Annotated in this window: 54 protein-coding genes, 1 pseudogene and 1 riboswitch (1 of these 56 cut by a window edge); of the genes and pseudogenes, 37 read left to right on the top strand and 18 right to left on the bottom strand. The window is 70.5% G+C overall.

The window, feature by feature from the left end; translation table 11 throughout:
- From ACIQD6_RS30765 to ACIQD6_RS30795, 7 genes are all read right to left on the bottom strand, one after another.
- On the bottom strand, window positions 1-498 hold the start of the coding sequence (locus ACIQD6_RS30765; RefSeq protein WP_401888735.1) for an alanine racemase. 696 nt of this gene lie to the left of the window's left edge; the window shows 498 of its 1,194 coding nt (coding positions 1-498); its start codon is at window positions 496-498; its stop codon lies beyond the left edge, outside the window.
- A 2-nt stretch (window positions 499-500) separates the two neighbouring features.
- Window positions 501-1,652 carry an aminotransferase class V-fold PLP-dependent enzyme gene (locus ACIQD6_RS30770; protein WP_401888737.1) on the bottom strand — a complete coding sequence of 384 codons (1,152 nt, stop codon included), beginning with the start codon at window positions 1,650-1,652 and terminating at the stop codon, window positions 501-503.
- A 20-nt stretch (window positions 1,653-1,672) separates the two neighbouring features.
- Window positions 1,673-2,614, bottom strand: coding sequence for a phosphotriesterase (locus tag ACIQD6_RS30775; RefSeq protein ID WP_401888740.1), 942 nt, complete (start codon window positions 2,612-2,614; stop codon window positions 1,673-1,675).
- Between the two features lie 24 nt (window positions 2,615-2,638).
- On the bottom strand, window positions 2,639-4,000 hold the full coding sequence (locus tag ACIQD6_RS30780; protein WP_401888742.1) for a YhfT family protein: 1,362 nt from the start codon (window positions 3,998-4,000) through the stop codon (window positions 2,639-2,641).
- Window positions 4,001-4,066: 66 nt separating this feature from the next.
- Complete coding sequence (locus ACIQD6_RS30785; protein ID WP_401888745.1) at window positions 4,067-4,423, bottom strand: DUF2620 domain-containing protein; 357 nt, start codon at window positions 4,421-4,423, stop codon at window positions 4,067-4,069.
- 49 nt (window positions 4,424-4,472) lie between these two features.
- A complete protein-coding gene (locus ACIQD6_RS30790; protein WP_401888748.1) occupies window positions 4,473-4,871 on the bottom strand; it encodes a transcriptional antiterminator in 399 nt (132 codons plus the stop codon).
- 219 nt (window positions 4,872-5,090) lie between these two features.
- Window positions 5,091-5,972, bottom strand: a complete 882-nt coding sequence (locus tag ACIQD6_RS30795; protein ID WP_401888751.1) for a methyltransferase domain-containing protein — start codon at window positions 5,970-5,972, stop codon at window positions 5,091-5,093.
- A gap of 641 nt (window positions 5,973-6,613) precedes the next feature.
- On the opposite strand from ACIQD6_RS30795, the gene ACIQD6_RS30800 reads away from it, so the two are divergent.
- The 17 genes and pseudogenes from ACIQD6_RS30800 (at window position 6,614) to ACIQD6_RS30880 (ending at window position 19,810) form a co-directional block, all read left to right on the top strand.
- Window positions 6,614-7,207, top strand: a complete 594-nt coding sequence (locus ACIQD6_RS30800; protein ID WP_401888754.1) for a hypothetical protein — start codon at window positions 6,614-6,616, stop codon at window positions 7,205-7,207.
- Window positions 7,208-7,492: 285 nt separating this feature from the next.
- Window positions 7,493-7,939 (top strand): 30S ribosomal protein S16, encoded by a 447-nt coding sequence (gene rpsP, locus ACIQD6_RS30805; protein ID WP_401888757.1) that lies wholly within the window; start codon window positions 7,493-7,495, stop codon window positions 7,937-7,939.
- 2 nt (window positions 7,940-7,941) lie between these two features.
- Entirely contained in the window at window positions 7,942-8,181 is a 240-nt protein-coding gene (locus ACIQD6_RS30810) for an RNA-binding protein (RefSeq protein WP_020868149.1), read from the top strand.
- Between the two features lie 173 nt (window positions 8,182-8,354).
- Window positions 8,355-8,969 carry a ribosome maturation factor RimM gene (gene rimM, locus ACIQD6_RS30815; protein ID WP_401888759.1) on the top strand — a complete coding sequence of 205 codons (615 nt, stop codon included), beginning with the start codon at window positions 8,355-8,357 and terminating at the stop codon, window positions 8,967-8,969.
- A complete protein-coding gene (trmD, locus tag ACIQD6_RS30820) occupies window positions 8,969-9,790 on the top strand; it encodes a tRNA (guanosine(37)-N1)-methyltransferase TrmD (RefSeq protein ID WP_401888762.1) in 822 nt (273 codons plus the stop codon). Before rimM ends, trmD begins: the two co-directional genes overlap by 1 nt.
- Window positions 9,791-9,920: 130 nt before the next feature.
- The gene (gene rplS / locus ACIQD6_RS30825) at window positions 9,921-10,268 is read left to right on the top strand and encodes a 50S ribosomal protein L19 (RefSeq protein WP_401888764.1); all 348 of its coding nucleotides are present in this window, start codon (window positions 9,921-9,923) and stop codon (window positions 10,266-10,268) included.
- A gap of 126 nt (window positions 10,269-10,394) precedes the next feature.
- Window positions 10,395-11,174, top strand: coding sequence for a signal peptidase I (lepB, locus tag ACIQD6_RS30830; protein WP_401888766.1), 780 nt, complete (start codon window positions 10,395-10,397; stop codon window positions 11,172-11,174).
- Window positions 11,167-12,187 (top strand): annotated as a pseudogene (gene lepB / locus ACIQD6_RS30835) (signal peptidase I); the annotation flags it as partial. The gene lepB (ACIQD6_RS30830) and the pseudogene lepB (ACIQD6_RS30835), both read left to right, overlap by 8 nt.
- Window positions 12,188-12,245: 58 nt before the next feature.
- The gene (lepB, locus tag ACIQD6_RS30840; protein ID WP_401888872.1) at window positions 12,246-13,088 is read left to right on the top strand and encodes a signal peptidase I; all 843 of its coding nucleotides are present in this window, start codon (window positions 12,246-12,248) and stop codon (window positions 13,086-13,088) included.
- A gap of 59 nt (window positions 13,089-13,147) precedes the next feature.
- Window positions 13,148-13,954 (top strand): signal peptidase I, encoded by an 807-nt coding sequence (gene lepB, locus ACIQD6_RS30845; protein WP_401888768.1) that lies wholly within the window; start codon window positions 13,148-13,150, stop codon window positions 13,952-13,954.
- On the top strand, window positions 13,938-14,504 hold the full coding sequence (locus ACIQD6_RS30850; RefSeq protein ID WP_401888770.1) for an NUDIX hydrolase: 567 nt from the start codon (window positions 13,938-13,940) through the stop codon (window positions 14,502-14,504). The genes lepB (ACIQD6_RS30845) and ACIQD6_RS30850 overlap by 17 nt, the downstream gene beginning before the upstream one ends.
- A 14-nt stretch (window positions 14,505-14,518) precedes the next feature.
- Complete coding sequence (locus ACIQD6_RS30855) at window positions 14,519-14,827, top strand: DUF2469 domain-containing protein (RefSeq protein ID WP_014675276.1); 309 nt, start codon at window positions 14,519-14,521, stop codon at window positions 14,825-14,827.
- A 119-nt stretch (window positions 14,828-14,946) separates the two neighbouring features.
- On the top strand, window positions 14,947-15,324 hold the full coding sequence (locus tag ACIQD6_RS30860; protein ID WP_401888772.1) for a YraN family protein: 378 nt from the start codon (window positions 14,947-14,949) through the stop codon (window positions 15,322-15,324).
- A complete protein-coding gene (locus ACIQD6_RS30865) occupies window positions 15,324-16,949 on the top strand; it encodes a YifB family Mg chelatase-like AAA ATPase (protein ID WP_401888774.1) in 1,626 nt (541 codons plus the stop codon). Before ACIQD6_RS30860 ends, ACIQD6_RS30865 begins: the two co-directional genes overlap by 1 nt.
- Window positions 16,946-18,112, top strand: a complete 1,167-nt coding sequence (gene dprA / locus ACIQD6_RS30870; protein WP_401888777.1) for a DNA-processing protein DprA — start codon at window positions 16,946-16,948, stop codon at window positions 18,110-18,112. Before ACIQD6_RS30865 ends, dprA begins: the two co-directional genes overlap by 4 nt.
- Before the next feature lie 242 nt (window positions 18,113-18,354).
- On the top strand, window positions 18,355-19,191 hold the full coding sequence (whiG, locus tag ACIQD6_RS30875; protein WP_401888780.1) for an RNA polymerase sigma factor WhiG: 837 nt from the start codon (window positions 18,355-18,357) through the stop codon (window positions 19,189-19,191).
- 61 nt (window positions 19,192-19,252) lie between these two features.
- Entirely contained in the window at window positions 19,253-19,810 is a 558-nt protein-coding gene (locus ACIQD6_RS30880; RefSeq protein WP_401888874.1) for a TetR/AcrR family transcriptional regulator, read from the top strand.
- Between the two features lie 109 nt (window positions 19,811-19,919).
- On the opposite strand, the gene ACIQD6_RS30885 is transcribed toward ACIQD6_RS30880, so the two are convergent.
- Entirely contained in the window at window positions 19,920-20,699 is a 780-nt protein-coding gene (locus tag ACIQD6_RS30885; RefSeq protein ID WP_401888783.1) for a peptidoglycan DD-metalloendopeptidase family protein, read from the bottom strand.
- Window positions 20,700-20,976: 277 nt separating this feature from the next.
- Between ACIQD6_RS30885 and rpsB the strand changes: the two genes are divergently transcribed.
- The 10 genes from rpsB (at window position 20,977) to ACIQD6_RS30935 (ending at window position 31,777) form a co-directional block, all read left to right on the top strand.
- Window positions 20,977-21,924: a 30S ribosomal protein S2 gene (gene rpsB, locus ACIQD6_RS30890; RefSeq protein WP_401888786.1), complete on the top strand. Its 948-nt coding sequence runs from the start codon at window positions 20,977-20,979 to the stop codon at window positions 21,922-21,924.
- Window positions 21,925-22,016: 92 nt separating this feature from the next.
- Window positions 22,017-22,853: a translation elongation factor Ts gene (tsf, locus tag ACIQD6_RS30895; protein WP_401888788.1), complete on the top strand. Its 837-nt coding sequence runs from the start codon at window positions 22,017-22,019 to the stop codon at window positions 22,851-22,853.
- Window positions 22,854-23,010: 157 nt separating this feature from the next.
- Window positions 23,011-23,799, top strand: coding sequence for a UMP kinase (gene pyrH, locus ACIQD6_RS30900; protein WP_401888790.1), 789 nt, complete (start codon window positions 23,011-23,013; stop codon window positions 23,797-23,799).
- 165 nt (window positions 23,800-23,964) lie between these two features.
- The gene (gene frr, locus ACIQD6_RS30905) at window positions 23,965-24,522 is read left to right on the top strand and encodes a ribosome recycling factor (RefSeq protein WP_401888793.1); all 558 of its coding nucleotides are present in this window, start codon (window positions 23,965-23,967) and stop codon (window positions 24,520-24,522) included.
- Window positions 24,522-25,589, top strand: coding sequence for a phosphatidate cytidylyltransferase (locus ACIQD6_RS30910; RefSeq protein ID WP_401888796.1), 1,068 nt, complete (start codon window positions 24,522-24,524; stop codon window positions 25,587-25,589). Before frr ends, ACIQD6_RS30910 begins: the two co-directional genes overlap by 1 nt.
- Before the next feature lie 291 nt (window positions 25,590-25,880).
- Window positions 25,881-26,372, top strand: coding sequence for a histone deacetylase (locus tag ACIQD6_RS30915; RefSeq protein WP_401888798.1), 492 nt, complete (start codon window positions 25,881-25,883; stop codon window positions 26,370-26,372).
- A gap of 152 nt (window positions 26,373-26,524) precedes the next feature.
- Complete coding sequence (gene rlmN / locus ACIQD6_RS30920; RefSeq protein ID WP_401888801.1) at window positions 26,525-27,631, top strand: 23S rRNA (adenine(2503)-C(2))-methyltransferase RlmN; 1,107 nt, start codon at window positions 26,525-26,527, stop codon at window positions 27,629-27,631.
- Window positions 27,632-27,708: 77 nt separating this feature from the next.
- Window positions 27,709-27,834: riboswitch (TPP riboswitch) on the top strand.
- A 105-nt stretch (window positions 27,835-27,939) separates the two neighbouring features.
- On the top strand, window positions 27,940-29,010 hold the full coding sequence (locus tag ACIQD6_RS30925) for a thiamine ABC transporter substrate binding subunit (RefSeq protein ID WP_401888876.1): 1,071 nt from the start codon (window positions 27,940-27,942) through the stop codon (window positions 29,008-29,010).
- Between the two features lie 77 nt (window positions 29,011-29,087).
- Window positions 29,088-30,701, top strand: a complete 1,614-nt coding sequence (locus tag ACIQD6_RS30930; protein WP_401888879.1) for an ABC transporter permease — start codon at window positions 29,088-29,090, stop codon at window positions 30,699-30,701.
- A complete protein-coding gene (locus ACIQD6_RS30935; RefSeq protein ID WP_401888804.1) occupies window positions 30,701-31,777 on the top strand; it encodes an ABC transporter ATP-binding protein in 1,077 nt (358 codons plus the stop codon). Before ACIQD6_RS30930 ends, ACIQD6_RS30935 begins: the two co-directional genes overlap by 1 nt.
- Before the next feature lie 14 nt (window positions 31,778-31,791).
- Here the strand turns inward: ACIQD6_RS30935 and ACIQD6_RS30940 are convergent, their stop codons facing one another.
- From ACIQD6_RS30940 to ACIQD6_RS30970, 7 genes are all read right to left on the bottom strand, one after another.
- On the bottom strand, window positions 31,792-32,502 hold the full coding sequence (locus ACIQD6_RS30940; RefSeq protein ID WP_401888805.1) for a response regulator: 711 nt from the start codon (window positions 32,500-32,502) through the stop codon (window positions 31,792-31,794).
- A complete protein-coding gene (locus ACIQD6_RS30945; protein WP_401888808.1) occupies window positions 32,496-33,743 on the bottom strand; it encodes a sensor histidine kinase in 1,248 nt (415 codons plus the stop codon). Before ACIQD6_RS30945 ends, ACIQD6_RS30940 begins: the two co-directional genes overlap by 7 nt.
- Window positions 33,744-33,876: 133 nt before the next feature.
- Window positions 33,877-35,001: an LOG family protein gene (locus ACIQD6_RS30950; RefSeq protein WP_401888810.1), complete on the bottom strand. Its 1,125-nt coding sequence runs from the start codon at window positions 34,999-35,001 to the stop codon at window positions 33,877-33,879.
- Between the two features lie 133 nt (window positions 35,002-35,134).
- Window positions 35,135-36,439 (bottom strand): hypothetical protein, encoded by a 1,305-nt coding sequence (locus tag ACIQD6_RS30955; RefSeq protein ID WP_401888812.1) that lies wholly within the window; start codon window positions 36,437-36,439, stop codon window positions 35,135-35,137.
- Window positions 36,421-37,149, bottom strand: coding sequence for an ABC transporter ATP-binding protein (locus ACIQD6_RS30960; protein WP_401888815.1), 729 nt, complete (start codon window positions 37,147-37,149; stop codon window positions 36,421-36,423). The genes ACIQD6_RS30955 and ACIQD6_RS30960 overlap by 19 nt, the downstream gene beginning before the upstream one ends.
- A 226-nt stretch (window positions 37,150-37,375) precedes the next feature.
- Window positions 37,376-38,794 (bottom strand): aspartate aminotransferase family protein, encoded by a 1,419-nt coding sequence (locus tag ACIQD6_RS30965; protein WP_401888816.1) that lies wholly within the window; start codon window positions 38,792-38,794, stop codon window positions 37,376-37,378.
- A complete protein-coding gene (locus ACIQD6_RS30970) occupies window positions 38,779-39,270 on the bottom strand; it encodes an Lrp/AsnC family transcriptional regulator (protein WP_401888819.1) in 492 nt (163 codons plus the stop codon). The genes ACIQD6_RS30965 and ACIQD6_RS30970 overlap by 16 nt, the downstream gene beginning before the upstream one ends.
- 284 nt (window positions 39,271-39,554) lie before the next feature.
- Here ACIQD6_RS30970 and ACIQD6_RS30975 point away from each other — a divergent pair, with 284 nt between their 5' ends.
- The 3 genes from ACIQD6_RS30975 to ACIQD6_RS30985 all read left to right on the top strand — a co-directional run bounded on the left by ACIQD6_RS30975 (window position 39,555) and on the right by ACIQD6_RS30985 (window position 44,807).
- Window positions 39,555-40,994: a gamma-aminobutyraldehyde dehydrogenase gene (locus ACIQD6_RS30975; protein WP_401888822.1), complete on the top strand. Its 1,440-nt coding sequence runs from the start codon at window positions 39,555-39,557 to the stop codon at window positions 40,992-40,994.
- A 202-nt stretch (window positions 40,995-41,196) separates the two neighbouring features.
- Window positions 41,197-43,647: a SpoIIE family protein phosphatase gene (locus ACIQD6_RS30980; RefSeq protein ID WP_401888824.1), complete on the top strand. Its 2,451-nt coding sequence runs from the start codon at window positions 41,197-41,199 to the stop codon at window positions 43,645-43,647.
- A gap of 290 nt (window positions 43,648-43,937) precedes the next feature.
- Entirely contained in the window at window positions 43,938-44,807 is an 870-nt protein-coding gene (locus ACIQD6_RS30985) for an MIP/aquaporin family protein (protein ID WP_401888882.1), read from the top strand.
- Window positions 44,808-44,823: 16 nt separating this feature from the next.
- Here ACIQD6_RS30985 and ACIQD6_RS30990 read toward each other — a convergent pair whose 3' ends face one another.
- Window positions 44,824-45,603, bottom strand: a complete 780-nt coding sequence (locus ACIQD6_RS30990; protein WP_401888827.1) for a glycerophosphodiester phosphodiesterase — start codon at window positions 45,601-45,603, stop codon at window positions 44,824-44,826.
- Window positions 45,604-45,608: 5 nt separating this feature from the next.
- Window positions 45,609-46,634, bottom strand: coding sequence for an adenosine deaminase (locus tag ACIQD6_RS30995; RefSeq protein WP_401888829.1), 1,026 nt, complete (start codon window positions 46,632-46,634; stop codon window positions 45,609-45,611).
- A 186-nt stretch (window positions 46,635-46,820) separates the two neighbouring features.
- On the opposite strand from ACIQD6_RS30995, the gene ACIQD6_RS31000 reads away from it, so the two are divergent.
- The 7 genes from ACIQD6_RS31000 (at window position 46,821) to ACIQD6_RS31030 (ending at window position 54,495) form a co-directional block, all read left to right on the top strand.
- Window positions 46,821-47,558 carry a DUF4190 domain-containing protein gene (locus tag ACIQD6_RS31000; RefSeq protein ID WP_401888831.1) on the top strand — a complete coding sequence of 246 codons (738 nt, stop codon included), beginning with the start codon at window positions 46,821-46,823 and terminating at the stop codon, window positions 47,556-47,558.
- A 495-nt stretch (window positions 47,559-48,053) separates the two neighbouring features.
- On the top strand, window positions 48,054-49,301 hold the full coding sequence (locus tag ACIQD6_RS31005; RefSeq protein ID WP_401888884.1) for a PotD/PotF family extracellular solute-binding protein: 1,248 nt from the start codon (window positions 48,054-48,056) through the stop codon (window positions 49,299-49,301).
- Window positions 49,302-49,388: 87 nt separating this feature from the next.
- Complete coding sequence (locus ACIQD6_RS31010; RefSeq protein WP_401888832.1) at window positions 49,389-50,627, top strand: ABC transporter ATP-binding protein; 1,239 nt, start codon at window positions 49,389-49,391, stop codon at window positions 50,625-50,627.
- Window positions 50,624-51,562: an ABC transporter permease gene (locus tag ACIQD6_RS31015; RefSeq protein WP_401888834.1), complete on the top strand. Its 939-nt coding sequence runs from the start codon at window positions 50,624-50,626 to the stop codon at window positions 51,560-51,562. Before ACIQD6_RS31010 ends, ACIQD6_RS31015 begins: the two co-directional genes overlap by 4 nt.
- Window positions 51,562-52,359, top strand: a complete 798-nt coding sequence (locus tag ACIQD6_RS31020) for an ABC transporter permease (RefSeq protein ID WP_401888837.1) — start codon at window positions 51,562-51,564, stop codon at window positions 52,357-52,359. The genes ACIQD6_RS31015 and ACIQD6_RS31020 overlap by 1 nt, the downstream gene beginning before the upstream one ends.
- Before the next feature lie 44 nt (window positions 52,360-52,403).
- On the top strand, window positions 52,404-53,819 hold the full coding sequence (locus ACIQD6_RS31025) for an NAD(P)/FAD-dependent oxidoreductase (protein ID WP_401888887.1): 1,416 nt from the start codon (window positions 52,404-52,406) through the stop codon (window positions 53,817-53,819).
- Window positions 53,820-53,979: 160 nt separating this feature from the next.
- Window positions 53,980-54,495 carry a hypothetical protein gene (locus tag ACIQD6_RS31030; protein WP_401888839.1) on the top strand — a complete coding sequence of 172 codons (516 nt, stop codon included), beginning with the start codon at window positions 53,980-53,982 and terminating at the stop codon, window positions 54,493-54,495.
- A 13-nt stretch (window positions 54,496-54,508) separates the two neighbouring features.
- Here the strand turns inward: ACIQD6_RS31030 and ACIQD6_RS31035 are convergent, their stop codons facing one another.
- A complete protein-coding gene (locus ACIQD6_RS31035; protein WP_401888842.1) occupies window positions 54,509-55,396 on the bottom strand; it encodes a phosphatase PAP2 family protein in 888 nt (295 codons plus the stop codon).
- Window positions 55,397-55,791 lie beyond the last annotated feature (395 nt).

Raw genomic sequence — 55,791 nt, forward strand, 5'->3', positions numbered from 1 at the left:
TACGCCGCCTTCCTGGCCCGGGTGGACGGAGTCCGGGGCGCCTTCGATCCGTACGAACACGTCTTGTACGAAGCCGAGTTCACCGGCGGCGCCCGACACGGCCCGCGCGTTGGCGAGGTCGAAGACGGTCACCGCCTCCGGCCGCCACGCGAGCATCTCGGGGAGGTCGCGGCGCGGGATCTGCACCAGGTGGCCGAGGTTGCCGGCCAGCGCGCCCGTCGCGTGCAGGATCCGTGCCTCGGGCGGGTCGATCGCGGCGAACCGGGGGATGTGCCGGGCGACCGCCCGGATCAGCGCGGGGTTGCGGCCGAACTGCTTGGCGACGAACCAGAGCGAGAGCCCGAGCCGCCCGGCCTCGGCCGCCAGCAGCGCGGCATTGGCCTCGACGGCGTCGGCATCCATCACATAGGTGTCGGGCGGGACGGCGCCGGACCGGTGCAGCGCGGTCGCCGCATCGACGAGCGCGGGGTTACGGGTGAGGACGGTGTCGAGGAACACGGTCAGCCCTTCAGGTCGTGCAGCGAACGGCGGAGGATCCCGATCACCAGATCGGCACCTGCCCGCATGGGGTTGATCCGTACGGTCCAGTCGGCGAGTTCCGGGGCGTCTTCGAGCGACGAACCGGACATCCGGTAGACGAGCGGGGCGATCTCGTAGCGGGAGTCGGAGCCCACCGGATAGGGCGCCGCGCCGTGCCGCGCGGCGGCGGCCGGCAGCTCGCGGGCCACGGGGCGGTCCAGCCGTACCAGCAGGCAGCGGTCCTGCGCGTTGGCGATCCGTACCTCCGCGACGCCCGGCACCTCACCGGCGGTGAGCCGGGCCGCGACCTCCGTGCCCACCCGGGACTGGATCGCCCACATGACGGGGACATGAGTGAGGGCGCGCAGTGCGTCGAGTGCCTGGTGGCCCTGGACCTGTCCGCCGCCGGAGTAGTTGTCGCCGCGGACGCGCGTGACGAGATCGCGTGCGCCGACGACCGCGCCGATGCCCTCGGGGCCGTGCAGTTTGAAGAGGGAGAAGCAGGAGGCGTCCGCGCCCAGTTCCACGCCGGAGGCGGGCACGCGCATCACCGTGTAGTTGTCGTCGACGACCGTACGGACCCCGGCGGCGCGGCAGGCCGCGATGACCTCGCCCGGATCGAAGGAGTCGGCGAGCCGCTGCCGGCTGTGCTGGACGTACGCCCAGGCGTACGCGCCGGAGCGCAGGGCCGCCCCGAGCGCCGTTCGGTCGTTGAAGTCCGCCTCGGTGGTGCGGACTCCGAGGCCGCGCAGGGTGACGGCGGTCGTCCGGTAGACGGGCGCGCGGTGGATCAGCAGCGGATCGCCGGGGGAGAGGGCCGCGCCGAGAGCGGCGCGGATCGCGCCCGTACCGGCTCCCTGGACGAGGGCCGCGTCCTCGGCGCCGAAGTAGTCGGCGAGGACGGCTTCGACGCGCGCGGTCGTACGGGGGCGGCCGGGCCCCGGCACGACACCGGCGTCCGCCTCGAAGAGCTGGTGCCCCTCGAAGTGCGCGGCGGTGGCTTCGAGCAGCCGGAACTGCCGGGTGACCGCGTCCTCCAGGGCGACCGTCGCCAACGGGAAGGTCGGGGGCAGCTGTACGGGCCTCTCAGGGGGCAGCTGTGCGGGCCTCTCAGAGGGCAGCTGTGCGGACATATCGGATCGCCTCCGTGATCTCAGATTTCCGCCGCGTCGGCGCCGGTCAGGAAACGCAGCGGGTTGCGGCGCGTCATCAGGTCGATCAGGCCGTCGTCCACGCCAGCCGCGCGCAGCTCGGGCAGGAAGGACCGGAAGAGGTGCCCGTACCCCTGGCCGCCCGCCGACTCCAGATAGCCGTGGCGCGAGATGTCGCAGCTGAGCAGGGCCCGGTCCACGTGCCCGGCCTCCAGGAACGCCAGCAGCAGGCGCAGCCGGGTGTCGTCGCTCCGATAGTTCTCCTTGCCGACGGTGTCGAAGGCGACGTACGCGCCCGCCGCCGCCAGTTCGCGGTGTACGGCGGGGTCGTCGAGCAGATCCTGGTGGCCGAGGGAGATCCGGTGGGGCGCCAGGCCCGTACCGGCGAGCAGTTCCAGTTGGGCGAGGCCGCCGCGTCCGAGCTGGGCGTGGGTGGCGACCGAGAGGCCGGTCGCGAGAGCCGCGTGGGCGGCGGCGAGGAGCGTACGGGTCTCCGCTTCGCCCGGCCGGTCACCGTGGCTGCCGATCTCGCCGAGCACGCCGGGGCGGACGCCGGTGCCGTCGAGGCCGCCGTCGATCTCCTCGACCAGGGTCGCGGTGAGCTGTTCGACGCTCGCGGCAGCGGTCCCGTCCGGGTGGAACGGTTCGTAGTACCAGCCGGTGGCCGCGACCACGGCGACCCCGGACTCCTCGGCGATACGGGCCAGGGCGCGCGGGTCGCGGCCCATGCCCCGGCAGGTCAGCTCGATGACCAGGGCGAGCCCGAATTCGGCGTGCAGGGCGGCCAGTTCGGAGGTGACGGTGGACCGGTGACGTACGGCGTCGAGGACGGCGGCGCCGTCCCCCGCACGGTCCAGATCGAGGACCAGATGTTCGTGTGCGAGCGCCGGGCCGCGCACGGCGGAGACGGGCAGCGGCCCGGCGACGGTGGTGAGATGGCGCATGGGTACGGGTGCCTTCCGGGCGGGTCAGCCCTTGACCGGGGTGAACAGGTCCAGCCAGTGGAGGACGTTGAGCAGGACGCCGCCGGCGAGGACGGCCGCGGGCGCGGCCGCCATCCGCACCACGGGCCGGCCCATGGCCTCGTTGAGCAGGTAGAGCCCGCCGACGACGAGGATCGCGAGACCGCCGCCCATCACATGGGCGGCGAGCAGCGAGCCGAAGAGGATCGCCAGTCCCAGCGTCTCGGTGATCGCCGCGCGCAGATGCTCGGAGGAGTCGCGCACGCTCGGCAGCCTGCCGAGGACCTTGCCTGTGGCGGACAGGGCCAGTACTTCGAGGGCGAAGACCACGGCGCCGACGGCGGCGGCGAGGAACGGGTTCGGCAGCAGATAGCCGAGGGGGTAGACGAGCGTGAAGCCCGCGATGCCGTACGCGCCGGAGGCGAGCGCGGTCGTCGCGATCAGCGGGACGAAGCCGAAGACCCGGTAGAAGTCGACCTGGGCGGCCTCGCCGTACTGTCCCTTGGCGATCAGGAAGCTGGTCGCCTCGCCGCCGCCGAATATGTGCGTCTGTGCCAGTACGCAGATCCCGGCGCCCAGCACCATGAAGAGCGGGAGAAAGCGGCGCAGCCGCAGGGCGCCGGCGCTGAACAGGGAGGCCATCGGGTCGTCCCCGGTCTCCTGTTGTCCCGTACCGGAGGTCTGCTCCCCGGCCGCCAGGGCGGCGGCGCGGTCCGCCGTACGCCGCAGGAGGTCCTTGCGGACGGCGAAACCGATGAGCAGAAGCACTCCGGCCGCCATCGCGAGCGAACCCGCGAAGACCGTCGGCCAGAGCTTCATGGTCGTGATGACCAGGGCCAGTTCCAGCACGGCCGCGATCCCGCCGCGCAGCCGCCCGAACTGCCGGGTGATGGCGAGCACCGGGAAGAGCGTGAACAGGAACAGGATCGGCGTCGACATCTGCTGCATCGCCGTCAGGAAGTCGACGGGCAGATCGTGCGCCACGCGGTTGACCCCGCCGAGGCCGAGGACGACCACCGCGCCCCAGGCACCGCCGAGCAGCGGTGCCAGCCACTTCCTGGGCGAGAGGATGCCCAGGATGTCTGTGGGCAGGAAGAGGAGCCAGGGGTTGAGGACGCCGCTGGACAGGGCCATCGGGGCGCCGAGGCCGAAGATGAAGCCCGCCGAGAGCCCGAAGGACACGGCCGTGGTGGCGGTGCGCGTGGAGCGGCCCTGGATGAAGTCGAGCATGAACGGGCGTACGCCGTCGTTGAATACGGCCAGTGCCAGGTGTGAGACGAAGGCGGTCAGCGCGCAGAGGGCCACGACGGTCAGTTGCTGCGTCAGCGAGAAGTCCAGACCGGGGCTCGCCGCGAGGACGGTGGTCACGGGGCTCTCCTCTGTGCCTCGACGGGGCTTCGGGGGCTTGAGGCGGGCCTTCGGGGGCCTTGGGGATCAGCCGCGCGTGGCGATCGCACGGGCCATGAGCGGGGCGATCACGTCGATCTGGTCGATGGCGAAGCCGAAGACCTTCTTGCCGTCCGCGAGCAGGGCGGCGACCTGGTCCTCGGTGGGGACGGAGCGGCCGAACGTGTGGCAGAGGGGCCGGCCCAGGAGACCGACGAGGATGCCGAGGGAGGCTCCGGCGCCGGTGTGGCAGGTGCCGAGGTAGAAGTCGGCCTGGCCGGCCCGGAGTTTCATCGCGGCGTCCATGTCGTTGGAGACCGTGATCTCCAGGCTGTCGAGTCCGAGCGTGGAAACGGTGTCCGCGACCTCGGACTTGCCGACGCCACCGGTGAGGATCTTCGTCATGGCTGGTTCCCCAAGAAGGTGAGGCGGTCCGGGAGGACCGGGTGTGAGGTCAGGAGGCGTGCGAGGGACCCGGGGAGGTGGGGGAGCGCCGGGTGAGTGCGGCGAGATGCAGGCCCAGGAAGTTGATCTCGGAGTCGGGCAGCGGAGCGCCCAGTTCCTTCTCGGCCCGTACGGAGACGGCGCGGGCCCGTGCCACGGCCTCGGGGTGCCCGGTGAGTTCGGCCGCCACCTGCTCGTCGGTCCGGAACTCCTCGATCTGTTCACCGTCGAGGAGCCGGCCCAGCGCCATCATCAGGTGGCTGGTGAGCATGCCCGCCGTGGCCTCGGTGACCGGATGTCCCTCGGTGGCCAGGGCGTTCAGCTCGGCCGTCACGAACGCGGCGACCTCGGGCCTGGCCTGGCCGCTCTCCTGGAACAGTTGGATGCGGAGCGCGAGTTGGCCGTCCATGTGGTCCCCTCCTGCGATGCCCGACAAGATCGACAAGACGGTAACCACGAATGTGGATGTCGAGTCACGGCCGAACCCCGGCCGCGCGAGCATGCGCCGGTCCTGGAGGCGTGGTCGACGGTGACGCGCGCGAGCACCACGAGGCGGCCCCGCCTTCGAGCAGCGCGGTGGTGCGGGCGCCGGAGCCGCGCGTAAGGGCAGGTGGGCAGGGCGTGCGGCTCAGGGCGTGCGGGCGATCAGATAGCGGAAGATGTTCGGCATCCAGACCGTGCCGTCCCGCCGCAGATGCGGATGGAGCGCCTCACTGATCTCCTTCTCCACCTGTAGTCCGTCCGTCGCCTGAATCGCTCCGTCGTAGACCCCGGTCGACAGCAGCCCACGGACCGCGCTCCGCATGTCCGCGTACCCGAACGGGCACGCGACCCGCCCCGAGCCGTCCGGCCTCAGCCCGGCCCGCGCGGCGACATCCTCCAGGTCGTCGCGTCGCGCCGGGCGCCAGGTGCCTTTCCGTAGCCGGTCGGTGAGCCGGCTCGCGATGCGCAGCACCGCGTCCGTGGCACAGCGCTCCGGCGGACCCCAGCCCGCCAGCACCACCGGCGTGCCGCGTGCGGCGAGCGGTATGGCCGTACCGAGGGACGGTACGAGCGCCGAGTTGCCGCCCGTCACGGAGCCGACCGGCTGGAAGGCGGTGATCAGGTCGTACGGAGGGCGGTCGGGCCCGGTCGTGGCGTCGGCCATGCGGTGCGCGGGCAGCAGCGTCCCGGTGTCCTCCGGCCGGCCGCCGGGGCCACCGCGCTCCCGGCGGGTGAGCAGTCGCTCACGGGCCAGCGCCAGCCGCTCCTGGTCGGCGTCCACACCGGTGACCCGTGCGCCCCGGGCGGCGGCGAGGACCAGGGCGAGTCCCGAGCCGCAGCCGAGACCGAGCACGCGTGTCCCCGCGCGCACCTCCAGACGCTCGTACACCGCTTCGTAGAGCGGCACCAGCATCCGTTCCTGGATCTCGGCCCAGTCGCGGGCCCGCGCACGCGCGTCGGCGGGAACCGCCGGTGCCGGGGCCGCATTCGAAGGGTGCTGGTGGTACTGGGCGAGCGTACGTGTCATGGATAGCGCCCCAATCCGCCGAGAGGTCGGTAGTGCCCTGAGTGACAGCCCCCCGTGTACGTGCGCGTGCATCCCCGTATGCCAGGGAACTCCCCATCTGTGCCCGCGTCCAGTGGGTGCGGCGGGCATGGAGCGCGTGCTCCGGGTGTGCGCCCCCGCGTACTTGGCCGATTCCTTTTCCCCGGTCTCACGGTCCTACGGCCTCTGCCGTGGTGAGGGCGTACGACCTCCCGCGGCACAGTGCGCGGGAGGGTGGCGATTAGGCCATTCGGGTAAGCGTGGACCCCGGTGGCGCAACGGATCGGCGCCCGGAGCGGATCAAGGTCCCGGTACTGTCGCCGTCGTGGCGTGCGCCGCCGCCCGCGCGCACCGAGCCACCTCTTCTGGCTCGGGTCGTGGCTCGGGCAGGCTCCGGGCCACCTGCTCGGCTCCCGGCTCAGGAAGGCCGGCTTGCGTAGATCGGCTACGCGTCGATGCGTACGCGGTACTACGTACCGGCTTGAGGTGACCTGCGAAGCTTCTCCGCAGATCAACGCACCCGCCCTCGTCAGGACGCATCAATGGCAACTGACGGGTACGTGCAAATTATTTGAGATGCCCCGGAATGGAACCCGTGGGGGTTCCGGCTCGTTGTTCACGACGTGAGCACGACACCACCTGTTCTCGCCGCAGAGCTGGCGCAGGCGTGGGCCGACATTCAGCGGTCCCACCCCGAGCTGCCGGATCTTGCCGCGCCAGAGTCCCTGATCGGAGAGTCCTCGTCCGCCTGCGGCGCGGAGCTCTCCTTCGAACGACTGCTTCACGAAGCGGTCCATGGCATCGCCGCGGCCAGAGGTGTCCGCGACACCTCGCGGGCGGGCCGCTATCACAACCGCCGATTCCTCGCGATCGCCGAGGAGATGGGTCTTGACCATCCGGAGGAGCCGCATCCCAGCAGCGGTTTCTCCCTGGTCTCGCTCAGCCCCGAGGCGAAGCGGCGGTACCGCCCCACCATCGAGCGCCTCCAGCGCGCGCTCAAGGCGCACACGGTCGCGACGGCCTCCGACACCAAGCGCAGCTTCCGGGGGCCGGCCGCCCGGCACGGCTCGTCCGGAGGCGGAGTGCGCGTCAAAGCGGTCTGCGACTGCGGTCGGAACGTACGGGTCGTTCCGTCGGTCCTCGCCCAGGCGCCGATCGTCTGCGGGGGCTGCGGCAAGCCCTTCCGTATCCCGGAAGTGGTCGCCGCCGCGAGCTGAGAGGCGCCGAGGTGAGACGCACCTGGGTCCTGTCCGGCGGATCTTCGCGAGCCGGGGAGGATCCGCCGGACAGGGCCCAGCCCCCGGCGGGCTCTCCACCGAGGCGGGAGACCGGGCCGGTCATGTCCCACCGCGGGGGTGTGGCAGAATGGCCAGCCGTACTCGACAGTCGCACAGGACCCCTCTCTCCTCCGGCTGACGCGTCCATCGGGCAGATCGGGTACCGCAACCCCACGCGGCATCCCGTTGTGCCCAACCACGTCAAGACCAGGAGACACCACTCCAGTGGCAGTCAAGATCAAGCTGAAGCGTCTGGGCAAGATCCGTTCGCCTCACTACCGCATCATCGTCGCCGACTCCCGTACCCGCCGTGACGGCCGGGCCATCGAGGAGATCGGTCTGTACCACCCGGTGCAGAACCCCTCGCGCATCGAGGTCGACTCGGAGCGCGCGCGTTACTGGCTGTCCGTCGGCGCCCAGCCGACCGAGCCGGTTCTCGCGATCCTCAAGCTCACCGGTGACTGGCAGGCGCACAAGGGCCTCCCGGCCCCCGCGCCGCTGCTCCAGCCGGAGCCGAAGTCCGACAAGCGCGCTCTCTTCGAGGCCCTTGTGAAGGACGCCGGCGACGAGCCCAAGGGTGAGGCGATCACTCAGAAGGCGAAGAAGTCCGAGAAGAAGGCCGACGAAGCCGGGACCGAGTCCTCGGCCACCGCCGAGTCGACCGAGGCCTGATCATGCTCGAGGAGGCTCTCGAGCACCTCGTGAAGGGCATTGTCGACAACCCGGACGAAGTGCAGGTCGCCTCGCGCAACCTTCGCCGCGGCCGGGTGCTGGAAGTCCGGGTGCACCCGGACGATCTCGGCAAGGTGATCGGCCGTAACGGCCGCACCGCTCGTGCGCTGCGGACCGTCGTGGGCGCCATCGGCGGTCGCGGTATCCGCGTCGACCTCGTCGACGTGGACCAGGTTCGCTGACACAGCTGAACACCGGCACGGGCCGGGGAGGGCCACGGCTCTTCCCGGCCCGAGTTGTTTCCGGTGGTGACAGCGGCAATCGCTGGCAGCAACCATCAATCGAGGATCCACAGCGGTGAGCAGCCACGCCCGCGAGAGCGGCGGCGGCGCGGCCGCGAAGAGGCGGTGTGCAGGTGCAGTTGGTAGTCGGGCGGATCGGCCGGGCCCATGGGATCAAGGGCGAGGTCACCGTCGAGGTGCGTACGGACGAGCCCGAACTGCGGCTCGGACCCGGCGCCGTACTCGCCACGGAACCGGCCTCGGCCGGACCGCTGACGATCGAGACGGGCCGGGTGCACAGCGGCAGGCTGCTGCTGCGCTTCGAGGGCGTACGCGACCGTACGGGCGCCGAGGCCCTGCGTAACATCCTGCTGATCGCCGAGATCGACCCGGAGGAACTCCCCGAGGACCCCGAGGAGTTCTACGACCATCAGCTGATGGACCTGGATGTCGTCCTGGCCGACGGTACGGAGATCGGGCGGATCACCGAGATCTCCCACCTGCCGTCGCAGGACCTGTTCATCGTGGAGCGGCCGGACGGCAGCGAGGTGATGATCCCCTTCGTGGGAGAGATCGTCACCGAGATCGACCTGGAGGAGCAGCGGGCCGTGATCGACCCCCCGCCGGGCCTGATCGACGACCGGGCCGAGATCGCCTCCGGCAGGGACGACGAGTCCGCCGAGGGCGACGCGGCCGGCCGGGACGACGTGCGTGGCAAGGACGACGAGCGCGGCAAGGACGACGACTGATGCGGCTCGATGTCGTCACGATCTTCCCGGAGTACCTGGATCCCCTGAACGTCTCGCTCGTCGGCAAGGCCCGCGCGCGCGGCCGGCTCGACGTACACGTGCACGACCTCCGGGAGTGGACGTACGACCGGCACAACACGGTCGACGACACCCCCTACGGCGGCGGTCCCGGCATGGTCATGAAGACCGAGCCATGGGGTGACGCCCTCGACGACGCCCTGGCGAGCGGCTACGAGTCAGGCGCCCACGGCCCCGTCCTGGTCGTTCCCACCCCCAGTGGCCGCCCGTTCACCCAGGAGCTTGCCGTAGAGCTCTCCGAGCGGCCCTGGCTCCTCTTCACGCCCGCCCGCTACGAGGGCATCGACCGCCGGGTCATCGACGAGTACGCGACCCGGATACCGGTCATCGAGGTGTCCATCGGCGACTACGTGCTCGCCGGTGGCGAGGCCGCCGTACTGGTGATCACCGAAGCCGTGGCCCGGCTGCTGCCCGGCGTCCTCGGCAACGCCGAGTCGCACCGAGACGACTCCTTCGCCCCCGGCGCGATGGCCGATCTGCTGGAGGGGCCGGTCTACACCAAGCCGCCCGAGTGGCGCGGGCGCGGGATTCCGGACGTCCTGCTCAGCGGGCACCACGGCAGGATCGCGCGCTGGCGGCGGGACGAGGCGTTCCGTCGTACGGCGGCCAACCGGCCGGATCTCATCGAGCGCTGCGACCCCTCGGCCTTCGACAAGAAGGACCGTGAGATGCTCTCCATCCTGGGCTGGTCACCGGAGCCCGGCGGCCGATTTTGGCGCAGGCCCGAGGCCGTGGAAGAATGAGCCGCTGCTGTACGTCCGACGTGCGCCCCTGCCACAGGGGGAAAGACGCCCGCCCGACGTGAACGGCACCTCAGACTCTCCTCTCGACATCCGTTGATGACCTGTGGCATCAGCGAGGAAGCAGACCTCCATGTCCAGCCTGCTCGACGTAGTCGACGCATCGTCGCTCCGCAGCGACCTCCCCGCCTTCCGCCCCGGTGACACCGTGAACGTCCACGTACGTGTCATCGAGGGCAGCCGCTCGCGTATCCAGCAGTTCAAGGGTGTTGTCATCCGCCGCCAGGGCTCGGGCGTCCGCGAGACCTTCACGGTCCGCAAGGTCTCCTTCTCCGTCGGTGTCGAGCGCACCTTCCCGGTCCACAGCCCGATCTTCGAGAAGATCGAGCTCGTGAGCCGCGGCGACGTCCGTCGCGCCAAGCTCTACTACCTCCGTGAGCTGCGCGGCAAGGCCGCGAAGATCAAGGAGAAGCGCAGCTAAGTGCCCCTCCCGGTGAGGTTTGCCCCGTCGCGAACATCACCGGTCGCGCCGTACGACCTCGCGGCCCGAGCGGAGTCTCGGCGTCGCACCCGGGTCCATAGGACCGCCGGATAAGCTCTGGCTCCGATGGACACCGAAGCACAGCACACGGAGCGCGACCGTTCTTCCGTATCCCTTGCCGGACCGGACGAACGGTCGCGTTCCGTGCGTTTCCCCCGAGCCGTCGCCGGACAGGCCCTACGGCTGTCCTGGCGCCGGACGGGACAGATCGGTGCGGCGTGCGCCCTCTTCCTCTTTCTGGTCAGCACGTTCGTGGTGCAGCCGTTCCTGATTCCCAGCGGCTCGATGGAGCCCACGCTCCAGGTCGGGGACCGGGTGCTGGTCAACAAGCTCGCCTACCGCTTCGGTGCCGAGCCGGCCCGCGGCGACGTGGTCGTCTTCGACGGCACCGGATCCTTCGTCCAGGAGCCGCCCCAGCAGAATCCCGTGACCGGGCTGCTGCGGGGGGCGGCCGCGGCCCTCGGGCTCGCGGAGCCCGCCGAGACCGACTACGTGAAGCGCGTGATCGGTGTGGGCGGCGATCGTGTGACCTGCTGTGACAAGGGGAGCAGGCTCACGGTGAACGGCCGGGCGGTGCGGGAACGTTATCTGTATCGAGGGGACGCGCCTTCCCGTGTCCCCTTCGACATCGTCGTACCCCAGGGAACCCTGTGGGTGATGGGCGATCATCGCGGTAACTCGCGAGATTCCCGGGACCATCTCGGGGAGCCCGGCGGCGGCATGGTACCCGTCGACAAGGTCATCGGAAGGGCGGACTGGATCGGCTGGCCGCTGGGCCGCTGGTCCACGGTGGAGCCCACCGGTGCCTTCCGGGACGTACGAAGCCCGGAGGGCGCCCATGGGTAAGCGCGGACGTCAAGCGAGTCATGGTTCCGACACCAGACTGCCTACCGGCAGCCGGCCCACCACCGGCCGGCCGCTGCCGGGCCGGGCGGAGCGGCGCAAGCTCGCCCGTAAGGTCAAGCGGCGCCGTCAGCGGTCCGCCGCGAAGGAGATCCCGCTCCTCATCACCGTCGCGGTGCTGATCGCGCTGGTCCTCAAGACGTTCCTGGTGCAGGCGTTCGTGATCCCCTCGGGGTCGATGGAGCAGACGATCAGGATCAGTGACCGGGTCCTGGTGGACAAACTGACGCCCTGGTTCGGTTCGAAGCCTCAGCGCGGTGATGTCGTGGTCTTCGAGGACCCCGGCGGCTGGCTGGAGGACGAGCAGCCCAAGCCGGACAATTCCCCCGCCGTCGTCAAGCAGATCAAGACCGGGCTGACGGCCATCGGGCTGCTGCCGTCCGCCGACGAGCAGGATCTGATCAAGCGGGTCGTCGCGGTCGGCGGTGACACCGTCAAATGCTGTGACGCGAACGGCAAAGTCTCCGTCAACGGTGTACCTCTCACCGAGCCCTACCTGAACCCGGGGAACGTGCCCTCGACGATCCCCTTCGAGGTACGCGTACCGGCCGGGCGGGTCTTCGTGATGGGCGACCACCGGGCCAATTCGGCCGACTCCCGCTTCCATCTGCGGGAGAAGGACCAGGGTACGGTCGCGGAGGGCAGTGTCGTGGGCCGCGCGGTCGTGATCGCCTGGCCGCTCGACCACTGGACCACGCTGGAGCAGCGGCAGACCTACGCCTCGATCCCCGACCCGGTCGGCGCCCCGGCGACGGCGGGCGGACTGTCGAATAGTGTGTCTTCTCAGGATCAGGATCTGAATGGATTGATCCGGCTCCCGAGCCCTGCGGAACTCCCGCTCGTTATGGGAGTGGTGGGCCTGTTCCGAATCCGGGACGGGCGATCGCACGGAGTATTCGCACGGACTGAGGAGTGGATGTGGGGGATGTGGCGGTCGGCGCACGATCCGGACACGATGATCCCGAGGAGGGACACGAGCAGCTCGCCGAGTCGCCCGAAGCCGTGACCGACGAGATGAGTGATTCCCGGGGCGAGAGCCGGGGCGACGGTGGGTCCGAGGCCGGATCGGAGGCGAAGAAACCGCGCTCCTTCTGGAAGGAACTGCCTCTCCTGATCGTGATCGCGCTTGTTCTCGCGTTCTTGATCAAGGCCTTCCTGGTGCAGGCGTTCTCGATTCCCTCGGACTCGATGCAGAACACCTTGCAGCAGGGTGACCGGGTGCTGGTGGACAAGCTCACACCCTGGTTCGGCGCGGAGCCGAAGCGCGGCGAGGTCGTGGTCTTCGAGGATCCCGGCGGCTGGCTGGAGGGCACCCCGACCCCCCAGCCGAATGCGCTGCAGACGGTCCTCAGCACCATCGGGCTGATGCCGTCCGCCGAGGACAAGGACCTGATCAAGCGGGTCATCGCGGTCGGCGGCGACACAGTGGAGTGCAAGAAGGGCGGAAAGGTCGAGGTCAACGGGCAGGCGTTGAACGAGACCGATTACATCTACCCGGGCAACACCCCCTGTGACGACGAGCCGTTCGGGCCGATCACCGTGCCCAAGGGCAATCTCTGGGTGATGGGCGACCACCGGCAGAACTCGCTGGACTCCCGCTACCACCAGGAGCTGGCCGACCACGGCACGTTCCCCGCGGACAAGGTCGTCGGCCGCGCGATCGTCGTCGCCTGGCCGGTCAACCGCTGGTCCACGCTCCCGGTGCCCGACACCTTCGACCAGTCCGGGCTGAGTGCCGCCGCCTCGGCGGTCCCGGGTGCCGCTGCTGTTGCTCCCGGCGCCCTCGGTTTCGCCGGGGCGCTGCCGGTCGTGCTGTGGCGCAGGAGGAGGCTGACCCGGCGGCGTACCGCCGGGTAGGGTGCCGTCCCAGATCGTCGACCTCCGAGGATCTTTCTCCGGAGTGGGGGAGTACTGGGATGAGCGGGACCGGCAACGGGACTGAAGACGGGACCGGAAACGGGACCGAAGGTACGAACGGCGGCCGCGGCCGCCTCGGCGATGTGCTGTCGGGGCTGGTCGTGGCCGTCGGCTGTGTGCTCTTCCTCGGAGGCTTCGTCTGGGGGGCCGTCGAGTACCGGCCGTACACGGTGCCGACCAACTCGATGTCCCCGACGGTGAAGGCGGGCGACCGGGTGCTGGCGCAGCGGATATCCGGCGGCGACGTCCGGCGCGGGGACGTGGTGGTCTTCTCCGACAAGGAGTGGGCCGATATGCCGATGGTGAAGCGGGTGGTCGGGGTCGACGGCGACAAGGTCGCCTGCTGTGACGCGGACGGCCGGCTCACCGTCAACGGCAAGGCCGTCGAGGAGCCGTACGTGAAGGGGATGATCGGCGGGCGGGCCTCCACGGAGGACTTCGACGCGACCGTGCCCCAGGGGCAGCTGTTCATGCTCGGTGACGAGCGCAGCGGTTCGCTGGACTCGCGCACGCATCTGGCGGACCAGGCGCAGGGCGCGGTGCCGCGCTCGGCCGTGGACGCGCGGGTGGACGCCCTGGCCTGGCCGCTGGGCACCATGATCGACCGGCCGGAGGGCTTCGCGGCGCTGCCGGGTGGAGTGTCCGGTCCCGGGCCGGTGGGGCTGCTGGCCGGAGCGGTGGTGCTCGGAGCGCTGCTGATCCTGGGCGGGGCCGCGTACGGACCGGTCGCGGGATGGCTGTCCAGGCGGTCCCGGGCGGACCGGGAGGCGGGAGAGGAGGTCTCCGCGAGTGTCCGCCGAGGCTGAAGGCGCGCTGCCGGGGCCGGGTGGGGGCGCGCTGCGGAAGGTCGCGCGGGTGGTGCTGCTGGATCCCGAGGACCGGATTCTGCTGATGCACGGGTACGAGCCCGAGGACCCGGATGACACCTGGTGGTTCACGCCGGGCGGTGGTCTGGAGGGCGACGAGACCCGGGAGGAGGCCGCGCTCCGCGAACTCGCGGAGGAGACGGGGATCACACAGGTGGAGCTGGGGCCCGTGCTGTGGCGCCGGACCTGCTCCTTTCCGTTCGACGGGCGACGCTGGGACCAGGACGAGTGGTACTTCCTGGCACGTACGAGCCAGACCGGAACCTCTCCCGGCGGGCTCACCGAGCTTGAGCTGCGCAGTGTCGCGGGGATGAGGTGGTGGACCTCCGCCGAACTGTCGGCGGCGCGTGAGACGGTATATCCGACCAGGCTCGCCGAGCTGCTGCGTACGCTGCTCGACGAGGGTCCTCCGGACGCACCGGTGGTCCTCGCCCCCGAAAACGTCCAGGGGCGCGGGAGGCCGGAGCACAATGGGGGGACGTACGGCTGAAGGGGAACATTGCCATGAGCGCCGAGGACCTCGAGAAGTACGAGACCGAGATGGAGCTGAAGCTCTACCGGGAGTACCGCGATGTCGTCGGTCTGTTCAAATATGTGATCGAGACCGAGCGTCGCTTCTATCTCACCAATGACTACGAGATGCAGGTGCATTCCGTGCAGGGTGAGGTCTTCTTCGAGGTCACCATGGCGGACGCGTGGGTCTGGGACATGTACAGGCCGGCCAGGTTCGTCAAGCAGGTGCGGGTGCTCACGTTCAAGGACGTGAATATCGAGGAGCTGAACAAGAGCGATCTCGAACTGCCCGGCGGCTGAAGGACGTGAGCGGCGCTCCCCGGACGAGTGACCGGGTTGTCCACAACCGGTGAGTTATCCACCAAGATCCACTAGTGGTGGGCATACGCGTCAGAGTCGGTACCGGAGGTGGTGCCGAGATGAACGCGACGCGGGCACTGGGGCGGTTCGGCGAGGATCTCGCCGCGCGACTGCTGGCCGAGGCCGGACTGACCGTACTGGCCCGTAACTGGCGGTGCGGCAGGACCGGCGAGATCGACATCGTGGCCCGGGACCGAGACGCCCGGGGCGGGGACATGCTGGTCGTCTGCGAGGTGAAGACGCGCAGATCCGGTTCGTTCGAGCACCCGATGGCGGCGGTCACACCGGAGAAGGCGGACCGGCTGAGACGGCTCGCGGGCTGCTGGCTGGAGCGGTGCGGCGGCCCACCGCCCGGCGGAGTACGCATCGATCTGATCGGAGTGCTGCTGCCCCGGCGGGGCGCGCCCGTGGTCGAGCACGCCCGGGGGGTGGCCTGATGGGGTTCGCGCGCGCGTGCTCGGTGGCGCTGGTGGGCGTCGAAGGCGTGGTGGTCGAGGTCCAGGCGGACCTGGAGCCGGGTGTGGCCGCCTTCACGCTGGTGGGACTGCCGGACAAGAGCCTGGTGGAGAGCCGGCACCGGGTCAGGGCGGCCGTGGTGAACTCCGGCGCGGAGTGGCCGCAGAAGAAACTCACGGTGGGCCTGAGCCCCGCTTCCGTACCCAAGGGCGGCAGTGGGTTCGATCTCGCCGTGGCCGCCGCCGTGCTCGGCGCGGCGGAGCGTATCGACCCCGGAAAGATCGCCGATCTGGTGCTGATCGGGGAGTTGGGCCTGGACGGACGGGTCCGGCCGGTGCGCGGGGTGCTGCCGGCGGTGCTCGCGGCGGCCGAGGCGGGTTACCACCAGGTCGTCGTCCCCGAGCAGACCGCGGGCGAGGCGTCTCTGGTGCCCGGGGTGTCGGTCCTCGGGGTGCGCAGTCTGCGGCAGCTCATCGCCGTCCTGAGCGACGAGCCGGTGCCCGAGGAACCGCCGGGGCCCGTGACGGGGCGGCCCGACGCGATGCTGGCCGGGCTGATGGTGCCGGGCGCGGGGGTCGGCACCGGACTGGCCGCCGGCGTCGGGGGCGACGGGCACCGGCCGGACCTGGCCGACGTGGCCGGGCAGGCGGCGGCCCGTACGGCCCTGGAGGTGGCTGCCGCGGGCGGGCACCACCTGCTGCTCCACGGGCCGCCGGGCGCGGGCAAGACCATGCTGGCGGAGCGGCTTCCGGCGGTCCTGCCCTCACTGACCAGACAGGAATCCCTGGAGGTCACGGCGGTGCACTCGGTGGCGGGCATGCTGCCGCCGGGCGAGCCGCTCGTCCGTACCCCGCCCTACTGCGCACCGCACCACTCGGCGACCATGCAGTCACTGGTCGGCGGCGGGAACGGGATCCCGAGGCCGGGTGCGGTCTCGCTGGCACACCGCGGCGTACTTTTTCTGGACGAGGCTCCCGAATTCTCCGGCCGGGCGCTGGACGCCTTGCGGCAGCCACTGGAATCGGGGCATGTCGTGGTGGCCCGCAGCGCGGGGGTGGTCCGGCTGCCGGCGCGTTTCCTGATGATCCTGGCGGCCAACCCCTGTCCTTGTGGACGGCACACCCTGCACGGTGCGGGGTGCGAGTGCCCGCCCTCGGCGATCCGGCGCTACCAGTCACGGCTCTCCGGGCCGCTTCTCGACCGGGTCGATCTGCGGGTCGACGTCCAGCCCGTCGACCGAAGCGATCTGCTGGGACAGGGCGGCAGGGGCGAGTCGACGGCGGAGGTCGCCGCGCGGGTACGGGACGCCAGGCAGCGGTCGGCGGCCCGGCTGGAGGGCACGCCGTGGTCGGTCAACAGCGAGGTGCCGGGGCATGAGCTGCGGACCCGCTGGCTGGTCGCCCCCGGGGCGCTCGCGGCGGCCGAGCGCGACCTGGAGCGGGGCCTGCTCACCGCGCGCGGTCTGGACCGGGTACTGCGGGTGGCCTGGACCGTCGCGGATCTCGCCGGGCACGAGCGGCCGGAAGCGCGGGACGTGGCCCTGGCGCTGGAGCTGCGCACCGGTATCGCGCGCGGCGCCAGGGCCTCGGCGGGAGGAGTCTCATGACGCCCGGCGTCAGCTCGGAGGAGCGGCTGGCGCGGGCCGCGCTCACCCGGGTCCTCGAACCGGGTGACGAGCGGGGCGGACAGTGGCTGCGGCGGTTCGGCGCGGTCCGGCTGATGGCGCTGCTCACCTCGCCGGACGCCGGCCGGGAACAGCTCACCGATGTCCGTGAGCAGCGGCTCGGCGGCTACCGGATACGGGCGGTGGCGGCCGTTCCCGAGCGTGATCTGGCGGCGGTGGCCGAGGCCGGGGGCCGGTTCGTCTGCCCCGGTGACCGGGAGTGGCCCAGTCAGCTCGACGACCTGGGGGCGGCCCGGCCCATCGGGCTCTGGGTGCGGGGCCGCCCGGACCTGCGGATCTGGTCACTGCGCTCCGTCGCCGTCGTCGGGGCCAGGGCGTGTACCTCGTATGGGGCACATATGGCGGCGAATCTCGGCTCCGGTCTCGCCGAGCGCGGATGGGTGGTGACGTCCGGCGGGGCGTTCGGGGTGGACGGCGCGGCGCACCGCGGCGCGCTGGCGGCGGGCGGGGCCACCGTGGCCGTGCTCGCCTGTGGCGTCGATGTGGTCTATCCGCGCGGTCATGCCGAGTTGATCGGACGCATCGCCGAACAGGGACTGGTCATCGGTGAATTGCCGCCGGGCGATCACCCCACCCGCAGCAGATTCGTCCTCCGTAACCGCGTCATCGCCGCGCTCACCAGGGGAACGGTCGTGGTGGAGGCGGAGTACCGCAGCGGCTCCCTGGTCACGGCGCGCGCCGCCCAGCGGCTGGGCCGCTTCACCATGGGCGTTCCGGGGCCGGCCACCAGCGGACTCTCGGCCGGGGTCCACGAACTGCTGCGCGGCGAAGGCGCGCTGGTCACGGACGCCGCCGAAGTGATCGAGCTGGTGGGCGACATCGGTGACCTCGCCCCGCTCCGGCGCGGTCCCGTACTGCCCAGGGACCTGCTCGATCCGGTCAGCACACGGGTGCTGGAGGCGCTGCCCGCCCGGGGCGCCGCCGACGGCGGGCAGGTCGCGCGGGGTGCCGGCACGACGACGGACGAGGCGCTCGGCAAGCTGTACGAACTCCACTCGTTGGGGTTCGTCGAACGGCACGGCGACGGCTGGCAGTTGACGTCCCGGGCGACACCGGCGGGCACCGCGCGGCGAGGCGGTACTTGACCTGGGGCATTCGGGTGAAAAGGTGATGCCGATGACCTTCGTATCCCTCTCGGTGGTACCTCGGGGGCCGGCGCGGGCCGCGTCGGCCCCGGACTCCGGGGGCGGCCGACGGCGTCCGGCCGAGCGGGCGCGGGCGCCCGGTCCTCGCGTACCGCGACGCTCCAGTCACGCTACGCTCACCTGAATTCCGGCCCAGCCAGACGTCCTCCCGCACTTCACAGCAGAACGGCTCAAGGCGACGCATGCCCCAGCACACCTCCGGGTCCGACCGCGCGGCAGCGCCCCCCGCTGCCCGGGGCGCCGTGCGGCCCGCCGCGCCCTCGTCGCTCGACGAGCTGTGGCGGTCGTACAAGACCACGGGCGACGAGCGGTTGCGCGAGCAGTTGATCCTGCACTACTCGCCGCTGGTGAAGTACGTCGCGGGCCGGGTGAGTGTGGGGCTGCCGTCCAACGTCGAGCAGGCGGACTTCGTCTCCTCCGGGGTTTTTGGCCTGATCGACGCGATCGAGAAGTTCGACATCGCGCGGTCGATCAAGTTCGAGACGTACGCGATCACCCGTATCCGCGGCGCGATGATCGACGAACTCAGGGCCCTGGACTGGATTCCGCGCTCGGTGCGGCAGAAGGCGCGGGCCGTCGAGCGCGCCTACGCCACGCTGGAGGCGCAGTTGCGGCGCACGCCCTCGGAGGGTGAGGTCGCCGCCGAGATGGGCATCGCCCTGGAAGAACTGCACGCGGTTTTCAGCCAGTTGTCGCTGGCGAACGTGGTGGCGCTGGAGGAACTGCTGCATGTCGGCGGGGAGGGCGGCGACCGGCTCAGCCTGATGGACACCCTGGAGGACACCGCCGCCGACAATCCGGTGGAGGTGGCCGAGGACCGCGAGCTGCGGCGGCTGCTGGCCCGCGCCATCAACACACTCCCGGACCGGGAGAAGACCGTCGTCACGCTGTACTACTACGAAGGACTCACCCTCGCCGAGATCGGCAATGTCCTTGGCGTGACGGAGAGCCGGGTCAGTCAGATCCACACAAAGTCCGTGCTCCAGCTGCGGGCCAAGCTGGCCGACGTCGGACGCTGACGCTGTGTTCGCGCCGCCCCGTCCGTAGAGTGGAGGCGTGCCCAGGATTCGAGCGGCCTCCGTGGCCGAGCACCGGACCATGCAACGCGGCGCTCTGCTGGACGCCGCGCGCTCCCTGCTGTCCGAAGGCGGTACGGAAGCGCTGACGTTCCCCGCGCTCGCCGAACGCACGGGCCTCGCCAGATCCTCCGTCTATGAGTATTTCCGCTCGCGCGCCGCCGTCGTCGAGGAGTTGTGCGTCGTCGACTTCCCGGTCTGGGCGGCGGAGGTCGAGGCGGCCATGGCCGGAGCGGATACGCCCGAGGCCAAGGTCGAGGCCTACGTACGGCAGCAACTCGAGCTGGTCGGCGACCGGCGGCACCGCGCCGTCGTGGCCATCTCCGCAGGCGAGTTGGACGCCGGCGCCCGCGAGAAGATCCGCGCCGCGCACGGCGGGCTGATCGCCATGATCGTGGAAGCCCTCGGCGAACTGGGCCACGAGCAGCCCCGGCTCGCCGCGATGCTGCTCCAGGGCGTCGTCGACGCGGCGGTCCGGCGTATCGAACTCGGCGCGGCCGAGGCACCGCCGGAGATCGCCGAGGCGGCGGTGTCCATGGCGCTGCGAGGCGTACGGGGCTGAGCCGCCGCAGCTCCCGGTCCCGGCGCCGCCCGCTCCCGCGCCGGGTGAGCCAGGTGAACGACGGGCCCCGGTCGTGCGCGCGTCGCCACACGCGCCCCCGGTGACCGGCCTATGTCCGGCGACCCGCTCGGCGGCATCCGGTCCGGTGCGCCCAGACCGCCACCGTCAACAGAGCCAGGGCGTGAAGCGCGGTGCCGGCCGCTGACGCGGTGGCCGGCGTCGGTGCGCGTGGTGGCGACGGCGTCCTGACCGACGGTGTCATGACCGCGGCCGGCTCTGGTACGCCGTGGACCGGGAGGAGCCGGGACGGACCTCGCCGGAGCAGTTCCGGGGGCAGCAGCGACAGCGGATCCAGATAGGTCTCGCCCCGCAGCAGGCCCCAGTGCAGACAACTCGCCGGGCAGTGGGACGAGGCGGCCGACGCCCGCGTCCCCACCACTTGGCCCGCTGTCACCTCGTCCCCCTTGGCGACCAGCGGCTCCACCGGCTCGTAGGTGATCCGCAGGGGCGGGGTCCCCGTGCCCGGCAGCGTGATCGACAGCACGCCGCGGCCCGCCACCCGGCCCGCGTGGGAGACCTGGCCCGAGGCCGCGGCCCGTACCGAGGTGCCCGGGGCGGCGGCGAGATCCACGCCGCGGTGACCAGGACCGTACGCGGAGAGCGGCGGCTCCCAGCCGCGCAGCACCACCGGGCGCACTCCCACCGGCCAGACCCGGCGGCCGTCCGGGCCGACGGCCGCGTCCACCGCCCCGGCGGTGGACGTACCGAACAGCGTCAGAGCGAGTGGAGCGAGCGCGAAGAGGAGAACGGGGAGGCTTCCCGTGCGTGGGAAGAGCGATCGGAACAATGACGCGAGAAGGGTGAGCGAAGCGATACGGGCAGTGATCATGCGTACAGCGTCGCCCGGATCGACCCAACCGCGCTGATCATGACCCGGTTCTGTGGAGTACCGACCGGTTGTGGACAACGCCGTCACCCGGGGGTGCGAAGGTCCCGTACACTTCTTGTGGCGATCCGGGTCACCGGGTCGACTTCGCACGCCCCGCCATCGGCCCCTTCGAGCCGATGCTCGCGCTTCTCGGTCCTTCGTGGCACAGCGCACCGGGGCGTCAGGCGCGACTGCCGTCCGGCGGACGCGACAACCGAGTACCTCAAGGAGTACGGCCATGGCCGTCGTCACGATGCGGGAGCTGCTGGAAAGCGGCGTCCACTTCGGTCACCAGACCCGCCGTTGGAACCCGAAGATGAAGCGCTTCATCTTCACCGAGCGCAACGGCATTTACATCATCGACCTGCTCCAGTCGCTGTCGTACATCGACCGCGCCTACGAGTTCGTCAAGGAGACCGTCGCCCACGGCGGCTCCATCATGTTCGTCGGTACGAAGAAGCAGGCCCAGGAAGCGATCGCCGAGCAGGCGACGCGCGTGGGCATGCCCTACGTCAACCAGCGCTGGCTGGGCGGCATGCTCACCAACTTCTCCACCGTCTACAAGCGCCTTCAGCGTCTGAAGGAGCTCGAGCTCATCGACTTCGAGGATGTGGCCGCCTCCGGCCTCACCAAGAAGGAGCTTCTGGTCCTCTCCCGCGAGAAGGCCAAGCTGGAGAAGACCCTCGGTGGTATCCGCGAGATGCAGAAGGTGCCCAGCGCCGTCTGGATCGTCGACACCAAGAAGGAGCACATCGCCGTCGGTGAGGCGCGCAAGCTCCACATCCCGGTCGTCGCGATCCTCGACACCAACTGCGACCCCGACGAGGTCGACTACAAGATCCCGGGCAACGACGACGCGATCCGCTCCGTCACCCTGCTCACCCGCGTGATCGCCGACGCCGTCGCCGAGGGCCTCATCGCCCGCTCCGGTGTCGCCACCGGTGACTCGAAGCCGGGCGAGAAGGCCGCCGGCGAGCCCCTCGCCGAGTGGGAGCGCGACCTGCTCGAGGGCGAGAAGAAGGACGACGCCGAGGCCGAGAAGCCCGCCGAGGCCCAGACCGAGGCGCCCGCCGAGGCCGAGGCCGAGGTCCAGACCTCCGCCGAGACGGAGAAGGTCGCCGACGCCGAGCAGGCCGAGGCGCCCGCCGAGGCCGCTGCCCCGGCCGAGGACACCGAGCAGGCCTGACCTTCACAGGTTCGGTAGTTGACGGCGGGGGCCCACCGGCCCCCGCCGTTCACCCGTAGATCCCTCAGACCGTCGAGAGAGAATTACAGATCATGGCGAACTACACCGCCGCTGACGTCAAGAAGCTCCGCGAGCTCACCGGCGCCGGCATGATGGACTGCAAGAAGGCGCTGGACGAGGCCGACGGCAACGTCGACAAGGCCGTCGAGCTGCTCCGCGTCAAGGGCCAGAAGGGCGTCGCCAAGCGCGAAGGCCGTTCGGCCGAGAACGGCGCTGTCGTCTCCCTCATCTCCGAGGACAAGACCTCCGGCGTTCTGCTGGAGCTGAAGTGCGAGACGGACTTCGTCGCCAAGGGTGACAAGTTCCAGGCCGTCGCCAACACCCTCGCCGCGCACGTCGCGGCGACCTCCCCGGCCGACCTCCCGGCGCTGCTTGCCTCCGAGATCGAGGCCGGCAAGACCGTGCAGGCGTACGTCGACGAGGCCAACGCCAACCTCGGCGAGAAGATCGTCCTGGACCGCTTCGCGCAGTTCACCGGCGGTTACGTGGCCGCGTACATGCACCGCACCATGCCCGACCTCCCGCCGCAGGTCGGCGTCCTGGTCGAGCTGGACAAGGAGAGCGCCGAGGTCGCCAAGGACGTCGCGCAGCACATCGCCGCCTTCGCCCCGAAGTACCTCAACCGCGACGAGGTCCCGGCCGAGACGGTCGAGAACGAGCGCCGCGTCGCCGAGGCGACCTCCCGCGAGGAGGGCAAGCCCGAGGCCGCCCTTCCGAAGATCGTCGAGGGGCGCGTCAACGGCTTCTTCAAGGACGTCGTCGTCACGGAGCAGGCGTTCGCCAAGGACAACAAGAAGTCCGTCCAGAAGGTTCTGGACGAGGCCGGTGTCGCCCTGACGCGCTTCGCGCGCATCAAGGTCGGCGTCTGAGTCCGTACGCGATCAACCAAAGACCCCGATAGGGTCTGACGCAGTCGTCCGCGTACGCGCCGGGCGATCGCAGATCTGACGAGGAGGCCATTGCCGCACTGGGAACCGCAAGGACCCCCGGCAATGGCCTTCTTCGTATGTGCACGAGGAGATCTCCATGGAACAGGCCGATACAAGCGACGACGGCAAGAAGCCCGTTGACCTGAGGGCCGACGACGCCAAGAAGCACGGCCGCGTCATGCTGAAGCTGTCCGGTGAGGCGTTCGCCGGCCGGGGCGCGCTCGGAGTCGACCCCGACGTCGTCCACGCCATCGCCCGCGAGATCGCCGCCGTCGTCCGGGACGGCGCCCAGATCGCGGTCGTGATCGGCGGCGGTAACTTCTTCCGCGGCGCCGAACTCCAGCAGCGCGGCATGGACCGGGCACGCTCCGACTACATGGGCATGCTCGGTACGGTCATGAACTGCCTGGCCCTCCAGGACTTCCTGGAGAAGGAAGGCATCGATTCCCGCGTCCAGACCGCCATCACCATGGGCCAGGTCGCGGAGCCCTACATCCCGCTGCGCGCCGTACGCCACCTGGAGAAGGGCCGCGTCGTCATCTTCGGCGCCGGCATGGGCATGCCGTACTTCTCCACCGACACCACGGCGGCCCAGCGTGCGCTGGAGATCGATGCCGAGGTCCTGCTGATGGGGAAGAACGGGGTGGACGGGGTCTACGACTCCGACCCCAAGACCAACCCGGGAGCGGTCAAGTTCGACGCCCTGGAGTACAGCGAGGTGATCGGCCGCGACCTGCGCGTCGCCGACATGACCGCCATCACGCTGTGCCAGGACAACAAGCTGCCGATCCTCGTCTTCGAATTGCTGACCGAGGGCAATATCGCGCGCGCGGTCAATGGTGAGAAGATCGGCACGCTCGTGAGCGACCAGGGGACCCGGAACTGATCCGGTGATCCGGGACCGATCCGGTGGCCCCGGGACCGATCCGGGGTGGCCCCGTACGGGGATGGACAAAGGCCTGCCGGTCGGACACCGTGCAGGAGAAGACGCGACGCAGGATCCGCCGGCCTATGAGCACGCCGGGCCCATCAAGACACGCAGGAGCAAGTGGTGATCGAAGAGACCCTCCTCGAGGCCGAGGAGAAGATGGAGAAGGCCGTCCTGGTCGCCAAAGAGGACTTCGCCGCGATCCGCACCGGACGCGCGCACCCGGCGATGTTCAACAAGATCGTGGCGGACTACTACGGTGCCCTGACCCCGATCAATCAGCTGGCGTCGTTCTCCGTGCCCGAGGCGCGGATGGCCGTGGTGACCCCGTTCGACAAGAGCGCGCTGCGCAATATCGAGCAGGCCATCCGGGACTCCGACCTCGGCGTCAACCCGAGCAACGACGGCAACATCATCCGGGTGGTTTTCCCGGAGCTGACCCAGGACCGCCGCAAGGAGTTCATCAAGGTCGCCAAGACCAAGGCCGAGGACTCGAAGATCTCGATCCGCGCCGTCCGCCGCAAGGCCAAGGAGACCATCGACAAGATGGTCAAGGACGGCGAGGTCGGCGAGGACGAGGGCCGCCGCGCGGAGAAGGAGCTCGACGACACCACCGCGAAGTATGTCGCGCAGGTCGACGAGCTGCTCAAGCACAAGGAAGCCGAGCTGCTCGAGGTCTGATGAACGACTCTTCCCGGGGGGCCCCGCCGACAGCTGGTTACTGGGGACCGTACGACCAGGGGGCTGCCCCGGCGGGTCCTGCCTACGATGGGCATGCCGCACAGCAGACTCGCCCCATGCCCATCGTGCCCGACGGACCCGCCGACGGCGGGGACCAGGACGACGACCGGGGGGCTGCTCGGCCGGGCGGCCCCCTGTTCCGCGACGAGACTCCGCAGGAGCCCATGGCCGCCCCTCCGCCGCCCCCGCCGAAGAAGCGGGCCGGCCGTGACCTGCCCGCGGCCATAGGGGTCGGAGTCGGCCTCGGCGCGGTGGTCGCGGCTTCGCTCTTCATCGTCAAGGCCGTGTTCATCGGCGTCATAGCGATCGCCGTGGTGATCGGACTGTGGGAGCTGACCTCGCGGCTCTACGAGAAGAAGGGCATCAAGGCCCCGCTCGTACCGCTGGCCGTCGGCGGCGCCGCGATGGTCGTCGCCGGATACGCGCGGGGAGCGGAGGGCGCCTGGGTCGCGATGGCCCTCACCGCGCTCGCGGTACTGATCTGGCGGATGACGGAACCACCCGAGGGCTACCTCAAGGACGTCACCGCCGGCGTCTTCGCCGCGTTCTACGTACCGTTCCTGGCCACCTTCGTCGCGATGATGCTCACCGCGCACGACGGTCCGGAGCGAGTGCTGATGTTCCTCCTGCTGACGGTGGTCAGCGACACCGGCGCGTACGCGGTCGGCTGGCGCTTCGGCACGCACAAACTCGCGCCGCGCATCAGCCCCGGCAAGACCCGCGAAGGGCTGGGCGGAGCCATCGCCTTCGCGATGGTCGCCGGCGCGCTCTGCATGGAATTCCTGATCGAGGACGGGGCCTGGTGGCAGGGACTGCTGCTCGGCCTCGCGGTCGCGGCCAGTGCCACGCTCGGTGACCTCGGCGAGTCGATGATCAAGCGGGACCTCGGCATCAAGGACATGGGCACCCTGCTGCCGGGCCACGGCGGCATCATGGACCGGCTGGACTCCCTGCTGCCCACGGCTCCGGTGGTCTGGCTGCTGCTGGTGGTCTTCGTAGGCTCCTGACCAGCCGATGTGTCGCGCGGGGGTTCGTTGTCCACAGGGCAGCGGGCCCCCTTCGTACGATCCGTAAGATCCGTACGATCCAGGTTCGGTACGAAGCGGAGCCAGGAAGCGAGGCGTCACATGGCCGGTGCGCATCCGATCGAGCCAGGAACCACGGGGGAGTCCGCGCCGCAGCGCGTCTGGTACACCTCATACGGCTCCAACACGCACCTTGACCGGCTTGCCTGCTACATCAAGGGTGGCCGGCCGTCCGGCGCCGGCAGGACATACCCGGGGTGCCGGGACCGGCGCATGCCCAGTCGGTCCGTTCCTGTGGAGCTGAGGGGCGCCCTCTACTTCGCCACGGAGTCGCCGGTCTGGGGCGGCGGGCGAGCCTTCTACGACCCAGAACCGGACGGGCGGGTCTATGCCCGCGCCCACCTTGTCTCGTCGGCGCAGTTCGCGGACATCGCGGCTCAGGAGATGTACAGGAGCCCGGGTGAGGACCTCGATCTCAGCGAGGTGCTCACATCGGGCGTCGCAAGGCTGGGGACCGGACGGTACGAGACGCTCGTGTGTGCGGGGCAGATGGACGGGCTGCCCGTCCTCACCTTCACCGCCCCTTGGGGGGTGGACGACGTGGCCTCGGTTCCTCCCTCTCGCGCCTACGTGCGTTTCCTCGCCTCCGGCTTGCTTGAGGCGGGGGCCTGGGACGCGGAGGTCGTGGCGGCCTACGTCGCCGCGTCGCGGGGGGCCGCCGGCCATTGGCCGGAACAGGCGATCCGGGACCTGATCGCGGAGTGATCCGCAGCTCATTCGCCCTGAGCGGCGATGCCGGCCGGGCCGTCCGCGGGCCGTCCGGGCGGGGCCGACGATGACCACTGACGACCGCTGACGACCCTACGGATCCACTGCCAAGCTGGTCACTGCGCGGGGTCTGCGACACTGGACGGACCATGCCTGTACCCGGAGAACTCACTTTCGTCGCGCCCCGCGGAGCCAAGAAGCCCCCGCGGCATCTCGCCGACCTCACGCCCACCGAACGCCGCGAGGCCGTCGCCGCGATCGGCGAGAAGGCGTTCCGCGCCAAGCAGCTGTCACAGCACTACTTCGCGCGCTACGCACACGACCCCGAGCAGTGGACCGACATCCCGGCCGCCGCACGCCAGAAGCTGGCGACGGAGCTGCTGCCCGACCTGATGTCGGTGGTACGGCACATCTCCTGCGACGACGACGCCACCCGTAAGACGCTCTGGCGGCTGCACGACGGGACCCTCGTCGAGTCCGTGCTGATGCGCTATCCGGACCGGGTCACGATGTGTATCTCGTCCCAGGCGGGCTGCGGGATGAACTGCCCGTTCTGCGCCACCGGACAGGCCGGTCTGGACCGTAATCTGTCCACCGCCGAGATCGTGCACCAGATCGTCGACAGCATGCGCGCCCTGCGCGACGGAGAGGTCCCGGGCGGTCCTTCCCGGCTGTCCAACATCGTCTTCATGGGCATGGGCGAGCCGCTCGCCAACTACAACCGGGTGGTCGGGGCGATCCGCCGGCTCACCGACCCCGAGCCCGACGGCCTGGGCCTCTCGCAGCGCGGGATCACCGTCTCGACGGTCGGTCTGGTGCCGGCGATGCTGCGCTTCGCGGACGAGGGCTTCAAGTGCCGGCTCGCGGTCTCCCTGCACGCGCCCGACGACGAGCTGCGCGACACGCTCGTCCCGGTCAACACGCGCTGGAAGGTCCGCGAAGTGCTGGACGCCGCCTGGGAGTACGCGGAGAAGTCCGGCCGCCGGGTCTCCATCGAGTACGCCCTGATCCGGGACATCAACGACCAGGCCTGGCGCGGCGACCGGCTGGGCCGACTGCTCAAGGGCAAGCGGGTGCACGTCAATCTGATCCCGCTCAACCCGACGCCCGGCTCGAAGTGGACGGCCTCGCGGCCCGAGGACGAGAAGGCGTTCGTCGACGCGATCGCGGCGCACGGCGTGCCGGTGACCGTACGGGACACCCGCGGCCAGGAGATCGACGGAGCGTGCGGACAGCTGGCGGCGTCCGAGCGCTGAGGGACCGAAGTTCGAGACGCTGAAGGTGGCGAGGCCGAAAAAGGCCCTCCATGTACTCTGGGTTCGAACGCATTACATATTTCCGACAGGGGAGCGCCACAGCGCTGAGAGTGCGGCACATGTCCGTGAGAGCGGGCAGCGGCCGCAGACCCTCTGAACCTTGCCCAGGTCATTCTGGGTAGGAAGTTCGGTCATCACTCAAGCTGTTGCGCCCTGCCCGCGGCCCGTTCCGTACGGACCCGGGCAGGGCCGCGTCTTCTCCTGGATATCCCAGGAGGAAATCAGTGAGCACCACCAGCATCAGACGGATGGCGGTCGGCGCGGTCGCCGCCGTCCTCGGTGTCCCGACGCTCGCCGCCTGCGGCGGTTCCGGGGCGTCCGACGACAGCGGTTCCGGGTCCAGGACCGTCACCCTCGTCAGCCATGACTCGTTCGCGGCCTCCCCTTCCGTACTGAAGGCGTTCACCCAGCAGACCGGCTACAAGGTCACGGTGCTGAAGAGCGGCGACGCCGGCGCGGCGCTCAACAAGGAGATCCTGACCAAGGGTTCGCCGCAGGGCGATGTCTTCTTCGGCGTCGACAACACCCTGCTCTCGCGCGCCCTCGACAACGGTCTCTTCACGCCGTACCGGGCGAAGGGACTCGACCAGGTCGAGGCCGGTGCGCAGCTCGACAAGGACAAGCACCGGGTCACCCCGATCGACACCGGCGACCTCTGCGTCAACTACGACAAGAAGTACTTCGCGGACAAGAAGCTCGCGCCGCCCCGGTCCTTCGACGACCTGGTCAAGCCCCAGTACAAGAACCTGCTCGTCACCGAGAACGCCGCGACGTCCTCGCCGGGCCTCGGTTTCCTCCTCGGTACGGTCGCGCGGTACGGCGACGACGGCTGGCAGGCGTACTGGAAGAAGCTGAAGGCCAACGGCGTCCAGGTCGTCGACAGCTGGGAGCAGGCCTACAACGAGAACTTCTCCGGCTCCGCGGGCGGCAGGAAGGCCAAGGCGGACCGGCCGCTCGTCGTCTCGTACGCCTCCAGCCCCCCGGTCGAGGTGCTCTACGCGAAGCCACGGCCGAAGGAGGCCCCGACCGGAGTCTCGACCGGCACCTGCTTCCGGCAGACCGAGTTCGCCGGGCTGCTGGACGGCGCGAAGAACGAGGCCGGCGGCAAGGCCCTGCTGGACTTCCTGATCAGTAAGAAGTTCCAGGCGGACATGCCGCTGAACATGTTCGTGAACCCGGTGGTCAAGGACGTCCCGCTGCCCGAGCTGTTCACCACGTTCGGCGCGACCGTCGACAAGCCGGAGACCGTGGCGCCCGACAGGATCGCCGCCAACCGTGAGCAGTGGATCCAGTCGTGGACCTCACTCGTCGTGAAGTAGCCGACGCCAAGGCGCCGGTCGGGCGGCCGGGGCGGCCAGGGCGGGCCGGGCGCGGGAACGTGCTGCGGCTCGCCCTCATGGCCGTGCCCGTCGCCTTCTTCGCGGTCTTCTTCGCGTACCCCGTGACCGCGATCGTCGGCCGCGGGCTCAGGGCCGGCGGCGTCTGGCAACTCGGCCGCGCCGGGGACGTACTGAGCCGTCCCGACATCCTCGACGTCCTGTGGTTCACCACCTGGCAGGCCCTCGCCTCCACCGCGCTCACCCTGCTGATCGCGCTGCCCGCCGCCTATGTCTTCGCACGCTTCGACTTCCCCGGCAAACAGCTGCTGCGCGCGGTGGTCACCGTGCCGTTCGTGCTGCCGACCGTCGTCGTCGGTACGGCCTTCCTGGCACTGCTCGGGCGCGGCGGGCCGCTCGACGACCTGTGGGGCGTACGGCTCGACACCACCGTGTGGGCGATCCTCCTCGCGCATGTCTTCTTCAACTACGCCGTGGTCGTACGGACCGTGGGCGGTCTGTGGTCGCAGCTCGACCCGCGCCAGGAAGAGGCCGCGCGCGTGCTGGGCGCCGGCCGGCTCGCGGCCTGGTGGCGGGTGACGCTGCCGGCCCTCGCACCCGCCGTCGCGGCCGCCGCCCTGATGGTCTTCCTCTTCACCTTCACCTCCTTCGGGGTCGTGCAGATCCTGGGCGGACCCGCCTTCTCCACGCTGGAGGTGGAGATCTACCGGCAGACCGCGGAACTGCTCGACCTGCCCACCGCGGCCGTGCTGACCCTGGTGCAGTTCGCGGCGGTCGGCGCGATCCTGGCGGTGCACGCGTGGACCGTACGGAGGCGGGAGACCGCGCTGAGGCTGGTGGACCCCGCGCAGACCTCGCGCAGGCCGCGGGGGACCGGCCAGTGGGCACTGCTCGGCGGGGTCTTCGGCACCGTGCTGCTGCTGATCCTGCTGCCGCTCGGGGTGCTGGTCGAGCGCTCCCTCGACGGTCCCGGAGGTTACGGTCTCGCCTTCTACCGGGCGCTCGGGGAAGTGGACGCGAGTGGCGGTACGTTCCTCGTGCCGCCGTGGGAAGCGGTCCGGAACTCACTGCTGTACGCCCTGGTCGCCACGGCCTTCGCGCTCGTCGTGGGCGGGCTGGCGGCGGCCGCGCTGACCCGGCGCGCGGGCCGGCTCGTCCGGGGTTTCGACGCGCTGCTGATGCTGCCGCTCGGTGTCTCGGCCGTGACCGTCGGCTTCGGCTTCCTGATCACACTCGACAAGCCGCCGCTGGATCTGCGGGCCTCCTGGATCCTCGTACCGCTCGCCCAGGCGCTGGTCGGCGTCCCCTTCGTCGTACGGACCATGCTGCCGGTGCTGCGGGCGGTGGACGGGCGGCTGCGCGAGGCGGCGGCGGTTCTCGGCGCGTCCCCGCTGCGCGCCTGGCGGGAGGTCGATCTGCCGCTGGTACGGCGGGCGTTGCTGGTCGCGGCCGGTTTCGCGTTCGCCGTCTCGCTCGGCGAGTTCGGCGCGACGGTGTTCATCGCGCGACCCGACCGGCCCACGCTGCCGGTCGCCGTCGCCCGCCTGCTGGGGCGGCCGGGCGAGCTCAACTACGGGCAGGCGATGGCTCTGTCCACGGTCCTGATGGTGGTGTGCGCCGTGTCCCTGCTGGTGCTCGAACGTATCCGTACCGACCGCTCCGGAGAGTTCTGATGGCCTTGCTGACCCTGTCGGACGTGACCGTACGTTTCGGGAGCCTTAAGGGTCCGCGAACGGATTCGCGCACGGCACCGGAACCGCGCACGGCTCTCGACGCGGTCGATCTGGAGATGACCGAGCACGAGATCGTCTGCGTGCTGGGGCCGAGCGGCAGCGGCAAGTCGACCCTGCTGCGGGTGGTCGCCGGGCTCCAGGACCTGGACGGCGGGCGGGTGTCGCTGGACGGCACCGACCAGGCGGGTGTGCCGGCGCACCGGCGCGGGGTCGGGCTGATGTTCCAGGATCATCAGCTCTTCCCGCAGCGCGACGTGGGCGGCAATGTCGCCTTCGGGCTGCGGATGCGCGGGGTGTCCCGGGACGAACGGGCGTGCCGGGTGGCGGAGTTGCTCGATCTCGTCGGGCTGCCGGGCTCCGGCCGACGGGCCGTCGCCGCGCTGTCAGGCGGCGAGCAGCAGCGCGTCGCCCTGGCACGGGCGCTGGCCCCACAGCCCCGGCTGCTGATGCTGGACGAGCCGCTCGGCCAGCTGGACCGCGGTCTGCGGGAGCGGCTGGTGGTCGAACTGCGCGGTCTCTTCGGGCGGTTGGGTACAACCGTGCTCGCCGTCACCCATGACCAGGGTGAGGCCTTCGCGCTCGCCGACCGTGTCGTGGTGATGCGGGACGGGCGGATCGCCCAGACCGGCCCCCCGCAGGAGGTCTGGCAGCGGCCGGCCTCGGCGTTCGTGGCGCGGTTCCTCGGCTTCGACAATGTCGTGGCCGCGACGGTGAGCGGCGGGGCCGCCGACACCGTCTGGGGCAAGATCCCGGTGCCCGAAGGCTCCGCGCAGGGCGAGCGGACGGTACTCGTCCGGCCCGCCGGGGTACGGCTGGTCGACCCTGCAGAGGGACTGCGCTGCACGGTCGAGGCCCGTACGTTCCGGGGCAGCCGGGTCGCCGTACTGCTGCGGCCGGACGAACGGGGCGGCGGGCCGGCGCTGGAGGCCGAGTGCGGGCTGCGGGACGCGCCGGGGGAGGGGACGACGGTGGGGGTCACCTTCGCGCCCGAGGATGTGGTGGTGCTCACGGCCTAGTGCCGGTCGCGGCACTAGAGACTGTCGTCGAACCGGTCGACCTGCCGTGGAACCGCCGTCGTGGCGGAGGACCCCGCCCGGACCAGTCCGAGTTCGTACGCCAGGATCACCGCCTGCGCCCGGTCCCGGAGCCGCATCTTCGCGAACAGCCGGTTGATATGGGTCTTGACGGTGTGGTCCGAGATGGTGAGACGTCCGGCGATCTCGGCGTTGGACAGGCCCCGCGCGATCAGGACGAGCACCTCCGCCTCGCGGGCGGTGAGTCCCTCCAGCGTGCGCGCGGGCGGTACGGACGCGCGCTGGCGGGCGAATTCCGCGATCAGCCGCTTGGTGATCTCGGGCGCCAGCAGTGCGTCGCCCCGGGCCACGACCCGTACGGCATGGAGCAGTTCGGGAAACGTCGCGTCCTTGAGGAGGAAGCCACCGGCCCCGGCGGCCAGCGCGTCGTAGACGTACTCGTCCAGGTCGAAGGTGGTCAGGATCAGCACCTTCGTCGCGCCCTCGGAGGCGGCGAGGATCTCGCGGGCCGCCTCTATGCCGTTCTTGTATGGCATCCGGATATCGAGAAGCGCCAGGTCGGGCCGTTGCTCGGCGGCGACACGCACGGCCTGGACGCCGTCCTCCGCCTCGCCCACGACCCTGATGTCGTGCTGGGTGGACAGCAGGTTGACGAAGCCGGTCCGCACCACCGACTGGTCGTCGGCGACGATCGCCTTGATCACCAAGGGAGTTCAGCCTCCACGAGAAAACCGCCGTCAGGGCCAGGACCGGCCGTGAGCCGCCCGCCGAGCAGGGCGGCCCGTTCGCGCATCCCCACCAGACCGTGCCCCCAGGGGCGGTCGGCGGCGGGGCCGGGGCCGTCGTCGCCGATCCGGATCGTCAGCAGGTCGGCGCGGTAGCCGATCTCCACCAGCGTACGGGCGCCGGGGGCATGCCGACGGGCGTTGGTCAACGCCTCCTGCACGATGCGGTACGCCGACAGCTCCCAGGAGGCGGCCGGCCCGGTCCGCTCGGCGGTGCCGGTCCGCTCGCCGGTGACGCGCAACTCCGCGTCGCCGCCCACCGCCCGGTGCTGTTCCAGCAGTTCGTCCAGCCGGTCGAGCGTCGGCTGGGGCGCGGTCGCCGCCCTCCCGTCGGACCGGGTGCGCAGGACACCGAGCAGACGGCGCAGTTCGGCCATCGAGGTGCGCGCCGTCCCCGCGATGTCCTGGAAGGCGGTCTGGGCCTGCGGGGAGAGGCCGGGTGTGGTGTACGCGGCGCTCTCCGCCTGGACCGCGATCATCGAGACCGAGTGCGAGACCACGTCGTGCAGTTCGCGGGCGATCGCCGCGCGCTCCGCCTCCGCCGCCTGACGGCGCTCCATCGCGATCAACTGCTCCTGCGCGGCGCTCCGTTCGCGCCGGGTCTCCGCACGCGCCCGTACGGCGTCCCCGGCACTGACCGCCCCCAGGATCACCGCGGTCAGTACGAAGGTCTCGGCGAACAGCCCCAGGGAGAGCGAGTTGCCCAGCCGCACCGGCGGCACGAGCTCCGGGGCGATGGTCTGCCAGGTACGGATATGGAACAGATTCGCGGCCAGGGACGCCAGGAAGCCCCCGCCGACGATCAGCGCGGGATGCTGGACCCGGTGTCTGCCGAGTGTGTAGAAGCCGATCAGCCCGCTCACCAGCGCCGTGTAGGAGACGTTGGAGTGGGGGCTGGCGGCGAAGTTGATCAGGACCGACGCCACCGTCAGGATCGCGACGGCGGGCAGAGTCCGGCGCCACATCAGGGACGCCGCCGAGACCAGCTCCATGGCCGAGAAGAACAGCCCCGTCGAGACCGTCGGACTGTCCGCAACCAGGAGTAGCTCCGACGCCTCGCAGCAGGTCAGCACGGCCCCGGTGACCCAGGGGTAGGCGGGGGAGGCGACCGTACGGCGCAGGTGTCCCCGCACGGTGCGCGATGTCCTGAGGAGGCGGCTCATGCCCCGATTCTTGGACATCGCGCCGGGGAGCCGCGTCAGACCACGGGTTGATCCGCGGCCCGGCGACGACCGTACTGCCGACGGCATGACGGGCCCCGACCCATGGTCAGATCGGCCCCGCCCCGTCGTCCGGTCAGGCCGCCGTGAGCCGGGCGAGCGCCTCCGGTGCCTCGTCCACGGAGTCGACGAGCGCGATACGGGACTCCATGGACCGCTCCCTCGCCAGCGCCTGGAGCAGCGGCCAGGTGGGCAGCCGCTCCGTCCAGTGGACGCGGTCGACCAGGACCATCGGGGTCGGCTCGCCACGCGACTCGTAGTAGTTCGGTGTCGCGTTGTCGAAGATCTCCTGGACCGTGCCGGCCGCGCCGGGCAGGAAGATCACTCCCGCGTTGGAGCGGGCCAGCAGGCCGTCCTCACGGGTGGCGTTGGCGAAGTACTTGGCGATGTGGGAGGCGAAGGCGTTGGGCGGCTCGTGGCCGTAGAACCAGGTGGGGACGCCGACGGAAGCGTCGCCCTTCGGCCAGCGGGCCCGTATGTCGAAGGCGGCCCGCGCCCAGTCGGAGATGGACGGGGCGAACGAGGGTGCCGCGGCGAGGAGTTCGAGCGCTTCGTCCAGCATGCCGTCGGGGTGGCAGGCGGCGTACGCACCGAGGTTCGCGGCCTCCATGGCGCCGGGCCCGCCGCCGGTGGCGACGGTCAGTCCGGTACGGGTGAGGGAGCGCCCGAGCCGGGCGGCGCCCGCGTACGCGTCGGTGCCACGGGCCATCGCGTGCCCGCCCATGACGCCCACGACCCGGGTGCCGACGAGCAGTTCGTCCAGGGCGTCGGAGATCGCGTCGTCGTGCACCGAGCGGAGCATGGAGGCGAATATGTCGCCGTCGGCCTTGGTCCGCTCGAACCAGTCGTAGGCACGGGCATCGGGCGTGGTCTCGTAACCGCCCTCCGTGAGGCCCTCGAAGAGCTGGTCGGGCGAGTAGAGGAGTCCCCGGTAGGGGTCGAAGGGGAGGTTCGGCACGGGCGGGAAGACCATGGCGCCGTCGGCCCGTACCTTGTCCGCGGCGGCGGGCTCCATGGGGCAGCCGAGGAAGATGGCGCCTGAGGTGTCGGTACGGAGCAGATCGTCCGTACGGCCCGTCAGATCGACGGACTGCAACCGGTACCCGTCGAGGGTTCCGCCGTGGACGGTCCGGTCGAACTCGTCGAGGGACTCGATCTCGCGGTCCTGCGTCTGCGCGTGGGACTGCTCGCCATTCACCATGGGCTCACGATAGGACGTGGGCCGACGGGTGTTGCGACGAGGCCCACGGTTCCTGCGCTTTACCGGATGTGAGGCGAGGGCCTGGCCCCGGTGGTACGGCCGGACGGGCCGGCAGTCGGCCCGTCCGGTCCCGTCACCTGGTCAGGGGTACTGCCGCCAAGGCCGCGACGGACCAGGTCAGCGGGGTGAACACGGCCACGATCATCGCCGCTCGCAGCGCCGCCGCGGTGCGGAGGAGAGCGACGGGGGCGCCCAGGCGGTGGAGCGACCGGGTGGTGGAGGCGCGGACCTGTCTGGCTTCCAGGGTCGCCGTCAGGACCGTGGCCGCCGTGCAGCCGATGACCAGGACCGCGCCGAGGCCGGTGAGCGGGCCGAAGGGGCGTTCGTCGCCGGGGCCGTACAGGGACGAGGCGGCGAACGTGCCGGAGAGCACCGCGCACAGCACGCCCAGCGGGCGGCCGATGCGGCGGGCCTCGGCCATCAGCGTGCGGCCCGCCAGCAGGCGGATCGCGCCGGGGCGCAGGGCCTGGAGCAGGAGGCCGCAGAGATGGGTGATGCCGGGACCGGCGAGGGCGAGGCCGATGGCCGTGAGTGACCAGCCGGCCAGGACACCGGCGGGGCTGCCGTCGAACTGACCGGGCAGCGGCAGCGCGGAGCCGCCCCCGCCCCGGCTCGCGTACGTCTCGATCGCGAGGCCCGCCGCCGTGACGGCGACGCCCCACGGCAGTCCGGCGGGTGCGGGCGGGGCGGTGGGCAGCGGCGCGGGTGCGGATCTCGGCTCGACGGCCTGTTCCGCCTCGTCCTCGACAGCGACAGCGAGAGCGACACCCGAACCGGAACCCGAACCGGAACCCGAACCGGAAGTGGCAGGGGAAATGGAGGAGGGAGCAGGAGAAGGAGCCGGAGCGGGCCCCTCGACGACGCTCGCGTCGCCACGGCCACGCCTCCGCAGCGACAACCCCGTCGCCGCCGTCGCCAGGACCGGCACCACCGCCAGCAGCGTGAGCACCGCCCCCAGGGGCAGCGCCTGCTTCGCGGCCAGCAGATCCGCCGCCTCTCCGTCGAAGGGCATCCCCGTCAGGTCGCCCCGCAGATGCAGGAAGAACAGCAGGGCCACCGCGCTGCCGAGCGTGCAGGCCACGGCGGTCGACACGGCGGCCAGCACCGTGAGCCGGGCCGGGCCGAGGCCCACCGCCGACAGTCCGGAACGTGGCCGGGTACCCGGATCCGTACGTGCCACCGCCACCGCGAACTGCACCGTCGCCGCGACCGGTACGAGACACCAGAGCAGGCGCGACACGGACCCGGCCGGATGGCCCATCGCCCAGCCGAGCGTGCACAACAGGAGAAAGCCGACCCCCGTGGAGGCGGCCGCGACCAGCAGTCGGCGCAGCACGACCAGGACGTGGGTGCCGCGGCTTAGACGGAGAGCGAGCACGCGTCCCGGCCTTCCGCCTCGGACGGCTGGAGCGAGTTGACGCGGCGTCCGTCGACCAGCGAGACCGTACGGTCGGCGAGTGTCGCGACCTCCGTGTCCAGCGTGGCGAGGACGACGGTGATGTCGTGCGACCGCGCCGCGGTGGTCAGCGTACGCAGCACCTGCGCCCGGTCCATACGGTGCAGCGGCGCCGTCGGTTCGTCGGCGAAGAGCACCGAGGGCGTGGTGACCAGAGCCCGTGCGACGGCGACCCGCTGCCGCTGGGCCTGGAGCAGGGCGTAGGGGCGTTTACGGGCGCACGTGCCGACGTCGAGGCGCTCCAGCCACTCCATCGCGGTGGTCTTGGCGGCGCGATGGGACGAGCCGCGCATCAGGAGCGGCAGCGCCGCGTTCTCCCAGGCGCTCAGCTCGGGGACCAGCGAGGGCTCGGGCCCGATCCAGCCGAAGCGGTCGCGGCGGAGCCGCTCGCGCATCAGCCGGCTCATGCTGTGGACCGGGGAGCTGTTGAACCAGACCTCGCCCCGCCGTGGGACCAACTGGCCGGTGAGGCACCGCAGCAGGGTCGTCTTGCCGCTGCCGCGCGGGCCGGTCACGGCCAGGATCTCGCCTTCACGCACGCCGAGCGAGACCCCGTCGAGGGCGGGCGAGCCGTTGTGGAAATAGTGCAGGGAACGCGCCCAGAGCACGTCGTTGTCCGGCGGAGCCACCATGGCGTACACCTCGGTTCTGATCAGACTTACCGCTTTTTCCGTCACCGTCCGGGAGTACGACGGCGGCGACGATCGCTCACAGGTCACTGGGCACGGTAGGTAGGCGGAACCGGGAGTACGGACAGCACGCGGCCCGGGTACGGCCCTTCTCACTCGAAAGGCGGCACCCGGGCCGTGGCGGACTCGGCGGCACCCGGCGCTCGGAGGCATCCGGGGGCCGGTCGGATCAGAGCTTCGTCCACGCCTCCGTGAGTACCGCCCGCAGGATTCCCTCGATCTCGTTGAACGTCGACTGGTCGGAGATCAGCGGCGGCGCCAGCTGTACGACCGGATCGCCCCGGTCGTCGGCCCGGCAGTACAGCCCGCTCTCGTACAGCTTCCCGGAGAGGAAGCCGTACAGGACGCGCTCGGTCTCCTCGTCGGTGAACGTCTCCTTAGTGGCCTTGTCCTTCACCAGTTCGATGCCGTAGAAGAAGCCGTTGCCGCGGACGTCACCGACGATCGGCAGGTCGTGCAGCTTCTTCAACGTGTCGAAGAACGCGCCCTCGTGGTCGAGCACATGCTGGTTGAGGCCCTCGCGCTCGAAGATGTCGAGATTGGCGAGGCCGACCGCCGCCGAGACCGGGTGGCCGCCGAAGGTGTAGCCGTGCAGGAAGGTGTTGTCACCCTGGTAGAACGGCTCGGCGAGCCGGTCGGAGATGACGCAGGCGCCGATCGGGGAGTAGCCCGATGTCATGCCCTTGGCGCACGTGATCATGTCCGGTACGTAGCCGAACTTGTCGCAGGCGAACATCGTGCCGAGCCGCCCGAAGGCGCAGATGACCTCGTCGGACACGAGCAGGACGTCGTACTGGTCGCAGATCTCGCGCACCCGGCGGAAGTACCCGGGCGGCGGCGGGAAGCAGCCGCCCGCGTTCTGCACCGGTTCGAGGAAGACCGCCGCGACCGTCTCCGGGCCCTCGAAGAGGATCTGCTGCTCGATCTGGTCGGCGGCCCAGCGGCCGAAGGCCTCCGGGTCGTCGCCGTGGATCGGCGCGCGGTAGATGTTCGTGTTCGGGACCTTGTGCGCGCCCGGGACCAGCGGCTCGAACGGCGCCTTGAGGGCCGGCAGGCCGGTGATGGACAGGGCTCCCTGCGGGGTGCCGTGGTAGGCGACGGCACGCGAGATGACCTTGTACTTGGTCGGCTTGCCGGTCAGCTTGAAGTACTGCTTGGCGAGCTTCCAGGCCGTCTCGACCGCCTCGCCGCCGCCGGTGGTGAAGAAGACCTTGTTGAGGTCGCCCGGCGCGTAGTGCGCGAGCCGCTCCGCCAGTTCGACGGCCTTCGGGTGCGCGTAGGACCACACCGGGAAGAAGGCCAGCTCCTGGCCCTGTCGGTAGGCGGTCTCGGCCAGTTCGCGGCGGCCGTGGCCGGCGTTGACCACGAACAGACCGGACAGGCCGTCCAGGTAGCGCTTGCCCCGGTCGTCGTAGATGTAGGTGCCCTCGCCCCGCACGATGGTGGGGACGGGCGCGTTCTCGTACGACGACATGCGGGTGAAGTGCATCCACAGGTGGTCGTACGCGGTCCTGGAGAGGTCCTTCTCAGGGAGGTCCTTCTGGGAGTGGTCCTTGCTCACGGCGCTCACGGCTATCGGGTTCCCCACATATAGGTCTGCTTCTTCAGCTTCAGATAGACGAAGCTCTCGGTGGAACGCACGCCGGGGAGCGCGCGGATCCGTTTGTTGATCACTTCCAGCAGGTGGTCGTCGTCCTCGCAGACGATCTCCACCATCAGGTCGAACGAGCCCGCGGTCATCACCACGTACTCGCACTCGGCCATGGCCGAGACCGCGTCCGCGACCGTGTCCACGTCGCCCTCGACATGGATGCCGACCATCGCCTGCCGCCGGAATCCGACGGTGAGCGGGTCGGTGACGGCGACGATCTGCATCACGCCCTGGTCGAGCAGCTTCTGCACGCGCTGGCGCACGGCCGCTTCGGAGAGGCCGACCGCCTTGCCGATCGCCGCGTACGGGCGCCGGCCGTCCTCCTGGAGCTGTTCGACGATGGCGAGGGACACGGCATCGAGCGACGGTGCCGATCCGTTCCCGGTTCTGGGGTCTGCGTTGCGACTGGCCACGCACTTCACTGTGCACTGCGACTCGTCCGTTTCGCAACCCTGTATCGATGAAATCCGTTGTTGTCGGGTGTTAATTTCACTGAATCCGAAGTTGCAGAGCGTCGGGGCTGTCGAAAGCGTAGGCCGAACGATTAGGGTGGAGCGTCCCGACCATTCGGACAGCTGATCAGTGAAATCTGTGACATCTGTTGTGCGTGTGTGTTGTCCGTGGCATCTGGTTGTGCAGGGCATCTGTACGTGTTGTACGGGGCATCTGTACGTGACTTCTGACAGGAGGGGTGGCAGTGACCACCGAGCTGCGCCGTCTGCGTAACTACATCAACGGAGAGTTCCGGGACGCCGCCGACGGGCGGACCATCGAGGTGGTCAACCCGGCCACCGGCGAGGCCTACGCCACGTCCCCGCTCTCGGGGCAGGCGGATGTCGACGCCGCCATGGAGGCCGCCGCCGCGGCGTTCCCGGCCTGGCGTGACGCGATTCCGGCCGAGCGCCAGAAGGTGCTGCTGAAGATCGCGGACGCCTTCGAGGAGCGGGCCGAGGAGCTGATCGCGGCCGAGGTCGAGAACACCGGCAAGCCGACCGGCCTCACGCGCACCGAAGAGATCCCGCCGATGGTGGACCAGATCCGCTTCTTCGCGGGCGCCGCCCGGATGCTCGAAGGCCGTTCGGCAGGGGAGTACATGGAGGGCCTCACCTCCATCGTCCGGCGCGAGCCGGTGGGTGTCTGCGCGCAGGTCGCGCCGTGGAACTACCCGATGATGATGGCCGTTTGGAAGTTCGCGCCGGCGCTCGCCGCGGGCAACACCGTGGTGCTGAAGCCGTCCGACACGACGCCGGCCTCGACGCTGCTGATGGCCGAGATCATCGGTGCGATCGTGCCCAAGGGCGTCTTCAACGTCATCTGCGGCGACCGGGACAGCGGCCGGGCGATGATCGAGCACCCGACCCCCGCGATGGCCTCCATCACCGGTTCCGTACGGGCGGGCATGCAGGTCGCGGAGACGGCGGCCAAGGACGTCAAGCGGGTCCATCTGGAACTGGGCGGCAAGGCCCCGGTCGTGGTCTTCGAGGACGTCGACATCGCGAAAGCGGTCGAGGACATCGCGGTGGCGGGCTTCTTCAACGCGGGCCAGGACTGTACGGCCGCCACCCGGGTCCTCGTACACGAATCGATCCACGACGAGTTCGTGACGGCGCTGGCGAAGGCCGCCGCCGACACGAAGACCGGCGCGCCGGACGACGAGGACGTGCTGTACGGGCCGCTCAACAACGCCCGCCAGCTGGAGCACGTCTCCGGATTCATCGAGCGGCTGCCGGCGCACGCGAAGGTCGAGGCGGGTGGCCACCGGGTCGGTGACGCCGGGTACTTCTACGCCCCGACCGTCGTCTCCGGGCTCAAGCAGGACGACGAGATCATCCAGAACGAGGTGTTCGGTCCGGTCATCAGCGTCCAGTCCTTCACGGACGAGGCGCAGGCCCTGGCGTTCGCGAACGACGTCGAGTTCGCGCTGGCCTCCTCGGTGTGGACGAAGGACCACGGGCGGGCGATGCGGATGTCCAAGGCGCTGGACTTCGGGTGTGTGTGGATCAACACGCACATCCCGCTGGTCGCGGAGATGCCGCACGGCGGCTTCAAGAAGTCCGGCTACGGCAAGGACCTGTCGGCGTACGGCTTCGACGACTACACGCGCATCAAGCACGTCATGACCTCGCTCGACAGCTGACGGAGCAGGCACAGCCGACGCGGCTGACGTGGTACGTCCGGCTCTCGGGGCGGGCGGTGGAGACCTTGTCCACCGCCCGCCCCGACGCCGTACCGCGCCTGCCGGGCCGAGGGCCCGGTCACCCGGCTCCGTGCGTTTGTTGGCGATACGCGAAGCGGGCATCCTGAGGATGAGTGGGGACCGCAGACGCGAATCGAGAGCGATGAGCACCGGTGGCAACACCTCTCGCGACGGGCAGCGCGGCCGGGAGCCGGATTCCGCGGCCGTCGTCGTCGTGGACGCGCACGGACTGGTCACCGGATGGAGCAAGGGGGCCGAGCGTCTCCTCGGTCACTCGCCGGCGCAGATCATCGGACGTCCGGCGGCCGGCCTGCTCGCCTCGGACCCGGCCGCCGCGGCTGTGGAGTCGCTCGGGCGCGGCGGCGACTGGCGTGGTACCGGCGCCCTGCGGCACCGGGACGGCCACCGGCTGGATGTCGGACTGCTGGTCTGCCCGGTGCTGGACGAGGAGGGCGGCTCCCTCGGGTTCGTGGCGACCGCCCTGGCGGAACCGGAACCGGCGGAAGACGCCCCGCTGACCGTGGAGGCATCGGTCGCCCAGGCACCCGTCGCCATGTCGGCCTTCGACAACCAGCACCGGTACATCCGGCTGAACGAGGCCGCCTGCCAGATCCTGGGCACCCCGGAAACGGAACTGCGCGGACGGTTCTTCTCCGACACCATCGCGCTCGACGACCACGAGAGCCAGGACTTTCTGGAGCATCTGCGCGAGGTGACCCGGACCGGGAAGCCGCTGCACTACGAGAGCTACACCCGGGCGCTGACCTCACCCCGCGAGCACGCGTGGAACATCCATATGTGGCCGGTGCGGGACAGGGACCGGCGGTCGCGCGGCGTCGCCATGCTCGCGTTCGACAGCAGCGAGCAGTACTGGGCCCGCCGTCGCCTGATCCTGCTCAACGAGGCCGGCACCGCCATCGGGACCACCCTGGACGTCGTACGCACCGCCGAAGAGCTCGCCGGACTGGTCGTACCGACACTCGCCGACTTCAGCACCGTGGACCTGCTGGACTCCGTCCTGCGAGGTGAGGAGCCGGTCGAGGGGCCGGTGGACACGGCCGTGACGCTGCGGCGGGTGGCGCACCTGGCCGCGGACCCGCTCGTGACCACCGGGGCCGTCGACCTCGGCGGCCTCGAAACCTATCCGGACGCCTCGCCGCCCGCCCGCTGCCTGACGACCGGCCGGCCCGCGCTCAGCAGGCGAGGCGATCCCGAGTTCACCGTATGGGCCGCGGCCAACGACATCCGGCAGGCCATGGTCGACGACCTCGGAGTGCACTCTCTGCTGGCCGTGCCCCTGCGGGCCCGCGGAATCACTCTCGGCGTGGCCGTCTTCACCCGGGGAACACGTCCCGACTCCTTCGAGGACGACGACGCGGTCCTCGCCGAGGAACTCGCCGGCCGGGCCGCCGTCTGTATCGACAACGCCCGCCGCTACACCCGCGAACACACCACCGCGCTCGCCCTGCAACGCAGCCTGCTCGCCCAGCGGATGCCCGGTCAGGCCGCGGTGGAGATCGCCTCGCGCTATCAGCCCGCGGGCTCCCGCGCCGGGGTCGGCGGCGACTGGTTCGACGTCATCCCGCTGTCCGGGACCCGCGTCGCGCTCGTCGTCGGTGACGTCGTCGGCCACGGCATCCACGCCTCCGCCGCCATGGGACGGCTGCGCACGGCCGTACGCACCCTCGCCGACGTGGACCTGCCCCCCGACGAACTGCTCACCCACCTCGACGACCTGGTCAGCCACCTCGTCGCCGAGGACAACGAGGCGGTCTCGGCGGCCGAGGCCACAGGCGAGTTCGGCGCCACCTGCCTGTACGCCGTCTACGACCCCGTCTCCCGCCGCTGCGCCATGGCCGCCGCGGGACACCCGCCGCCCGCGGTCCGCTTCCCCGACGGCACGGTCGAACTCATCGACATCGCCACCGGCCCACCGCTGGGCATCGGGGGCGTGCCCTTCGAGGTCACCGAACGCGAACTGCCGGAGGGCAGCACGCTCGTGCTCTACACCGACGGACTGGTCGAGGGCCGGGAGCGTGACATCGACCTGGGCCTGGACCGGTTGTGCGCGGCACTGGCCGCTCCGGAAGGGCCCTCCTCGCCGGAGGCCGTCTGCGACCGCCTGATCAAGGCGCTCCTTCCCGACCTGCCCACCGACGACGCCGCCCTCCTCGTCACACGTACCCGTGCGCTCCACTCCGACCAGGTGGCCTCCTGGGAACTGACCGGCGAACCGGCGCAGGTGGCCGACGTCCGGCTGAAGGTCTCGGCGCAGCTCGCCGCGTGGGGTCTGGAGGACGCCGCCTTCGTGACCGAACTCGTGGTGAGCGAACTGGTCACCAACGCCATCCGCTACGGAGCCGAACCCATCCGGCTCAGGCTGATCCGTGACCGTACGCTCATCTGCGAGGTCTCCGACGGCAGCAGCACCGCCCCGCACCTGCGCCGCGCCCATGCCTTCGACGAGGGCGGCCGTGGTCTGCTCCTGGTCGCCCAGCTCACCGAGAGCTGGGGGACCCGCCAGACCGCCACCGGCAAGACCATCTGGGCCGAACAGGTGCTTTCCCCTCCGACGGCGCCTTCGCTGTCCTGAGGTATTTCCCGGCACGGGCACCCGGGCGCTCCGAACTCGCCAGGCGCATTCCATCGGGCGGTTCTACAGTCGCTTTATCAAAGCCCGCCCGGGGCTGTCTCCGTGAGCCTGTGGCTTGCGCGTCGCCGGTCGAATCCGCCCGACTCGTCCGCCCGTAAGGCCAGTCCGATCCAGGCCAGTCCGATCCAGACCCGTTCGATCCAGACCCGTTCGATCCGTCTGAGACAGGAGGAGCAATGGCGACCACCAGTACGAGGCGTCGCGGCTATCCGCATGGACTCGGTGGCGAAATGCTCGCCGAATTCCTGGGAACGTTCGTCCTGATTCTGCTGGGGTGCGGGTCGGTCGCCGTAGCCGTCGTCGGACTTCCCGGTTCGGGACGGCAGGCCGTCGCTTTCGGTCCGTCGAACTGGCTGATCATCGCGTGGGGCTGGGGTCTCGCCGTCGTCTTCGGCGTGTACGTGTCCGGAGGCGTCAGCGGAGGGCACATCAACCCCGCGGTGACTCTGGCCTTCGCCGTACGCCGGGGTTTTCCCTGGAAGAAGGTCCTCCCGTACTGGGGCGCACAGCTCCTGGGAGCCTTTCTCGCGGCCGCTGTTGTCTTCTACTCCTACAGCTGGGCCATCAACCTGTTCAACGACAAGGCCGGACTCGCGCGAGACAAATCACTTGCCACCTTCTCGATTTTCGCGACTTTCCCGGCGGAGTACTTCGGTAGTTCGTGGTGGGGTCCGTTCCTGGATCAGATCATCGGCACCGCGATTCTTCTGGTGCTCGTCTGCGCGCTCATCGACACGCGTAACAGCGGTCCCCTGTCCAATCTCGCCCCGTTCCTCATCGGTCTCGTCGTCGTCGCGATCGGCCTCAGCATCGGCACGAGTGCCGGCTACGCGATCAACCCCGCGCGCGACTTCGGCCCGCGGCTGTGGACGTATTTCCTGGGCTGGGGAGACATCGCACTGCCGGGCAATTTCCAATGGTTCAGCAACTACGTCTGGATCCCGATCATCGGGCCCCTGGCCGGGGGGCTGGTCGGAATCCTTGTGTACGACCTGTTCATCGGAAAGGTGCTCACGGGGCGGGCCAAGGAAGAAGAGGTGGAGGTGCTCAGGGCCGAGGAACCGGGCCCGGCCCGAGAAGACCCCGGCGCCGACCGGTAGGGCGTGCTGTTCCCTGTCACCCCCCGGCGGCCCCGGCCGTGTTCAGCAGGCCGGACAGGACGTCGATGCGGTTGGTGGTGACGGAGTCGACGCCCCGCGCGATCAGCCGCCGCATACCGCGCCGGGTGTCCACGGTCCAGGCGGAGACCAGCAGTCCGTCCCGGTGGTTGCGGTCGGCCAGCTCCCGACTGACCAGCCCGAAACGGTAGTTGAGCCAGCGCGGCCGCACCGCCGCGAGCAGGGCGGGCCGCGGCGGTGCGAGCGTCGTCCAGGTCATCGCGATCTCGGCGGCGGCGTCGGCGGCTCGGACGGCGAGCATCGTGCTCGGGCCCGCGCAGTAGTAGATCCGCTCCGCGGCGCCGCACTCGCGCACCGTGGAGACGACGGCACGTACCGACTCCTCGGAGGCACCGGGGAGATCGATCATGAGCCGGTGGCCGTCGGTCGCCAGGAGCGCCTCCCGCAGCGTCGGCACACCGGCGTCCGCGCCGTTCTCGGAATCCCCGCCGTCGCCGCCGTCCCCGGAGCCGGTCAGTTCGCGCAGTTCTTCGTGGGTCACCCGCGCGAGGCGTCGGTCATGGCCCCAGAGCCGCTTGAGCGAGGAGTCGTGCAGCAGCACGGGCACACCGTCGCGGGTCAGCCGTACATCGATCTCGACCGCGTCCGCTCCTCGCTCCAGCGCGGAGCGGACCGACGGAAGAGTGTTCTCCCGGACGCGGTACGGATCGCCGCGGTGGCCCACGGCGACGACGGTACGCGCCGGTGCCGACGGGTCAGGGCGTGCGCGCGTCGTCATCGTCCTTACCGCGCGAGCCACTTGGCGGTGTACGTGTCGATCTCCTCGGCGATCCGCCGCTTGCCGTCCTCGTCGAGGAACGATGCCCCGACCGCGTTCTTCGCGAGATCGGCCAGTCCCTGTTCGTCCAGACCGAGCAGCCGGCCCGCGACCCCGTACTCCTGGTTGAGGTCGGTGCCGAACATTGGCGGATCGTCGCTGTTGACCGTCACCAGCACACCGGCCGCGACCATCGCCTTGATCGGGTGCTCGTCGAGGTCGACGACGGCGCGGGTGGCGATGTTGGAGGTGGGGCACACCTCCATCGGGATGCGGTGCCGGGCGAGGTACGCCAGCAACTCCGGGTCCTGGACGGCGCTGATGCCGTGGCCGATGCGCTCCGCGCCCAGCTCACGCAGCGCGTCCCAGATGGTCTCGGGCCCCGTCGTCTCACCGGCGTGCGGTACGGAACGCAGGCCCGCGGCGATCGCGCGGTCGAAGTACGGCTTGAACTGCGGCCGGGGTACGCCGATTTCGGGGCCGCCGAGCCCGAAGGAGACCAGCCCCTCGGGCCGCAGGTCCAGCGCGAGCCGGGCGGTCTCCTCGGCCGCCCTCAGCCCCGCCTCGCCGGGAATGTCGAAGCACCAGCGCAGCACGACGCCCAGCTCCGTCTCGGCGGACTTCCTGGCGTCCTCGATCGCCTCCATGAAGCCCTGCTCCGGAATGCCGCGACTGGTCGAGCTGAACGGCGTGATCGTCAGTTCGGCGTAACGGATGTTCTGCCGGGCCATGTCACGCGCGATCTCGAAGGTCAGCAGCCGCACGTCCTCGGGCGTACGGATCAGATCGACGACCGAGAGATAGACGTCGATGAAGTGCGCGAAGTCGGTGAAGGTGAAGTAGTCGGCGATCGCCTCGGGGTCGGTGGGTACCTTGGAGTCCGGGTGCCGCGCGGACAGTTCGGCGACGATCCGCGGCGAGGCCGAACCGACGTGGTGGACATGCAGTTCGGCCTTGGGCAGCCCCGCGATGAAGGGGTGCAGATCGGTCATCGGAATCCTCCGGGTACTGAGGCGGGCCGGAAAGTACGGTGTCGGCGGAGCGGGACGAGAGGCGGAACACGCGGTCAGGAGGCCCGCCTCCGGCCGGGTCCGCTCAGGTCACGGATCATCGTAGGCCGGGCCGGTTCCGCGCGTGGAGGAGGCCGTAGCATGACGGGATTACGATGGGGGAGGCCCATGTCAGAGAACAGCCAGCAGCCGCCGGGCCGCTCCGAGCCGAGCGACCCCTGGGCTCCGCCGGCGGGCGGAGTGCCGCTGGACAAGCCGGCCGCGCCGCAGGATTCCCGGCCGCCACAGGCACCGCAGCAGCCCGCGTCCGTGCATGACATGCCGACGGTCCTCGGCATGCCGAGCGCCGGGCCCGGTCCCGTACCGCCGCCGCCCACCGCTCCCGGGGGACCGGCCCAGCCCACCCCGGGGCCGTACGGCTACCCGGCCGTACCGCCCGTACAGCAGCAGCCACCGGCCGCCCAGCAGCCCGCCGCTCCGTACGGTGCCCTGCCCCCGTACGGTGCCGCGCCCGGAGCGGCCTACGGCTACCCCGGCTATCCCGCCACCGGCTACCCGGGCTACGGCCAGCCCGGCTGGCAGCAGCCTCCGGCGAACGGTATGGGCGTCGCCGCGCTGGTGCTCGGGATCATCGGCGTCGTCGGCTTCTGCATGTGGGGTCTCGGTGTCATCCTCGGCGTCCTCGCGCTGATCTTCGGGATAATCGGCCGTCGCCGCGCCCACCGGGGCGAGGCGACGAACGGCGGGATGGCGCTGGCGGGCATCATCCTCGGCGCGATAGGCATGGCGATCGGTGCCGCGTTCCTGGGTCTCCTGATCTGGGGGATCGCGAACGGCGGGTCGAGCGGGGACTCCACGAGCGAGGATCCGTTCGCCACTTCGCTGGTGGTCGGAGCCGACCGCTAGGACCTGTCCGTTCCATCCATCGCTTGTGTTCTGCCTTCCCACCTGTCCCATCTGATCCACCCGTTCCGCCTGTTCCACCCGTGCCGCTCTGCTCGGCTCTTCTGTTCTTCATGCCGGTCTGTCGTCTGTTCGTGCGAGGCCGGTCCGATGCGCCAGTGGCGGTTCATCGGGCCGGCCTCGGCGAGTATCCGCGGACGGCTTCGTCGAAAACGCGCACCAGCTGCCCCGCCGTCTTGGCGAGGGCCGGATTTCGGCGCCTCCCCCTCCTCTTGGCCGTGTTCATCCCCATGCGCCCGAGTTTCGCAGTCAGCACTGACATCCCGTACGCGGGACAGCGGGCTCATATGGCGCCGGTGGCGCCGGGCGACCGATTCCGTCGCGTAACCAAAAGGAAACAACGGAATCCCTTGTTGGAGCAAAGCTGCTCTGTCAGGATCGGCAGTCAATTCGAGCTGGAGCCACAGTGGTGCGGTGGCTGGGAAGGGCGGACCGCGCATGGAGCAGTACGAGCCCGACCGTCTCTCCGCGGCCCAACTGGCCGCGATACGCCGCAGTATGACCAGTGGCCGGGGCGCTCTCACCCGGCGCTCGATGCTGCGTGCCACCGGCGTCGGCGCGCTCGCGCTCGGTGGTCTCGCCGGTCTGGGCGGCTGCGGCATCCCGCCCGCGAAGCGTGAGGACGAGGGCCTCGCGGCAGCCGACCACTCGGCTGCGGAGAAGCGGCTCGTCTTCTCGAACTGGACCGAATACATGGACGTCAGTGAGGACGAGAAGCGCTATCCGACCCTGGAGGAGTTCACCGGGCGCACCGGGATCAAGGTCTCGTACACGGCGGACATCAACGACAACGTCGAGTTCTTCGGCAAGATCAAGCCGCAGCTGGCGGCCGGGCAGGACACCGGACGCGACCTCATCTGCGTCACCGACTGGCTCGCCGCCCGCATCATCCGGCTCGGCTGGGCGCAACAGCTCGACCCGTCGAATCTGCCGCACGCGTTCGCGAACCTCTCCGAGCAGTTCCGCTCGCCCGACTGGGACCCGGGCCGCGCCCACAGCTATCCGTGGACCGGGATTCCCACGGTCGTCGCCTACAACGCGAGGGCGACCGGCGGGCGTACCGTCGACTCCGTCTCCCAACTGCTGGACGACCCGAAGCTCAAGGGCCGGGTCGCCTTCCTCTCCGAGATGCGTGACAGCATCGGGATGACCCTGCTCGATCTGGGCAAGGACCCGGGGGCGTTCACCGACGACGACTTCGACGCGGCCGTCGCCAGGCTCCAGCAGGCCGTCGACCGGAAGCAGATCCGCCGCTTCACGGGCAACGACTACACCGCGGATCTCGACAAGGGCGACATCGCGGCCTGTGTCGCCTGGGCCGGTGACATCGTCCAGCTCCAGAACGACAACCCGGACATCAAGTTCACCGTCCCCGACAGCGGTTACATCATCTCCAGCGACAATCTGCTGGTCCCGGCCGAGGCGCGGCACAAGACGAATGCCGAGCGGCTCATCGATCACTACTACCGGCCGCCGGTCGCCGCCCGGCTCGCCGCGTACATCAACTACGTCTGCCCGGTCGACGGGGTGCGCGCCGAACTCGCGAAGATCGACAAGTCGATGGCCGAGAACACACTGATCCTCCCGGACGCGGCGATGGCCGCCTCCTCGCACGCCTTCCGCTCGCTCAGCAGCGAGGAAGAGACGGCGTACGAGGAGAAGTTCGCCAAGCTCATCGGTGCGTAGTCCGGTGCGTAGTCCGGTGCGTAGTCCGGTGCGTTGTCCAGTGTCCTCCCCGCCCTCCCCTCCCTCTTCTCCCCGGGACCGTGACCCATGACAGAGACCGCATCCATCGGCCGTGACGGCGACGATGTCCGCCTCACCGGGATCAGCAAGACGTACGGCTCCTTCCACGCCGTCCGGCCACTCGATCTCACCGTGCCGCAGGGCTCCTTCTTCGCTCTCCTCGGCGCGTCGGGCTGCGGCAAGACCACCACTCTGCGGATGATCGCCGGCCTGGAGGACCCCACCACCGGCTCGGTCTTCCTGGGCGACAAGGACGTCACCGGCCTGCCCCCGTACAAGCGCCCGGTCAACACCGTCTTCCAGAGCTACGCGCTCTTCCCGCACCTCGACATCTACGAGAACGTCGCCTTCGGGCTGCGCCGGCGCGGCATCAAGTCCGTACGCAAACAGGTCGGCGACATGCTCGATCTCGTCCAGCTCGGCGACCACGCGAAGCGCAAGCCGCACCAGCTCTCCGGCGGCCAGCAGCAACGCGTCGCCGTGGCCCGCGCGTTGATCAACCACCCCCGGGTGCTGCTGCTGGACGAGCCGCTGGGCGCCCTCGACCTGAAGCTGCGCCGTCGGATGCAGCTGGAACTCAAGCGCATCCAGACCGAGGTCGGCATCACCTTCGTCCATGTCACCCACGACCAGGAGGAGGCCATGACGATGGCCGACACGGTCGCGGTGATGAACGCGGGCCGGGTCGAGCAACTGGGCAGCCCAGCCGATCTCTACGAGAACCCGGGGACCACGTTCGTCGCCAACTTCCTCGGCACCTCCAACCTCATCGAGGCCGAGGTCGCCGGGGCCCAGGGCGACGAGGTCGTGGTCACCGCCGGTGGCAGCGAACTGCGCCTGCCCGCCGGCCGTTGCTCCGCCCCGGCGAGAAACGGCGGCAAGCTGCTGATCGGTGTGCGCCCCGAGAAGATCACGCCGGCGCACGCGGACGACGCGGGCGCGATCCCCGACGGCCGCAACCGCATACCGGGGCGCATAGCGGACTCCAGCTTCATCGGTGTCTCGACGCAGTACGTGATCGACAGCCCGGTCTGCCCGCGGCTGGAGGTGTACGCGCAGAACATCGAGCGCGACAGCCGTCTGCGGCCCGGCGCCGATGTCGTCCTGCACTGGAATCCCGCGCACACCTTCGGCCTTGACGCCACCCAGGCCATCGACGCCGGGACGGCCGGTGTCGCCGGGACCGCCGGTGTCGCCGGGACCCCGGGACGCGCGAGGACCCCGGGCACAGCCGAAGCCACGACGGCGGCCGAGGAGGGCTCGTGACCAGCACACAAGCGCCACCCGCCGAGCCCGCGGCCCAGCCCCCGCCGCCACCTCCGGTCCGCCGGGCCTCCACGCGCAAGCGGCTCGTCCCGTACTGGCTGCTCCTGCCCGGCATCCTCTGGCTGCTGGTCTTCTTCGCGCTGCCGATGGTCTACCAGGCCTCGACCTCCGTACAGACAGGCTCCCTGGAGGAAGGCTTCCGGGTCACCTGGCACCTGCGGACCTACGCGGACGCGCTCCGGGACTACTACCCGCAGTTCGTGCGCTCCCTGCTGTACGCGGGCACCGCCACGCTCCTGTGCCTGCTGCTCGGGTACCCGCTCGCGTACCTCATCGCCTTCAAGGCCGGCCGCTGGCGCAATACGCTGCTGGTGCTGGTCATCGCGCCGTTCTTCACCAGCTTCCTGATCCGTACGCTGGCCTGGAAGACGATCCTCGCCGACGGCGGCACGGTCGTCGGCCTCCTGGACACCCTGCATGTCCTCGATGTGACCGGTTGGCTCGGCTGGACCGAGGGCGGCCGTGTGCTGGCCACGCCCATGGCGGTCGTCTGCGGTCTGACGTACAACTTCCTGCCGTTCATGATCCTGCCGCTCTACACCTCGCTGGAACGCATCGACGGCCGGCTCCACGAGGCCGCCGGCGACCTCTACGCGAGACCTCTGACGGTCTTCCGGAAGGTGACCTTCCCGCTCTCCATGCCGGGGGTCGTCTCCGGCACGCTGCTCACCTTCATCCCGGCGAGCGGCGACTACGTCAACGCCGAACTGCTCGGCTCCACCGACACGAAGATGGTCGGCAGCGTCATCCAGACGCAGTTCCTGCGGGTCCTCGACTATCCGACGGCGGCCGCGCTCTCCTTCATCCTGATGGCGGTCGTCCTGGTCATGGTCACCGTCTACATCCGCCGAGCAGGGACGGAGGACCTGGTCTGATGCGCCGGCTCCGACGCGGTCTTGTCGCCATCGCGGGCGTGCTGACGCTCGGCTACCTGCTCGTACCCAACCTCGTCGTGCTGGTCTTCTCCTTCAACCAGCCGAACGGCCGCTTCAACTACGCCTGGCAGCGCTTCTCGCTCGACGCCTGGAAGGACCCGTGCTCGGTCGCCGACCTGTGCGGTTCGCTGGCCCTGTCGCTCCAGATCGCCCTCTGGGCGACGCTCGGTGCCACGGTCCTCGGCACGATGATCGCGTTCGCGCTGGTCCGCTACCGCTTCCGGGCGCGCGGCCCGGTCAACTCGCTGATCTTCCTGCCGATGGCGATGCCCGAGGTCGTGATGGCCGCCTCGCTGCTCACGCTCTTCCTCAACCTGGGCGCGCGGCTGGGCTTCTGGACCGTTCTGATCGCCCACATCATGTTCTGCCTCAGCTTTGTGGTGACGGCCGTCAAGGCACGGGTCATGTCCATGGACCCACGGCTCGAAGAAGCGGCGCGCGATCTCTACGCGGGGCCGGTGCAGACCTTCGTACGGGTCACGCTGCCGATCGCCGCCCCCGGCATCGCGGCGGGCGCGCTGCTCGCCTTCGCGCTCTCGTTCGACGACTTCATCATCACCAACTTCAACGGCGGTTCGACCGTGACCTTCCCCATGTTCGTCTGGGGCTCGGCGCAGCGAGGCACACCGGTGCAGATCAATGTCGTCGGTACGGGGATGTTCCTCATGGCCGTCGTGCTGGTGGTCGCGGGACAGCTGGTGAGCAGCCGGCGGAGGAAGAGCGCAGCGCCGGACTGAGCGCCGGTGAGAAGCAGCGGCGGAAAGGGGAAGTCATGGACGGCATGGACCCGGGTGCCACGCGTACGGTCACGGCGGCACTCCGAGGCGCCCGGCCGGTCCCGTACTGGCTGGACGATCCGGGCAGACCCGGCGCGCTGCCCGCCCTCACCGGCGACGAACACTGCGACCTCCTCGTCGTCGGAGGCGGCTACAGCGGGCTGTGGACCGCTCTCCTCGCCAAAGAACGCGACCCGGGCCGGGAGGTCGTCCTGATCGAGGCCCGCGAGGCCGGCTGGGCCGCCTCGGGCCGCAACGGCGGCTTCTGCGCCGCCTCCCTCACCCACGGCTTCAGCAACGGTCTCGCGCGCTGGCCGCACGAGCTGCGGAAACTGGAGGAACTGGGCGAACGCAACCTCGACGCCATCGAGTCGACCGTCGCCCGCCACGCCATCGACTGCGATTTCGAGCGCACCGGCGAGATCGACGTCGCCACCGAGCCGTACCAACTCGACGACCTGCGCGAGCGGTACGAGCAGGCGACCCGGCTCGGCGTCACCGGCCTGGAACCGCTCGACCGGGACGCGGTGCGCGCCGAGGTCGACTCGCCGACGTTCCTGGGCGGACTGTGGGACCGGCGCGGGGTCGCCATGCTGCACCCGGCGAGGCTGGCGTGGGGACTCAAGCGGGCCTGCCTGGACCTCGGCGTGCGTATCCACGAACACACCCCGGGCCTGGAACTGGCCCGCTCCGGCGCCTCGATGGCCGTCCGCACACCGTACGGACGAGTCTTCGCGCGGCAGGTCGCGCTCGGCACCAATGTCTTCCCCTCCCTGGTCAGACGGGTACGTCCGTACACCGTCCCGGTCTACGACTACGCCCTGATGACCGAGCCGCTGACGCCGGAACAGCTGAGCGCGGTCGGCTGGCAGCGCCGTCAGGGGCTCGCGGACAGCGCCAACCGGTTCCACTACTTCCGGATCACCGCCGACCGCCGTGTCCTGTGGGGCGGTTACGACGCGTTCTATCCGTACGGTGGCCGGCTCGACGCCGGTCTGGAGCACCGCCCGGAGACCTACCGCAGGCTCGCCTCCCACTTCTTCCGCTGCTTCCCGCAGTGGGAGGGGGTGCGCTTCAGCCACGCCTGGGGCGGTGCGATCGACACCTGTACGCGGTTCGCGGCCTTCTTCGGCACGGCGTACGGCGGCCGGGTCGCGTACGCCGCCGGATACACCGGCCTCGGAGTCGGCGCGACCCGCTTCGGCGGGGACGTGATGCTCGATCTGCTGGCGGGGGAGCGGACCGGGCGTACGGAACTGGCGATGGTCCGCGCCAAGCCGCTGCCCTTCCCGCCCGAGCCCGCCGCCTGGGCCGGGATCGGGCTCACCCGATGGTCGCTGGCCCGCGCGGACGCCCGGGGCGGCCGGCGCAACGCGTGGCTGCGGACCATGGACCGGCTGGGGCTCGGCTTCGACAGCTGAGCCGGGCCCGAGCCTTCCGGTGGCTCGTGGGCCCGCGCCATGTGATCCAGATCACCGGAAGGTCCGGCAGGTGGCGGGCCGAACCCGCGTCATCGACCGGCACCCTCCGTGTCTCCCTTATGGACGGACTGTCCAACAACACGGATCGGAGGCCGGGGACATGACTGACCCGGGGGCGAAAGACGCGGTGGAGTGGCTGGTGTCGGTGGCACCGGACCCTGATGCCTGCCGACGGGAATGGGAGCGCAGCCCGGTCGGAGTGGCGCTCCTGCCGGCGGGCAGGCGCTGGGACGTTCTCATCCTTCCCGGGGAGCTCGGCTATCCGACGCTCGATGTGCTGACCAGGCTCGTCGACCGGCCGGGACCTGTGCTCGCCGACTTCGGCGAATCCCGGATGGGTTTCTTCGTGCCGTCGGGCACGGCCGAGCGCTGGTTAGGCACGGGGGTGCGGGGAGCCGGTCGCGGCACCTGGATCGTCGTGCCGTACCCGGGGCGGCCGAGCGGCGGGATGCGCTGGCTGATTCCGCCGGACGGCTCGGGCACGCTGAGCGACCCGACGCTGCTGGAGCTGGCGATGCACGAGGCGGCGGCGAACATGGCGAACGCGGCGGGTGCGACGCGGACGGAGGACACGCAGACGCCGCCGCACGATCCGTGGCCGCCCGCACCGAGCTGAGGACCGGCAGACGTCACTCTCTCCCGCGCGAGCCGGTGCGCCCGCGTGAGCCGGTCCCGCGCCGGTCCTGCTCCAGAACCGCGCGTGGGGCCAGCTCCAGAAGCAGGAGCAGCATCCCGCAGAGCGCCAGGCTGCCGAGGACGTCCAGCGGCCAGTGGTAGCCACGCAGGAGGAGGCCGGTGCCCGTCCCCAGAGTGAGCAGGACGGCGACGGGCACCGTCCTGCTCCGTCCTGCGTACGGGGCGAGGAGCAGGGCGGCGCCGCCGTACGCGACCATCGCCGTGGCCGTGTGGCCGGACGGGTAGTAGCCGGTGGCGTCGGTGAGCGGGCCCGGCCGGTCGATCCACATCTTGAGCGGAATGACCAGGGCGGGGACGGCGGCCATGGTGAGCGTGGCCACCAGGGCCTGGGCGCGCTGTCCGCGCCAGAGCGCGTAGCCGATCGCCGCGGCCACCACGGGCAGGGCGACCGGCATGCTGCCGAGATCGGAGAGGAACTGCGTCAGGGGCTGGGGGCCGAGGCCGGCGAGGAAGAGTTCGAGGCGCTCGTCGGCCGAACGGAGCGGACCGCCCGCGGCGGCCTGCCAGGTGATGAGGGCGAAGAGGACCGCGCACAGCGCGAACGCCCGGATCCAGGCCGGGCCCCGGGAAGACCAGGAGGAGTCGCCACGTGGAGAAAGAGAAGTCGGCCGCCAGGGAACAGGGGGGGTAGTTCCGGGGCGGCCGACAGGATCGGTGTGCCGCACGCCCCGGGGGGTTTGGGGCGGGCGGCCATCCGATCGGTGAGGAGTTCCGGAGCCCGAAGCTCCGGCGGTGTGCGCGAAGGCACGACCAAAGGGGAGCTGGGGACGCTCCACTCCGGTGTCGCCCGCAGTCTCCTGCGAGCGGGGTGTTTCTCTCATCTGTCGAAACCGTACGCCAGGGTCGCGGGGGCCGACAGCCGGAAACGCGACCCGTCATCGCCCTCGCACACCTTCTTCACACGCCCTGCCCTACGGTCCGGCCGGAGTCCGGCAGATGGCCAGGTCAGGCGGGTGTTCGGTCGGCCGGACGATCACGAGGACGGTGGTTCGGCGGGCTGACCTCCCGTCAACAGGAGGCTGACGGTGGGGTGTTCGGTGCTGGTGCGGCCGGTTCCGAGGCGGGGCGCAGGACCGGACCCGGGGGGCGGGGGCCCCCCCCGGCCCCGGGGGGGGGGGCCCCCCGGCCGGGCGCGGCCCCCCCCCCCCCGCCGATGCCCCCCCGGGCCCGCGCGCAGGGGTCCAGGCCCCCGGTCAGCCCGTCCGCCCCCCGCACC

Origin of the sequence: Streptomyces sp. NPDC088400 (assembly GCF_044753355.1) — a bacterium.
Classification (GTDB): domain Bacteria; phylum Actinomycetota; class Actinomycetes; order Streptomycetales; family Streptomycetaceae; genus Streptomyces.

Coding starts and splice junctions, on each gene's coding strand:
- ACIQD6_RS30770 (WP_401888737.1), bottom strand. CDS start 1,652: ATGTCCGCACAGCTGCCCTCTGAGAGGCCCGCACAGCTGCCCCCTGAG.
- ACIQD6_RS30775 (WP_401888740.1), bottom strand. CDS start 2,614: ATGCGCCATCTCACCACCGTCGCCGGGCCGCTGCCCGTCTCCGCCGTG.
- ACIQD6_RS30785 (WP_401888745.1), bottom strand. CDS start 4,423: ATGACGAAGATCCTCACCGGTGGCGTCGGCAAGTCCGAGGTCGCGGAC.
- ACIQD6_RS30790 (WP_401888748.1), bottom strand. CDS start 4,871: ATGGACGGCCAACTCGCGCTCCGCATCCAACTGTTCCAGGAGAGCGGC.
- ACIQD6_RS30795 (WP_401888751.1), bottom strand. CDS start 5,972: ATGACACGTACGCTCGCCCAGTACCACCAGCACCCTTCGAATGCGGCC.
- ACIQD6_RS30810 (WP_020868149.1), top strand. CDS start 7,942: ATGCTCGAGGAGGCTCTCGAGCACCTCGTGAAGGGCATTGTCGACAAC.
- trmD (WP_401888762.1), top strand. CDS start 8,969: ATGCGGCTCGATGTCGTCACGATCTTCCCGGAGTACCTGGATCCCCTG.
- rplS (WP_401888764.1), top strand. CDS start 9,921: ATGTCCAGCCTGCTCGACGTAGTCGACGCATCGTCGCTCCGCAGCGAC.
- lepB (WP_401888766.1), top strand. CDS start 10,395: ATGGACACCGAAGCACAGCACACGGAGCGCGACCGTTCTTCCGTATCC.
- lepB (WP_401888872.1), top strand. CDS start 12,246: ATGAGTGATTCCCGGGGCGAGAGCCGGGGCGACGGTGGGTCCGAGGCC.
- lepB (WP_401888768.1), top strand. CDS start 13,148: ATGAGCGGGACCGGCAACGGGACTGAAGACGGGACCGGAAACGGGACC.
- ACIQD6_RS30855 (WP_014675276.1), top strand. CDS start 14,519: ATGAGCGCCGAGGACCTCGAGAAGTACGAGACCGAGATGGAGCTGAAG.
- ACIQD6_RS30860 (WP_401888772.1), top strand. CDS start 14,947: ATGAACGCGACGCGGGCACTGGGGCGGTTCGGCGAGGATCTCGCCGCG.
- ACIQD6_RS30865 (WP_401888774.1), top strand. CDS start 15,324: ATGGGGTTCGCGCGCGCGTGCTCGGTGGCGCTGGTGGGCGTCGAAGGC.
- dprA (WP_401888777.1), top strand. CDS start 16,946: ATGACGCCCGGCGTCAGCTCGGAGGAGCGGCTGGCGCGGGCCGCGCTC.
- whiG (WP_401888780.1), top strand. CDS start 18,355: ATGCCCCAGCACACCTCCGGGTCCGACCGCGCGGCAGCGCCCCCCGCT.
- ACIQD6_RS30885 (WP_401888783.1), bottom strand. CDS start 20,699: ATGATCACTGCCCGTATCGCTTCGCTCACCCTTCTCGCGTCATTGTTC.
- rpsB (WP_401888786.1), top strand. CDS start 20,977: ATGGCCGTCGTCACGATGCGGGAGCTGCTGGAAAGCGGCGTCCACTTC.
- tsf (WP_401888788.1), top strand. CDS start 22,017: ATGGCGAACTACACCGCCGCTGACGTCAAGAAGCTCCGCGAGCTCACC.
- pyrH (WP_401888790.1), top strand. CDS start 23,011: ATGGAACAGGCCGATACAAGCGACGACGGCAAGAAGCCCGTTGACCTG.
- ACIQD6_RS30910 (WP_401888796.1), top strand. CDS start 24,522: ATGAACGACTCTTCCCGGGGGGCCCCGCCGACAGCTGGTTACTGGGGA.
- ACIQD6_RS30915 (WP_401888798.1), top strand. CDS start 25,881: ATGCCCAGTCGGTCCGTTCCTGTGGAGCTGAGGGGCGCCCTCTACTTC.
- rlmN (WP_401888801.1), top strand. CDS start 26,525: ATGCCTGTACCCGGAGAACTCACTTTCGTCGCGCCCCGCGGAGCCAAG.
- ACIQD6_RS30925 (WP_401888876.1), top strand. CDS start 27,940: ATGGCGGTCGGCGCGGTCGCCGCCGTCCTCGGTGTCCCGACGCTCGCC.
- ACIQD6_RS30930 (WP_401888879.1), top strand. CDS start 29,088: ATGGCCGTGCCCGTCGCCTTCTTCGCGGTCTTCTTCGCGTACCCCGTG.
- ACIQD6_RS30935 (WP_401888804.1), top strand. CDS start 30,701: ATGGCCTTGCTGACCCTGTCGGACGTGACCGTACGTTTCGGGAGCCTT.
- ACIQD6_RS30945 (WP_401888808.1), bottom strand. CDS start 33,743: ATGAGCCGCCTCCTCAGGACATCGCGCACCGTGCGGGGACACCTGCGC.
- ACIQD6_RS30950 (WP_401888810.1), bottom strand. CDS start 35,001: ATGGTGAATGGCGAGCAGTCCCACGCGCAGACGCAGGACCGCGAGATC.
- ACIQD6_RS30960 (WP_401888815.1), bottom strand. CDS start 37,149: ATGGTGGCTCCGCCGGACAACGACGTGCTCTGGGCGCGTTCCCTGCAC.
- ACIQD6_RS30980 (WP_401888824.1), top strand. CDS start 41,197: ATGAGCACCGGTGGCAACACCTCTCGCGACGGGCAGCGCGGCCGGGAG.
- ACIQD6_RS30985 (WP_401888882.1), top strand. CDS start 43,938: ATGCTCGCCGAATTCCTGGGAACGTTCGTCCTGATTCTGCTGGGGTGC.
- ACIQD6_RS30990 (WP_401888827.1), bottom strand. CDS start 45,603: ATGACGACGCGCGCACGCCCTGACCCGTCGGCACCGGCGCGTACCGTC.
- ACIQD6_RS30995 (WP_401888829.1), bottom strand. CDS start 46,634: ATGACCGATCTGCACCCCTTCATCGCGGGGCTGCCCAAGGCCGAACTG.
- ACIQD6_RS31000 (WP_401888831.1), top strand. CDS start 46,821: ATGTCAGAGAACAGCCAGCAGCCGCCGGGCCGCTCCGAGCCGAGCGAC.
- ACIQD6_RS31005 (WP_401888884.1), top strand. CDS start 48,054: ATGGAGCAGTACGAGCCCGACCGTCTCTCCGCGGCCCAACTGGCCGCG.
- ACIQD6_RS31010 (WP_401888832.1), top strand. CDS start 49,389: ATGACAGAGACCGCATCCATCGGCCGTGACGGCGACGATGTCCGCCTC.
- ACIQD6_RS31020 (WP_401888837.1), top strand. CDS start 51,562: ATGCGCCGGCTCCGACGCGGTCTTGTCGCCATCGCGGGCGTGCTGACG.
- ACIQD6_RS31025 (WP_401888887.1), top strand. CDS start 52,404: ATGGACCCGGGTGCCACGCGTACGGTCACGGCGGCACTCCGAGGCGCC.
- ACIQD6_RS31030 (WP_401888839.1), top strand. CDS start 53,980: ATGACTGACCCGGGGGCGAAAGACGCGGTGGAGTGGCTGGTGTCGGTG.
- ACIQD6_RS31035 (WP_401888842.1), bottom strand. CDS start 55,396: ATGAGAGAAACACCCCGCTCGCAGGAGACTGCGGGCGACACCGGAGTG.